Source organism: Sediminibacterium salmoneum NBRC 103935 (assembly GCF_000511175.1).
GTDB classification, from domain to species: Bacteria; Bacteroidota; Bacteroidia; order Chitinophagales; family Chitinophagaceae; genus Sediminibacterium; species Sediminibacterium salmoneum.
This window is the reverse complement of sequence record NZ_KI866530.1, coordinates 1998404-2056074: the sequence shown is the minus strand read 5'-3', so window position 1 is coordinate 2056074 and position 57671 is coordinate 1998404. Positions and strand designations below refer to the sequence as shown.

The 57671-nt window shown below is 39.1% G+C and carries 58 protein-coding genes, 1 tRNA gene and 1 riboswitch (1 of these 60 cut by a window edge); of the genes, 46 read left to right on the top strand and 13 right to left on the bottom strand.

The features are described 5' to 3' along the window. The 7 genes in view from mutY to P767_RS0109535 are tightly spaced (at most 58 nt apart) and all read left to right on the top strand, a layout consistent with a single transcriptional unit that may run on beyond the window. Positions 1-727: the 3' portion of an A/G-specific adenine glycosylase gene (gene mutY / locus P767_RS0109565; protein ID WP_051417273.1), read on the top strand. 374 nt of this gene lie to the left of the window's left edge; the window shows 727 of its 1101 coding nt (coding positions 375-1101); its start codon lies off the left edge, out of view; it ends in the stop codon at positions 725-727. A gap of 58 nt (positions 728-785) precedes the next feature. Further along, complete coding sequence (locus tag P767_RS16645; protein WP_051408659.1) at positions 786-1175, top strand: single-stranded DNA-binding protein; 390 nt, start codon at positions 786-788, stop codon at positions 1173-1175. Between the two features lie 46 nt (positions 1176-1221). Continuing rightward, entirely contained in the window at positions 1222-2565 is a 1344-nt protein-coding gene (gldE, locus tag P767_RS0109555) for a gliding motility-associated protein GldE (RefSeq protein ID WP_037352600.1), read from the top strand. Beyond that, the gene (gene gldD, locus P767_RS0109550) at positions 2558-3163 is read left to right on the top strand and encodes a gliding motility lipoprotein GldD (protein WP_026764322.1); all 606 of its coding nucleotides are present in this window, start codon (positions 2558-2560) and stop codon (positions 3161-3163) included. The genes gldE and gldD overlap by 8 nt, the downstream gene beginning before the upstream one ends. A gap of 19 nt (positions 3164-3182) precedes the next feature. Further along, positions 3183-3776: a DUF3109 family protein gene (locus tag P767_RS0109545; RefSeq protein WP_026764321.1), complete on the top strand. Its 594-nt coding sequence runs from the start codon at positions 3183-3185 to the stop codon at positions 3774-3776. Next, positions 3769-5145, top strand: a complete 1377-nt coding sequence (locus tag P767_RS0109540; RefSeq protein WP_026764320.1) for a LutB/LldF family L-lactate oxidation iron-sulfur protein — start codon at positions 3769-3771, stop codon at positions 5143-5145. The genes P767_RS0109545 and P767_RS0109540 overlap by 8 nt, the downstream gene beginning before the upstream one ends. Positions 5146-5148: 3 nt before the next feature. After that, complete coding sequence (locus P767_RS0109535) at positions 5149-6450, top strand: DUF7033 domain-containing protein (protein WP_026764319.1); 1302 nt, start codon at positions 5149-5151, stop codon at positions 6448-6450. Here the strand turns inward: P767_RS0109535 and P767_RS0109530 are convergent. The 5 genes from P767_RS0109530 to P767_RS0109510 form a co-directional block, all read right to left on the bottom strand. Further along, on the bottom strand, positions 6420-7316 hold the full coding sequence (locus P767_RS0109530) for a DMT family transporter (protein WP_051417272.1): 897 nt from the start codon (positions 7314-7316) through the stop codon (positions 6420-6422). The two genes, P767_RS0109535 and P767_RS0109530, sit on opposite strands and share 31 nt — an antisense overlap. Before the next feature lie 5 nt (positions 7317-7321). Beyond that, a complete protein-coding gene (gene purH / locus P767_RS0109525) occupies positions 7322-8815 on the bottom strand; it encodes a bifunctional phosphoribosylaminoimidazolecarboxamide formyltransferase/IMP cyclohydrolase (RefSeq protein ID WP_026764317.1) in 1494 nt (497 codons plus the stop codon). Between the two features lie 41 nt (positions 8816-8856). Further along, positions 8857-10887, bottom strand: a complete 2031-nt coding sequence (locus P767_RS0109520; RefSeq protein ID WP_026764316.1) for a ComEC/Rec2 family competence protein — start codon at positions 10885-10887, stop codon at positions 8857-8859. Between the two features lie 64 nt (positions 10888-10951). Further along, positions 10952-12145, bottom strand: coding sequence for a carbamoyl phosphate synthase preATP-grasp domain-containing protein (locus tag P767_RS16640; protein WP_084799900.1), 1194 nt, complete (start codon positions 12143-12145; stop codon positions 10952-10954). Positions 12146-12297: 152 nt separating this feature from the next. Next, positions 12298-13116 carry a CHRD domain-containing protein gene (locus P767_RS0109510; protein ID WP_026764315.1) on the bottom strand — a complete coding sequence of 273 codons (819 nt, stop codon included), beginning with the start codon at positions 13114-13116 and terminating at the stop codon, positions 12298-12300. 116 nt (positions 13117-13232) lie between these two features. On the opposite strand from P767_RS0109510, the gene P767_RS17680 reads away from it, so the two are divergent. Next, positions 13233-13775 carry a DUF4136 domain-containing protein gene (locus P767_RS17680; protein ID WP_051417271.1) on the top strand — a complete coding sequence of 181 codons (543 nt, stop codon included), beginning with the start codon at positions 13233-13235 and terminating at the stop codon, positions 13773-13775. A 39-nt stretch (positions 13776-13814) separates the two neighbouring features. Here P767_RS17680 and P767_RS0109500 read toward each other — a convergent pair whose 3' ends face one another. Further along, positions 13815-15095, bottom strand: a complete 1281-nt coding sequence (locus P767_RS0109500; RefSeq protein ID WP_026764314.1) for a Y-family DNA polymerase — start codon at positions 15093-15095, stop codon at positions 13815-13817. 43 nt (positions 15096-15138) lie between these two features. Then, the gene (locus P767_RS0109495; RefSeq protein WP_026764313.1) at positions 15139-15576 is read right to left on the bottom strand and encodes a LexA family protein; all 438 of its coding nucleotides are present in this window, start codon (positions 15574-15576) and stop codon (positions 15139-15141) included. Positions 15577-15647: 71 nt separating this feature from the next. On the opposite strand from P767_RS0109495, the gene P767_RS0109490 reads away from it, so the two are divergent. From P767_RS0109490 to P767_RS19060, 5 genes are read left to right on the top strand one after another with little or no spacing between them, the layout of a single operon-like run. Further along, a complete protein-coding gene (locus P767_RS0109490) occupies positions 15648-16103 on the top strand; it encodes a hypothetical protein (RefSeq protein ID WP_026764312.1) in 456 nt (151 codons plus the stop codon). Positions 16104-16158: 55 nt separating this feature from the next. Further along, entirely contained in the window at positions 16159-17598 is a 1440-nt protein-coding gene (locus P767_RS0109485) for a RapZ C-terminal domain-containing protein (protein WP_026764311.1), read from the top strand. Positions 17599-17606: 8 nt separating this feature from the next. Further along, on the top strand, positions 17607-18326 hold the full coding sequence (locus P767_RS0109480; RefSeq protein WP_026764310.1) for a nucleotidyltransferase family protein: 720 nt from the start codon (positions 17607-17609) through the stop codon (positions 18324-18326). A 14-nt stretch (positions 18327-18340) separates the two neighbouring features. Next, positions 18341-19411 carry a Gfo/Idh/MocA family protein gene (locus P767_RS0109475; protein ID WP_026764309.1) on the top strand — a complete coding sequence of 357 codons (1071 nt, stop codon included), beginning with the start codon at positions 18341-18343 and terminating at the stop codon, positions 19409-19411. A gap of 29 nt (positions 19412-19440) precedes the next feature. Continuing rightward, the gene (locus P767_RS19060) at positions 19441-19899 is read left to right on the top strand and encodes an acyltransferase (RefSeq protein WP_026764308.1); all 459 of its coding nucleotides are present in this window, start codon (positions 19441-19443) and stop codon (positions 19897-19899) included. A gap of 48 nt (positions 19900-19947) precedes the next feature. On the opposite strand, the gene P767_RS0109465 is transcribed toward P767_RS19060, so the two are convergent. Beyond that, positions 19948-21099: an acyltransferase family protein gene (locus P767_RS0109465; RefSeq protein WP_026764307.1), complete on the bottom strand. Its 1152-nt coding sequence runs from the start codon at positions 21097-21099 to the stop codon at positions 19948-19950. A gap of 98 nt (positions 21100-21197) precedes the next feature. Between P767_RS0109465 and gmd the strand changes: the two genes are divergently transcribed. The 32 genes from gmd (at position 21198) to P767_RS0109310 (ending at position 51138) form a co-directional block, all read left to right on the top strand. Beyond that, positions 21198-22313, top strand: a complete 1116-nt coding sequence (gmd, locus tag P767_RS0109460; RefSeq protein ID WP_026764306.1) for a GDP-mannose 4,6-dehydratase — start codon at positions 21198-21200, stop codon at positions 22311-22313. After that, positions 22306-23250: a GDP-L-fucose synthase family protein gene (locus tag P767_RS0109455; RefSeq protein WP_026764305.1), complete on the top strand. Its 945-nt coding sequence runs from the start codon at positions 22306-22308 to the stop codon at positions 23248-23250. Before gmd ends, P767_RS0109455 begins: the two co-directional genes overlap by 8 nt. A gap of 48 nt (positions 23251-23298) precedes the next feature. Further along, positions 23299-24354, top strand: a complete 1056-nt coding sequence (rfbB, locus tag P767_RS0109450; protein ID WP_026764304.1) for a dTDP-glucose 4,6-dehydratase — start codon at positions 23299-23301, stop codon at positions 24352-24354. Positions 24355-24356: 2 nt separating this feature from the next. After that, positions 24357-24914, top strand: a complete 558-nt coding sequence (gene rfbC, locus P767_RS0109445) for a dTDP-4-dehydrorhamnose 3,5-epimerase (protein WP_026764303.1) — start codon at positions 24357-24359, stop codon at positions 24912-24914. An 18-nt stretch (positions 24915-24932) separates the two neighbouring features. Continuing rightward, positions 24933-25796, top strand: a complete 864-nt coding sequence (gene rfbA / locus P767_RS0109440; protein ID WP_026764302.1) for a glucose-1-phosphate thymidylyltransferase RfbA — start codon at positions 24933-24935, stop codon at positions 25794-25796. Between the two features lie 40 nt (positions 25797-25836). Continuing rightward, positions 25837-26715 (top strand): MerR family transcriptional regulator, encoded by an 879-nt coding sequence (locus P767_RS0109435; RefSeq protein ID WP_026764301.1) that lies wholly within the window; start codon positions 25837-25839, stop codon positions 26713-26715. A gap of 171 nt (positions 26716-26886) precedes the next feature. Then, positions 26887-27387 (top strand): RNA polymerase sigma factor, encoded by a 501-nt coding sequence (locus P767_RS0109430; protein ID WP_026750948.1) that lies wholly within the window; start codon positions 26887-26889, stop codon positions 27385-27387. A 24-nt stretch (positions 27388-27411) separates the two neighbouring features. Beyond that, entirely contained in the window at positions 27412-28911 is a 1500-nt protein-coding gene (locus P767_RS0109425) for a phytoene desaturase family protein (protein ID WP_026764300.1), read from the top strand. Then, complete coding sequence (locus tag P767_RS0109420) at positions 28904-29740, top strand: phytoene/squalene synthase family protein (protein WP_026764299.1); 837 nt, start codon at positions 28904-28906, stop codon at positions 29738-29740. Before P767_RS0109425 ends, P767_RS0109420 begins: the two co-directional genes overlap by 8 nt. Positions 29741-29744: 4 nt before the next feature. Then, entirely contained in the window at positions 29745-30269 is a 525-nt protein-coding gene (idi, locus tag P767_RS0109415) for an isopentenyl-diphosphate Delta-isomerase (protein ID WP_026764298.1), read from the top strand. Between the two features lie 4 nt (positions 30270-30273). After that, positions 30274-31767, top strand: a complete 1494-nt coding sequence (gene crtD / locus P767_RS0109410; protein WP_026764297.1) for a 1-hydroxycarotenoid 3,4-desaturase CrtD — start codon at positions 30274-30276, stop codon at positions 31765-31767. Beyond that, positions 31757-32431, top strand: a complete 675-nt coding sequence (locus P767_RS0109405) for a carotenoid biosynthesis protein (RefSeq protein ID WP_026764296.1) — start codon at positions 31757-31759, stop codon at positions 32429-32431. The genes crtD and P767_RS0109405 overlap by 11 nt, the downstream gene beginning before the upstream one ends. Position 32432: 1 nt before the next feature. Beyond that, entirely contained in the window at positions 32433-32900 is a 468-nt protein-coding gene (locus tag P767_RS0109400) for a sterol desaturase family protein (protein ID WP_026764295.1), read from the top strand. Positions 32901-32903: 3 nt separating this feature from the next. Further along, on the top strand, positions 32904-34103 hold the full coding sequence (locus P767_RS0109395; RefSeq protein ID WP_026764294.1) for a lycopene cyclase family protein: 1200 nt from the start codon (positions 32904-32906) through the stop codon (positions 34101-34103). 37 nt (positions 34104-34140) lie between these two features. After that, on the top strand, positions 34141-35070 hold the full coding sequence (locus tag P767_RS0109390) for a 1-phosphofructokinase family hexose kinase (protein WP_026764293.1): 930 nt from the start codon (positions 34141-34143) through the stop codon (positions 35068-35070). A gap of 30 nt (positions 35071-35100) precedes the next feature. Next, positions 35101-35172 (top strand) — tRNA-Arg (locus P767_RS0109385). A gap of 661 nt (positions 35173-35833) precedes the next feature. Next, on the top strand, positions 35834-36706 hold the full coding sequence (locus P767_RS0109380; RefSeq protein ID WP_157611461.1) for a competence protein CoiA family protein: 873 nt from the start codon (positions 35834-35836) through the stop codon (positions 36704-36706). Between the two features lie 258 nt (positions 36707-36964). Next, complete coding sequence (locus tag P767_RS0109375) at positions 36965-37306, top strand: type II toxin-antitoxin system RelE/ParE family toxin (protein ID WP_026764291.1); 342 nt, start codon at positions 36965-36967, stop codon at positions 37304-37306. A gap of 3 nt (positions 37307-37309) precedes the next feature. Continuing rightward, entirely contained in the window at positions 37310-37636 is a 327-nt protein-coding gene (locus tag P767_RS0109370; protein ID WP_026764290.1) for a helix-turn-helix domain-containing protein, read from the top strand. Between the two features lie 730 nt (positions 37637-38366). Further along, on the top strand, positions 38367-39422 hold the full coding sequence (ltrA, locus tag P767_RS16630) for a group II intron reverse transcriptase/maturase (protein WP_051417269.1): 1056 nt from the start codon (positions 38367-38369) through the stop codon (positions 39420-39422). Continuing rightward, entirely contained in the window at positions 39406-39591 is a 186-nt protein-coding gene (locus tag P767_RS18885) for a hypothetical protein (RefSeq protein WP_051417268.1), read from the top strand. Before ltrA ends, P767_RS18885 begins: the two co-directional genes overlap by 17 nt. A 507-nt stretch (positions 39592-40098) precedes the next feature. Next, positions 40099-40512, top strand: a complete 414-nt coding sequence (locus P767_RS0109360) for a hypothetical protein (protein WP_026764289.1) — start codon at positions 40099-40101, stop codon at positions 40510-40512. 2 nt (positions 40513-40514) lie between these two features. Further along, positions 40515-40997, top strand: a complete 483-nt coding sequence (locus P767_RS0109355; RefSeq protein ID WP_026764288.1) for a Dps family protein — start codon at positions 40515-40517, stop codon at positions 40995-40997. A gap of 7 nt (positions 40998-41004) precedes the next feature. Continuing rightward, on the top strand, positions 41005-41736 hold the full coding sequence (locus P767_RS0109350; protein WP_026764287.1) for a hypothetical protein: 732 nt from the start codon (positions 41005-41007) through the stop codon (positions 41734-41736). Between the two features lie 11 nt (positions 41737-41747). After that, positions 41748-42341 carry a TetR/AcrR family transcriptional regulator gene (locus tag P767_RS0109345; RefSeq protein WP_026750982.1) on the top strand — a complete coding sequence of 198 codons (594 nt, stop codon included), beginning with the start codon at positions 41748-41750 and terminating at the stop codon, positions 42339-42341. Further along, positions 42338-42739 carry a hypothetical protein gene (locus P767_RS0109340; RefSeq protein WP_037351713.1) on the top strand — a complete coding sequence of 134 codons (402 nt, stop codon included), beginning with the start codon at positions 42338-42340 and terminating at the stop codon, positions 42737-42739. The genes P767_RS0109345 and P767_RS0109340 overlap by 4 nt, the downstream gene beginning before the upstream one ends. Next, positions 42736-43197 (top strand): hypothetical protein, encoded by a 462-nt coding sequence (locus P767_RS0109335; protein ID WP_026750984.1) that lies wholly within the window; start codon positions 42736-42738, stop codon positions 43195-43197. Before P767_RS0109340 ends, P767_RS0109335 begins: the two co-directional genes overlap by 4 nt. After that, entirely contained in the window at positions 43194-43481 is a 288-nt protein-coding gene (locus P767_RS0109330) for a cupin domain-containing protein (protein WP_026764285.1), read from the top strand. The genes P767_RS0109335 and P767_RS0109330 overlap by 4 nt, the downstream gene beginning before the upstream one ends. A 13-nt stretch (positions 43482-43494) precedes the next feature. Further along, a complete protein-coding gene (locus P767_RS0109325; protein WP_026764284.1) occupies positions 43495-44829 on the top strand; it encodes a TolC family protein in 1335 nt (444 codons plus the stop codon). Between the two features lie 8 nt (positions 44830-44837). After that, positions 44838-45908 (top strand): efflux RND transporter periplasmic adaptor subunit, encoded by a 1071-nt coding sequence (locus P767_RS0109320; RefSeq protein ID WP_026764283.1) that lies wholly within the window; start codon positions 44838-44840, stop codon positions 45906-45908. 12 nt (positions 45909-45920) lie between these two features. After that, positions 45921-49013, top strand: a complete 3093-nt coding sequence (locus P767_RS0109315) for an efflux RND transporter permease subunit (protein ID WP_026764282.1) — start codon at positions 45921-45923, stop codon at positions 49011-49013. Between the two features lie 454 nt (positions 49014-49467). Next, entirely contained in the window at positions 49468-51138 is a 1671-nt protein-coding gene (locus P767_RS0109310; protein ID WP_026764281.1) for a sodium/sugar symporter, read from the top strand. Positions 51139-51140: 2 nt separating this feature from the next. On the opposite strand, the gene P767_RS0109305 is transcribed toward P767_RS0109310, so the two are convergent. Genes P767_RS0109305 through P767_RS0109285 form a run of 5 tightly spaced genes read right to left on the bottom strand, consistent with a single transcriptional unit; the run spans position 51141 to position 56174 of the window. Then, positions 51141-51719: a MarC family protein gene (locus P767_RS0109305; RefSeq protein ID WP_026764280.1), complete on the bottom strand. Its 579-nt coding sequence runs from the start codon at positions 51717-51719 to the stop codon at positions 51141-51143. A 25-nt stretch (positions 51720-51744) separates the two neighbouring features. Beyond that, positions 51745-52356, bottom strand: a complete 612-nt coding sequence (cobC, locus tag P767_RS16625) for an alpha-ribazole phosphatase (protein ID WP_172637533.1) — start codon at positions 52354-52356, stop codon at positions 51745-51747. Then, positions 52335-53177 (bottom strand): adenosylcobinamide-GDP ribazoletransferase, encoded by an 843-nt coding sequence (locus P767_RS0109295; protein ID WP_026764279.1) that lies wholly within the window; start codon positions 53175-53177, stop codon positions 52335-52337. Before P767_RS0109295 ends, cobC begins: the two co-directional genes overlap by 22 nt. A 23-nt stretch (positions 53178-53200) precedes the next feature. After that, complete coding sequence (gene cobT, locus P767_RS0109290) at positions 53201-54226, bottom strand: nicotinate-nucleotide--dimethylbenzimidazole phosphoribosyltransferase (protein ID WP_026764278.1); 1026 nt, start codon at positions 54224-54226, stop codon at positions 53201-53203. Positions 54227-54242: 16 nt separating this feature from the next. Beyond that, the gene (locus P767_RS0109285) at positions 54243-56174 is read right to left on the bottom strand and encodes a TonB-dependent receptor plug domain-containing protein (RefSeq protein WP_026764277.1); all 1932 of its coding nucleotides are present in this window, start codon (positions 56172-56174) and stop codon (positions 54243-54245) included. A gap of 114 nt (positions 56175-56288) precedes the next feature. Beyond that, a riboswitch (cobalamin riboswitch) is annotated at positions 56289-56493 on the bottom strand. A 13-nt stretch (positions 56494-56506) separates the two neighbouring features. On the opposite strand from P767_RS0109285, the gene P767_RS16620 reads away from it, so the two are divergent. After that, positions 56507-57671, top strand: a 1165-nt coding sequence (locus P767_RS16620; protein ID WP_071840068.1) for an APC family permease, incomplete at its 3' end; no start/stop codon positions are given.

The window sequence follows — 57671 nt, the reverse complement described above, 5'->3', positions numbered from 1 at the left end:
TGTGGGGCCGTATACCGCAGCTGCCATTGCATCTTTTGCCTATAATCAACCCTATGCGGTATTGGATGGGAATGTATTCAGGGTAATTTCCCGTTATACGGGAATTGAAACGCCTATAGATACCAATGCGGGAAAAATGGAATTCGGGGAATACGCTCAAACCTTACTGGATAAAAATCAGCCCGGATTGTATAATCAGGCCATTATGGATTTTGGAGCTACCGTTTGTAAGCCTGCTGCCCCTTTCTGTGGCACTTGTTTACTGTCCGGGCAATGTGTTGCTTTTTTGAACGGTCAGGTTAATCAGTTGCCGGTTAAGTCTAAGACAATCAAAAGAACAAAAAGATGGTTCACCTACTTTATTTTTCACACCAAAGGTTTCCTTGCCATCCGGCAAAGAAGGCAAAAAGATATCTGGCAGGGCTTAAATGAGTTTTATCTGTTTGAAACTGAAAAGCCAATCCAGTGGACGAACGAAAATGTACTGCAGTGGCTGGAACAGCAGCTGGCAATTGAATCGGCAAAGGTAAAATCCATATCTGCGGTACAGATTCAGCAATTAACCCACCAGCAGGTAACTGCTCAGTTTATTCATATTGATTTACCAACTGTTCCGGTATCATTGAAAAGCATGGATTGGATTCAGGAAAAAGAAATAGGTGAATTTGCCTTTCCCAGAATCATCAATGCTTATCTGGAAGCAATTCCGAATAAAAAAGTCCGTTGATGGTAAATAAATAAAAAATGGGTATTTTTAAGAAGCAAATTACCTAAATCAAATGCATATGCGCGGAGTTAACAAGGTTATGCTAATTGGAAATCTGGGCAAAGACCCGGATATACAGCAGTTGGAAGGAAATATTGGCGTTGCAAAGTTTCCCTTGGCTACCACCGAAACATACAAAGACAGAACGGGTAAACTGGTCTCTCAAACGGAGTGGCATACGGTGGTATTATGGAGAGGGCTGGCAGATTTGGCTGAAAAATATTTACACAAAGGAAGTTTAATTTATATAGAAGGACGATTAAGAACCAGAAGCTGGGAAGACAAGGAAGGCAATAAAAAATTTGCCACAGAAGTTGTAGCAGATAATTTAATTATGCTGGATAAAAAAATGGATGGAACGGCTGGTCCTGGTACAGGAGAGCCTGATTATGAATCTCTTCCGTTTTAATTGTAGCAGAAATGATATTTTTGCTTTTTAACCAAAATCCGTGACCTTGGATTATCACCCTGCAGTTGATTTATTATATACTCCCTATTTATTAAGCGCAGCGCAAGCGCAAGGCACTACCGTAATGGTAATGGTGTTGTTACTGTTGTTTTTCCTGTCTTTTGTTTTGTCAGGAGCTGAAGTAGCTTTTTTCTCTTTAACACATAAAGACATTAATCTGCTGCGCTCCAAGCAAATTCCACCTTACCAACGGATTGTTGATTTGCTGGAAGAACCCAAGTCTTTTCTTGCGTCCCTGTTAATTGCAAACAGTTTTGTTAATATTACCATCATCATCGTATCTAATCTTTTGATTGATAATCTTTTCAATTTTGAGCAATATGGTGCGGCATGGGTTGAGTTTATTATAAAAGTGCTGGCAGTTTCCTTTATGCTGGTATTATTTGGAGAAGTAATGCCCAAGGTACTGGCAACCCAAAACAATATTCGTTTTGCCAAGGATTTTGGCGGGATTGTACAGGCTTTAACCTATTTATGTGGTGGACTGGGCAAGAAATTGGTTAAGTATTCTGATAAATTTGAAAAAGCCCTGAGTAATAAAAATGGAAATGCCTATAGTCTGGAAGAACTGGATCATGCAATTGACATCACTACAGACAATACGGCTTCTGAAAATGAAAAAAATATTTTAAAAGGCATTGTGAAGTTTGGAAACATTACCGTAAAACAAGTAATGAAGACCCGCGTGGATGTTCACGGGGTAGATGAAGAAATTGATTTTCAGGATTTACTTTCTCTTGTGAAAGAATTGAATTACAGTAGGCTACCCGTTTACAAAGAGGGGCTTGATCATATAACAGGGATGATTCACACCAAGGATTTGTTGCCTTATCTGGACCAGCCGGCCAATTTTAACTGGAAGCAATTGTTACGTCCTCCCTTTTTTGTGCATGAGCAAAAAATGATTGAAGATCTGTTGAAAGAGTTTCAGCTCAAAAGGATACACTTTGCAGTGGTAGTGGATGAGTTTGGAGGCACCAGCGGAATAATTACGCTGGAAGATATTCTGGAAGAAGTGATTGGTGAAATTAAGGATGAGTTTGATGAAGAAGATGCCGGGTATAAAAAGCTGGACGACAACAACTATATTTTTGAGGGCAAACTCATGATTAATGATGTTTGTAAAATCATGAATATAGACCTGAATACTTTTGATGAATTAAGAGGGGAAAGTGATTCTCTTGCAGGGCTTGTTCTTGAGATAGCAGGAGAAATTCCTCAGGTGAATCAGGTAGTTCCAACCGATGAATTTGAATTCACCGTTCTGGAAGTGGCCAAGAACCGGATTGTAAAAGTAAAACTGACCATTAAAGAGCGCGGTGATGAATAAATGGATACTTGGGTTTTTACTATTTGTCTGCATTGGAATTTATGCCTGTAATAGTCCGTTTACACCCAAGCAAACCGGCTATTTTAAAATAGACTTCCCGGAGAAAAAGTATCAGTTGTTCAACGAAGCCGGTTATCCTTATAGCTTTGAATATCCTGTTTATGCAAATATCAGCAAAGACAGTACCTATTTTAATGAAACTACTGAAAACCCCTGGTGGATCAATATTGACTTTCCGCAATTCAGTGGTAGAATTTATATCAGTTACAAGCAGATTGGAGAGAAGAATAAGTTTGATACTTTAATAAAACATGCTTTTACTTTAACAGGTAAACATTCTTCCAAAGCTTATTCCATAGAAGACAGCCTCTTTAGTAATCCATACAATGTAGAAGGGGTGTTTTTCAGAGTTGGGGGGAATGTTGCCACCGCCAATCAGTTTTTTCTGACAGATTCAACCCGCCACTTTCTCAGAGGGGCCTTGTATTTTGATGCTACACCGAATGAAGATTCATTGGGTATTGTAAACCGTTTTCTGATTGAAGACGTGAAACACATTATTAATACATTTACCTGGCGAAAGCAAATAAAGCACTAATACGCAAACAATACTAACAATGATAGCAATTGATAATATTCTGATTAGTGATGAAGTGGTTGAAGAACAATTTGTTTGCGATTTAAGCAAATGCAAGGGCGGATGTTGTGAAGACGGTGATGCCGGTGCTCCAATGGAAAAATGGGAGCTGGAAAAATTAGATCAATACTTTGATGTAATTACGCCCTATTTAAATGAAGCAGGAATGGAAGAGATTAAGAGAGTAGGCAAATACACTTATGATAAAGAGTTTGGCTGGGTAACTCCAACCATTAACGGCGGTATTTGTGCTTACGGAAAAAAAGATGCAAGTGGCACCATTATCTGTGGTATTGAACAGGCTTATAATGATGGAAAACTCGACTGGAAAAAACCAATCAGCTGCCATCTTTTTCCGATACTCATCAGAAAAAGCAAGAAAGATCCTGATATTGAATATGTAAATTATCATCCCCGGGAAGACTTATGCAAGCCAGGATGTAAGCTGGGTAAGCAATTGAAGGTTCCGGTTTATGTTTTTCTGAAAGAAGCATTAATCAGAAAGTACGGCCCTGAATTTTATGAAGCATTGGAAGCTACAGCCAATGAATTAAAAAAGCAAAACGATGAGTAATACAGCAGCCAGTTTTATTGCCAAAAGCACCATCAAAGCTGCGGATCTGGAACATCGCAGAAAAATCAATTTTAATATTGGCAAGTACAATGCGGTAGTTCCTATTGGAAAAAAACAGTTTACCAATGTAATGGAAGCCAGGGAAATGGCGAAGATTAAGAAGTGGGATGCAATAGAACACCTTGATCAATATCTTGAAATGTTCGAGCAAAAGATAACAGAAAGAGGTGCAAAGGTTTTGTGGGCAGAAACAGCAGAAGAAGCATTAAAGCATATCGGCAAAATCTGTAGCGAGAAGCAATGCAAAACATTGGTGAAAAGTAAGAGCATGGTTACAGAAGAAATTCATCTGAATGATTTTCTGGAAAAAAATGGAATTGAAAGTGTAGAGACAGACTTGGGAGAATACATACAGCAACTGGACGGAGAGCCCCCTTATCATATTGTAACACCTGCCATGCATAAGAGCAAGGAAGACGTAGCACGTCTTTTTGCAGATAAACTGGGTGTACCCGGGGGATTAAGCCCGGAAGAATTAACTCAGGTAGCCCGACAAAAATTAAGAGAGAAATATATTGCTGCTGAAGTAGGTGTAACAGGAGCTAATTTTATTTTACCTGATATTGGTGGCATTGCTTTAACAGAAAATGAAGGAAATGGCAGACTAAGTTGTGCCTGGCCCAAAACACATATTGTGGTAGTTGGAATAGAAAAAGTTATTCCATCTGTTCAGGATCTCTCTTTATTCTGGCCATTGCTTTCCACTTTTGGAACCGGACAAAGAGTTACCGTATACAATACTATTATTACTGGCCCCAGACAAGCCAATGAAACGGATGGTCCTGAAGAAATGATTGTGATTTTACTGGATAATGGAAGAACCAATTTACTGGCCAGTAAATTGGCCAGGGAGGCATTGTATTGCATTCGTTGCGGGGCCTGTTTAAATGCCTGTCCTGTATATAAGAATATTGGCGGACATGCATATGAAACAACTTACAGTGGCCCTATTGGTAAAGTAATCACGCCTTATTTAAAAGGGCTGGATGAATATAAGCACCTGAGTTATGCTTCTTCTCTTTGTGGTAACTGCACTGAAGTTTGCCCTGTACGAATTAACCTGCATGAATTATTGCTGGATAACCGTCACGAAGCAGTGGTACAGGGGAATAGCAGTCTGGCTGAACGCATAGCCTGGAAAGCATGGAAAACCGCCAGTTTAAACAGGGTAATGATGAATGCGGGTAATGGGAAAATGAAAAACTGGATTGTCAATAAAATTTTTAAAGGATGGACAGCCCATCGGGCAGATCTGGATTTCAGCCCCAAGACTTTCAATGAAATGTGGAAAGAGTCTAATCAATCCTAGTATATGGGAGACTTGGGTTCAGATATTATTGTGTATTCACCAATAGCGAGTGCCCGACTGAACTATATTGTAAAATTACTATTTCAGGGAAGGGCATGTATCACGAATGATATTGCAGCATTCGTATCCTTTCCAGGAAAAAAAATCAATTATTCCTCGGCGTCACTGTCTGGAGTTGACTCTCAGGTAATACCACATACACTTTTATTTGAGAAAGAATTAAAGGAACAGCGTATAACCCTAACCAACTGGCAGGGTGTTCCGGTTATTTTTGAAACAACCGGTGGTACCATACCTTTTGATATTTTCGCTGCTTCTTTTTATTTAATTACCCGCTACGAAGAATGGCTGCCACATAATAAGGACTACCTGGGCAGGTATAACTATCAACAGTCTATTGCTTATCAGCATGGGTTTTTAGAGCAGCCTTTGGTAAATAGCTGGGTGGAAAAATGGGTGGTTCAAAACAACCTGCCCTATGCCAAACCCGCTTTCAGTTTCAAACCCAGTTATGATATTGATATTGCCTATAGTTATAAATATCATTCTATTCTAAGAAATATAGGAGGGTATTTTAAGGATTTACTGAATGCAAATTTTTCCGGAATAACAGAACGAGTTCAGGTATTGGCAGGCATTAGAAAAGATCCTTACGATGTGTATGATTGGCTGAATCAATTACATGAGCAATACAAACTTGATCCGATTTATTTTTTTCTGGTATCAGCCAAAAGGGACGCCATTCATAAAAACATTTCGCCTAACAGCAAAGGGATGGGCAATCTGATTCAAGGTATTGCGCGGAAATACAAAGTGGGTCTTCATCCTTCGGTACAGAAAATATTGGATGGTTATGAAAAGAAGCTGAGAAATGAAAAAATAATCATTGAAGAGCTTAGCGCAAAAAGCGTAACACAATCCCGCCAGCATTATATACAACTTCGTTTTCCGGATACTTATCAAGCCCTTCTGCAAGCTGGAATAAAAGAAGATTACTCAATGGGTTATCCAACTATTTCGGGTTTCAGGGCCTCTTATACAGGAGCATTCAACTGGTTTCATTTATTGAACAATGAAGAAACTTCTTTGAAAATTTTTCCGTTCTGCTATATGGATGCTACGCAGATATTTCATGAACGAAATACTCCGGAAGTTGCCAAAATAAAAATGGATTATTATTATCAGCAGTTTCAGCAATATGGTGGTTGCTTTATGCCCATTTTTCATAATCAGTTTTTAAGTGAGCAGGCCAATTTTGGAGAATGGTGTAGCATTTACGCTGATTTCTGTTTGCGTAAACTTTGATTAACCAGGTAAACACCTATGAGGGTGATGCAGGAACCAATGATAATTTCCTTGGTCAGGGGCTCCTTGATTAAATAGGATCCGATAACTATGGCAACAATCGGATTTACATAGGCATACAATGCAGCAACAGAAGCTTCCAGGTGTTTCATGGTATATAAGAATGCTACTACCGCTATTAATGATCCCATCATTACCAGATAGCTGATGGCATACCAGGTTTGTGCAGGAAAGGAACTGAAAGGAACCAGGTTACCTGTAACAGCAGCACCTGCAAACAGAAACAGAGATGCAAAAATCATTTCCCACCCAATGGCATAATAAGGATTCAGGGTAATTTGTTTTCTTGAAATGATAATGGTTCCCACGCTCCAGCTAAGCATGGCAATCACCGAAACCAGTATCCCAATCCAGTAGTTGGGCCCCTGGTGATGAAAAGCGTTGTCGTAAAAAACAATGGCAATGCCTGTTATGCCCAACACGATTCCCAGAAAGGTAACCCAGCCAATTTTTCTGTTCTTAAAAAATATTTTTTCAATGATAACAACACTTAAAGGATACAAAGCTGCAATTAAAGCTGCCAGTCCACTGGATATATATTTCACTCCTACAGTTGCGAGACCGTTGGCAAATACAAACAACAGAATTGACATCCCGGCTAACCAAAGCATTTGTTTGGGATTGGGTAATTTTTCCCCTTTCAATAAAAAGAAACCGGCAAAAAGCAAACCCGCAATCATTTGACGGGTAGCAGAAACCTGTAAAGCTGGAGCAGACTGAACCGCATACCGGCTGGCTACCCAGCTGGTTCCCCATACAATACTGGTTACCGAAAGAGCGAAATATGCTTTTTGCCTGGTAGTCAAATGAATTAATGTTTAAAATGTCTGGTACCGGTCATTACCATCGCAAGACCGTTGGTTACACAATACTCAACACTGTCCTTGTCTCTTACAGAACCACCGGGTTGAATAAATGCTTCCATGCCTGCAGCATGTGCAATCTGTACACAATCATTAAAAGGGAAAAAGGCATCGGAAGCCAGCACCGCACCCTTTAAATCGAAGTTGAATTGTCTGGCTTTTTCAATTGCCTGACGAAGGGAATCAATTCTACTGGTCTGTCCACATCCCTTTCCTACCAACTGCTTATCTTTTACTAATGCAATGGCATTACTCTTCAGGTGTTTGCAAATAATATTGGCAAAAGAAAGATTTTCCTTTTCTGTATCAGTGCAGGCTCTCGCACCTACTTCTTCCCATTTCTCAAAATTGCCTTCATCGGTATCCTGAATTAATGTACCATTCAGAATACTTTTTTGCATGGAAGCAGTTTTGAAATCTTTTTTGAGAAGCTGTAGTAAAATCCTGTTTTTCTTGGTTTTTAAAATAGTCAATGCCGCTTCTTCGTAAGATGGCGCTACCAATACTTCAAAGAATATTTCATTGATGGCCTCCGCTGTTGCTGCATCAATAGTTTTATTACAAACCAATACACCCCCGAAAGCACTTTCGGGATCTCCGGCCAATGCTGCATCCCATGCTGATTTTACTGTGGGTCTTGCCGCAACACCACATACATTGGTATGTTTGATAATAGCAAATACGGATTCCTGATAGTCACTGAAATCTGCAATAAGCTGAACAGCAGCGTCCACATCTACCAGGTTATTATAAGAAAGTTCCTTGCCGTTCAGTTGTGCAAACACGCCGGATAAATCTCCAACAAATTTTGCGTGCTGGTGTGGATTTTCTCCATAGCGCAGTACTTTTTCTTCACCCGGATTGAAGTAATTACTGATGGCAATATCGTAATGCATAACTATTTCAAAAGCTTTAGCAGCAAAAGCTCTTCTTTGTTCTATGGTGGTGCTTCCTTCCTGATTAATCAATAATTTTTCTAAATCTGCGTAACTGTCTTTTGCCGCAATAACAGTAACGTCTTTAAAATTCTTAGCTGCCGCTCTGATCATGGAAGGTCCGCCGATATCAATTTTTTCAATAATCAGTTTTTCTTCACTGGTGCTGCGCAATGTTTCCTCAAAGGGATACAGGTCTACAATTACCAGATCAATCTCAGGAATTTTATATTCCTGCATTTCCTGCAAATCCTGTGCTTCATATCTTCTGCCTAAAATGCCTCCGAATACAACCGGATGAAGTGTTTTAACCCTGCCACCCAAAATAGACGGATAAGTAGTCAGGCTTTCAACAGGTACGCAGGCAATGCCCAGATTTTCCAGAAAAGTCTGGGTTCCTCCGGTAGAATAAATAGTAATTCCCAGCTTCTGAAGCTGACGGGCAATGGGTTCCAGGCCGTCCTTATAAAAGACGGAGATGAGCGCAGATTGAATTTTTTTTTGCATATGTTTTGCTTTCAGCCCTTGGGCAGTTAATGGGGCAAAAGTTAGAGATTGTATTCAAAAGCACCTTTTTCAGGCACCGAATAATGGCGCAAATGTAAGCGCTCTGCTTCTTTTTTCCATTTTTGTATTTTCCACAATGGGTTACTGCTATCAAAAACCAGCAGGGACGCAGGAAAATACTTTGCAATTGCTTTCAGTGGAACTGCGTAACCATCGGTTACGATGATCAGGTGTAGGTTCGGTATTGTGCTTAAATCGGGAAAAGGAAGTTGTGGCCCGGTTACCAGAACCACTTTGTTGCTGCTTATTATAAAAGGTTTTTTTAATTCAACAGAAACAGGTTTGATGGGTTTTCCTGCCCTGTATAAAGTTCTGCCAGGTTTTACTACCTGATTCATTAAAACAGGATTGAATACAACTGCCGAGTCTCCTACAAACTGGTGCCCTAATCCCTCCATGATATCCATGGCACTAAGTTTGGGCGCATGATAGACGATTAGTTTTTTTTGTCGACTATAGTTCAGGCAATCTATTGAATGTATACCTAGAATAAGCAAAAAAGATCCAGCAGCTAAAAAAAAGTACTGTTTGTTTTTATGCAACAGCCACTGATACAATGCAATCAGACAAACAAAAATCAAAAGCATTTGCCAGCCATTGATTTGAATGTATTCTGTAAGGGCAAAGGGGAGTGAAGCTGTTTTTTGTATCAACTGATTCAATTGCAATAACAGCCAGTCAATACAGCCCCCCAATGGAATGGCAATAAACGAAAAAGGGGCAACCAATAGCAAGCCAATTAGCAGGTATAAAATGAGTCCGGAAACGGGAACTGCAATCCAGTTAGCTATCAGAAACAAATTGGGAAAACTGTGAAAATAATACAACAACAAAGGCAAAGTAAGCATTTGTGCTGCGAGTGTAATACTGCCCATTTGCCAGCTCATTTGCAGGAATTTATTTTTGAGATAAAGACTTTTCTCAATTGGCCTTGCAAAAAAAAGAATGCCAAGAACAGCCGCATAAGAAAGCTGAAAGCCGATATCCCAAAGGAATGCGGGTTTAAAAATGAGTAAACAAAAAGCGGAACCTGCCAGACTGTTCAGTTGATGGTGAGGCCTGTTCTGCTGCTCTCCCAGTAAGAGAAAACTGAACATAACAGCAGCTCTTAATACGGAAGCCCCTGCCCCGGTCAACATTGCAAATCCCCATAAAAAAAATAAGATGCAAAAGGTTCTGACAAACTTAAGTTGCCTGAACCTTGCAAAAGGCTTGAAAAGCAATAACAATAAACTGTAAATCATACCCAGGTGTAAACCGCTGATGGCAATAATATGAATCACGCCTGTATTGCTGTAGGCATTCATTAATGTCTTGTCCAGATGGGCTTTATAACCAATCAGCAATGCTTCTGCAACACCTCTTTCTCTGTTGTTTTTAATATATTGATGCAAAGTTTTCAAAACATAGTTTTTTGCTTTTTGCAGTAATGAACCTGTGATAGAAAGAGTATGCTGGCTGATGATATGATAATCTTTTTTAGTTAGATATACCTGATGGAAAATCTGCTGAGTAGCAGCGTATTGTTTAAAATTGAATCCACCTGGATTGGTGACGGATAAAATAGTGGCTGGTTTTTTAAATAGCTGAATTTCCACACCCTCATTGAGAGAATCAACAGGAATATGCACATTAAAATAGATCAGCAGTTTTGTCTGATGCATAGCTGCCACTGCCTGATAGCTATTGGCTTTTTTTACCGGAGTTTCCAGTAATATAGCCGTATTACTGATTCGTATATCAGCGGGTATACTTTTCTTGTATAGTAGTAAACCTATACAAATGAAAAGCAACTGTACAGACAAGCCAGTTATCCATCGTCGTTTAAAAAATGCGAAAAGCCTTCCGCGGCGATTGAAAACCCAAAGCAAGGAGCTCGCTGTAAAGACAGTCCCAATCAACCCATATGGAACTAATACATATTTGCCCAGCAATATTCCAATGATTAGTGCAAGGGTAATGCGAATCATGGGAAATTGCCACCAGCTTTGCGATGTATAAATTTTCGCCATGGAATAAACCTAAACAAAAAGGCCACAGTATTTTACTGCGGCCTTCAAAAAGGGTATTAATACCTTATCTGCTCAGGTTCATACTACGTTCTTTGTAGAGTGTTCTGAAATAAGGATCTCTGAGATCTTTAATAAAACGGATGGCTTCTCCGGTACTCTTCATTTCTGGTCCTAATTCTTTGTTTACGCCAGGGAATTTTTCAAAACTGAATACGGGTTCTTTAATAGCGTATCCTTCCAGTTTTTTCTCCATGGTAAACTCCGATAATTTGGCAGCACCCAACATTACTTTGGTAGCAATATTCAAATAAGGAATCTGATAAGCTTTTGCAATGAATGGGGTTGTTCTGGAAGCTCGTGGATTGGCTTCAATCACATACACTTTACCATCTTTAATGGCAAACTGAATATTGATTAGGCCGCGGATATTTAAGGCACGGGCAATTTTTTCTGCATAGAATTCCATGGTTTCAATTACCAGCGGAGTAAGATTGAATGCAGGTAAAACCGCATTGCTGTCCCCACTGTGAATACCTGCAGGTTCAATATGTTCCATCACTCCCATGATATGAAATTCCTCACCATCAAAAATGGCATCTACTTCTGCTTCCTGACATCTGTCAAGGAAATGGTCAATCAGGATTTTATTACCGGGAATATGTTTTAATAAACTGATAACGGCCTTTTCAACTTCTTCGTCGTTGATTACAATTCTCATCCTTTGTCCGCCAATTACATAGCTGGGTCTTACCAATACAGGGTACCCTACTTTATTAGCCACTTCAATTGCTTCATCTGCATTATAAGCGGTACCATATTCTGGATAAGGAATATTCAGTTCTTTTAATAAATCACTGAAACGGCCTCTGTCTTCTGCTATGTCCATGTTCTCGAAAGAAGTGCCCACAATGGGAATACCTTTTTCGTGTAAACGCTTCGCCAGTTTCAATGCAGTTTGTCCGCCCAGCTGAACAATAATTCCGTCTGGTTTTTCCAATTCAATGATTTCCCAAAGATGCTCCCAGAATACCGGCTCGAAATACAATTTGTCTGCCATGTCGAAATCTGTGGAAACCGTTTCAGGGTTACAGTTCACCATAATGGCTTCGTATCCGCATTCCTTAATGGCCAGAAGACCGTGTACACAACAGTAATCAAATTCAATTCCCTGTCCAATGCGGTTGGGGCCGCTACCTAAAACAATGATTTTTTTCTTTTTGGAGGGGATTGATTCGTTGGAGTTCAGAGTAGGGTTCATTTTTTCTAAGAATTCTGCAAAATTAAGGTCTCTGAACAATTTTGGCGGTTATTTTTTGAACTAACAACTCCGGATCTGGAGAGGAACACCGTTTTTCAATAAAAAACAGCCAACCAGGCCCCTGATTGACTGTTTACTATTAAAAAAAATATTTATCTGATCTGACCTCTGATTACGCCAGATGGTCTCATACTGGAGTGTACATTTACATAAAGCGCGTCATTTTTAATTGAATTCAAAATAGCCATACTGGGTGAAAAGATTTTTGTCATTCCAAAATCAGCAGCCGATTCACAGATGCCTATTAATACCCCACCATTAATTCCCGCAGCACCTGTATGAATATGTGCGGCACTCAAGGCATCACTCGACTCCAAATTGTTAACGGTTACTTTAGTATACAATTTGTTGTCTGTAGTAATTCTGATCAATGCCGTTCCTGTTGCGGTAGTAGTTACAGCCGGTACTTCATTAATACCTGACAATGCTACACTGGCTGCAAAATTCACTTCATTAAATAATTGTCCTCTTACAATACCAGAAGGTACTTGCATAGAGTGGATATTTACATATAATTCTGCTGTTCCTGCTTTTAAACTATCTATGAAAGATGCTCTTACTCCCTTTACACTTGCTTTAACCATACTGCCGGTAAAAGCGGGCATAAAGTCTAATACCACAGGGCCATTGGTTACCGGATCTCCGGCGTGAATATGTGCCATGGTTAAATTGTCTCCTGAAGCCAATCCTGTAACAGAGGCATCCATTGTAATGGAATTGTCGCTATATACTTTAATAGTAGCCATTCCTCTTTCTGTTCTTCCGGTTGGTTGCGGGTTTTCATTGGCTGCAGCCAGCGATACCATGATTTCTTTTACTACCTGTGCTTCAGGTGCAGAATCTGACTTTTTGCAAGAAGCAAAAATAGCCGTTGCGGCAAAGACGGTTGCGAATAGTTTGTAATTTCTCATAGTTTTTATTTTTACTTACGAGAAACCATTTGTTTTGGATTTCATCAGCCCCAAAGAATTAAAAATATTTAAGGTAATTTTGATATAATCTTTTAACCCTTTACAAAATACCTGGCATGAAGTATTTCATTATTAGTCTATTCACTGCCTTTTTGTTTTCCTGCGCCAGTCCACGAATTCTAGACGTAGCTACTGCGCCCGACGCCAATTTCAGCAACTACAAAACCTTTGCTTTTTACGAAGTAACTGCTTATGGAGATACCATTTCGGATCGGTTTAATGAGCGCATGGCGTATTTAAAAAAGGAAATTGCCCAAGAGATGGAACAGCGTCGTTTTACGCTGGTAGATAAAAATCCTGATCTGTTCGTGAATATTGGCGTAGCGGTTAAACTGGAAGTACAAACCCGCGAAACCACCTGGCCCCAGGATGGCATGATGCGTTATATGGGCCAGCGAAATTACAAATGGAAGTCAGAAGAAATTGAAGTAGGTCTTTACAGAAGAGGTGCCATAACATTGCATGTGGTAGATGCAGTAAAAAATCATATGCTCTGGACAGCAACCCTTAAGGGATCATTGCCAGACGACAGCACCAAGCTCAAAAGCTTTGCAGACAAAGGAATACAGACATTGTTTACCAAGTTCCCGGTGCAATAAGTTTTCAGTATACTACAGCAGCGTTAACAATGCTGAACTTTACATGACTTTCCGCAATTCATCCCATCTTGAAGTATAGCGCGGGCTTCGCAGTTCCTGTCGCATTTTCCAATTGCGTTTGGTGCCTGCTGCGGCAAATTGTACAATATCGTTGCGCATGGCAAAATTGATATTGTCAATGGCACTCATCAGTTTTCTGTTTTGTTGCGGAACAGCATCGGTAAATAAATTGCCCTGTACCGATTCATCGGGTACAAGGCCGCTCAGAATTACTCCTGCTTTTTTGTATACAGCGCCTTCCTCAAAAAGCTGATCCACTGCTGCTACGGCGGGTTTAATAAGCAAGTGTGTAGCAGAAGTAGCATAGGGCAAATGCACATAAGTGCCTACGCTATTGCCATGTCTGAATCTGCCTTCTGTTCTTTCCTGTTTGGGAATAACAAAAATATAAATGACCGAAGCGGCACTTTGTTGCCTTCTTAATTTTTCAGTTGCCCTGGTAATATAAGTGGCAATGGCTTCTTTAATCTGTTCCTTGCTGGTTACATTTTTTCCGAACATGCGGGTAGTGGCAATCATTTTTTTATTCAGCAAGGGATCTTTCATTTCAATACTTTGTACACCGTTCAATTCTCTTAAGAGCCGCTGTCCTACTACACCACCCAGGTTTTTCTGCACCCAGGCTTCCGGCATACTGCGCAGGTCGAAAGCTGTATTGATATTGTATTTACGCAATTTCTCCGCATACTGACGGCCCACGCCCCAGATATCTTCTACTGCTGTTTGCTGCAATGCAGTGGCCACTTTTTCGGGTGTGTTCAATACCATAATACAATTGGTAGCCTGCTTGTTTTTTTTCGCCAGCCGGTTGGCTACCTTACTCAATACCTTGGTAGCGGCAACGCCAATGGAGACTTTAATGCCGGTCCATTGTTCCACTGTATTTTTCAGGTGGAGCGAAAACGTCTCTAACTGATCGGGCTCAATATGACTGAGGGTTACAAAGCACTCGTCAACGGAGTAAACTTCTACCGCACCGGCGGGAAGGCATTGACGCAGGGTTTCCATCACGCGCCAGCTTAAATCCCCATATAAATTATAGTTAGAAGAAAAAGTATGAACACCCTTTTGTTGAATGAGTTCCTTTGCCTGAAAATAAGGGATACCCATGGCAATCCCCGCCTGCTTGGCTTCGTCGCTGCGCGACACAATGCATCCGTCGTTATTGCTTAGCACCACCACGGGTGCATTGTGCAGGGCAGGTAAAAAAAGCCTTTCGCAGGAACAGTAAAAACTATTGCAGTCAATTATTCCAATCATAAACATCTTTAGGCAAGTACAGTAATAATAACACAAAGCTTCTTCATACTGCGTGAATAGAATACGTAACGACTCCCCATACCTGGGCCCGTTCATCGAAGCCCCCGGTTAAAGGAATGTCTGCGAATTTTTTGTTCTCTGCCACCAGGGTTAACTGGTTAAAATTTTTATGCAAGCGCCGAACCAGCAATTCTCCGTCTAAAATGGCAATGATGATTTTACCGCTCACAGGTTTAATACTACGGTCTACAATTAAAGTGTCTCCGCTGAAAATACCTGCGCCCGTCATGGCATCACTGTTCATCCGAAAGAAAAAAGTAGCTGGTTTATTGTGCACCAGTTGTTCGTTCAGGTCTATGCCGCGCTCCATATAATCGTCGGCAGCAGCCCCGAATCCGGTGGCATTGGCCGTAGGAACTTCCCACTGCGAATACCGCTTGGAGCCCTTGTAGGCGGCCCCATACCCGATTTCCCCGTCCATAAAATGATTTTTTACTTACTAAATTATTTAGTAAATTTATACTAAAATAATTATCAATCTAATTTTTGTTTATGCAGGAAGGATATGTTTTACCCAGGGATCAACAGCCACTGATGGCCAGTGAAAGGGAGCAATATTTGCTAATGGCTTATCCTTTTGAAATAGCTGTTTTTGAAGCTACGGAGCAAATGGAAGAAACCATTATTCGCTGGATGCGCCGTATCATCAGTAACAAATCGGTGTTTACAGTACAGGTTCATCAGCAGATACAGGAAGACACTGGTCAGCTGCAATTGTGTCTGGCCGATCAGGGTGCTTTTGCACAGCTGGCGACTGAATTGAAAGTAGTGAGTCAGTTTATCAGCAGTTACCAGTGCAGAGAAATGTATTTTAATCTAAGGCCGGCTATTCAGCACCAGTTGCTCTGCCATTCGCCAGGCTATACCATTACCGAACTGGTGTTATTGCGCAAACCATTCGGGCAGGAACAATACAGGCAGGTAAACGTATTTGCTTTAAAACCCTGATGGATGCCCTTGCTTTGGATTCTTAGTTTTATTTTCGTTGAAACGAAGACCATTCATGGAATCCATCATTGAAGCAATAGGACTACTTTGTCAGCAGGCTTTACAGCTGACACCGGACAGAATAGAAAAATTACCACAAAGCGGTAGTGACCGCGTTTATTTCAGGGTGTATAGCGCCACCAATACCTATATCGCCACATACAATATCAACACCAGGGAAACGGCCACTTTTGTGTACTTCAGTCAGCATTTTAAAAAAGCGGGACTTCCCGTTCCGGCTATTTTAGCCGTGAACGATACCAACACTATTTATTTGCAGGAAGATCTGGGAACCGAATCGCTGTTGAATAAACTGGAGGCAAACGGACACGGTGAATATGTATACCAGCTTTTTCAGCAAAGCCTGAAAGAACTGGCACGTGTGCAGGTGCTGGGTCATCAGGGATTAGATTATAACTGGTGTTTAACAGCCAAGGAATTCGGCAAGCAAGCCATTCTGAGCGATCTCCTGTATTTCAAATATTATTTTTTAGACACCCTTCAACTGCCTTACGATAAGCAGGCCATGCTTGACGATTTTGATGCATTGAGTACTTACTTAACCCGTACGCAGAATAAGTATTTTATGTTCCGCGATTTTCAGAGCAGGAATATTATTGTACAAAATGACCGGGTGCATTTTATCGATTACCAGGGAGGCATGCAAGGTGCATTACAGTACGATGTGGCGTCTTTGTTATGGCAGGCAAAAGCAGAACTAAGTGAGGAATGGAAAGACCAATTGCTGGAATATTATATGGATCAGGTAGATCCTTTATTACCTGAACCGGTAGACAGAATCACTTTTGTAAGCCAGTACAATGGGTATGTATTGATTCGTTTATTGCAGGTACTGGGTGCATATGGATTCAGAGGCTTGTTTGAGCGCAAAGCCCATTTCCTGGCTAGTATACCGCTGGCATTGCATAACCTGAAATTTTTTATTGAGCACAAAAGAGTGGGAATTGTAACCCCAGAATTTGATCGCGTGCTGAAGCTGGTGGTAGAAGACAGCATGATTAATAAGTTTGTAGCGCCACAGGCCAATGAAAAAACGCCGTTGGTGATTACTATTAATAGTTTCAGTTATAAGCGTGGCTTGCCCCATGATGAAACAGAGAATGGAGGTGGCTTCATGTTTGATATGCGTGGTATTTTAAACCCGGGCCGATTTGATGAATACAAGAAGCAAAGCGGACTAGACAAACCCGTACAGGATTTTTTAGAGCAGCGAACCCGAATGGGTAAGTTTTTAAACAGTGTCTGGGACTTAATCGACATTACGGTAGAAGATTATCTCAACAGGGATTTTGCCAATCTGATGATTAACTTCGGATGTACAGGTGGTCAGCACAGAAGCGTGTATGCTGCAGAACAAACAGCCAGACACCTGAGAAACAAGTATAAAGTGAAAGTGATATTAACGCATACCAATCGTGAAAACTGGGTAAAATAAATGATGTTATGAAAGCAATGATTTTTGCAGCAGGATTGGGTACCCGGTTAAAACCCTGGACCGACCATCATCCCAAGGCCCTTGCCATGGTGAACGGAAAAAGTTTGTTGCAAAGAAATATTTTATACCTGCAGGAATATGGAATAACGGATGTGGTGGTGAATGTGCATCATTTTGCGGATCAGATTATTGAAGCGATTGAGCAAAACCGCGGATGGGGTTCTGCTGTAACTATTTCCGACGAAACGGATAAGGTATTGGAAACAGGGGGTGGTTTAAAAAAAGCCGCACCACTTTTTGCTGGAGAAGAAAATATTGTTATTCTGAATGCAGATATATTAACCAATCTGCAATTGGACCAGATGATATTGCAGCACAGGAAAACCAATGCATTGGTAACCCTGGCCGTATCACAAAGAGAATCATCCAGGTACTTTTTATTTGGATCGGACAGTAAGTTAAAAGGATGGACCAATAGTACCACAGGTGAGGTAAAGCCGGAAGGATTACATACAGAGGGTTTATTTAAACGGGCTTTCAGTGGATTGCATGTGGTGCAAACAGAACTGTTTCAGAAAATAAACAGAGATGGAAAATTCTCCATGGTAGATATTTACCTTGATCTCTGTGCTAAAGAAGACATTTATGCATTTGATCATACGGGTGCATTATTGCTTGATGTAGGCAAGCCGGAAAGTCTGGTAAAAGCAGCCAGTTTATTTGATTAATGATTAATTGAGTAATGAATCAACATCTTCATTTTGCCATGATTGGTTGTGGCAGAATTGCCGCTGAGCATGTCAGGCAAATTAACCGTGTTGGCAAACTGATGGCTGTAGTAGATATTGATCCGCTTAAGGCAGAACAAGCAGGTCTTCAATATGGAGTTCCGTTTTTTACCAGTGCAGAAGAATTGTATTCGTCTAAAATTGAAATGGATATTGTTGTAATTGCAACACCCAATGGATTGCATGCTGAACATGCTATTGAAGCATTAGAGAATGGATACCATGTTTTAATTGAAAAGCCTGTTGCATTGGTTGCAGAAGATATTCTCTGTATGCAGGCAGCTGCTGGTAAAGCGGATAAAAATATTTATACGGTTATGCAAAACCGGTTTAATCTACCAGTACAATTGTTACATGCTTTGTTATGTGAAAAGGCATTGGGGAAAATACAGCAGGTGCTGGTAAAATGTTTCTGGCATAGACCGGCAACTTATTATACAGATAGCTGGCACGGAACTTTATTGCTAGACGGAGGCGTTTTGTTTACGCAGTACAGTCATTTTATTGATCTTTTATGTTGGTTTTTCGGCAAGGGTAAATTAATAGAAGCCAGCTTTAATAATCGGATGCATGAAGGATTGATTGAGTTTGAAGATGAGGGGGTTCTGCAGTTGGTTTTTGATCATGGTGTTCGTGTGAAGATGGAGTATAGTATAAATGAGCCGATGTTTAACCGGGAAGGATCTATAGAAATAATTGGTGAGAAAGGGAGGATCAAAGCTGGCGGTGCTTATTTAAATGAATGGGATTATTCAACTCATGACTCCACATTAAAGAATAGAATTCAATTACTGCAAAAAAATATTTTTTCTAACACTAATACAAATCATATGCCTGAAGCAGGATTGCTTCGGTTAGTTTCTCAACCAAACGACTACGGAAATTACCAGGGTAGTATGCGCAATCATCATTGTGTGTATAATAGTTTGGTACAATCGCTGCAATATCAAGCTCCTTATTATACCAGTATTGAAGAAGCAAAAAATACCATAGAACTGATTAATCTCATATATCAGGCACGGTAATTGAACTAAATTGAATAAAATTAAGTGCTATGTTACCTACTTTTAATTTAATAGAGTCTTCTGTGCGCGATGTGCAGTTTGGAAAAAATGTAACCATTGTAGGCCCTGTAAATATTTATGGCTGCACTATTGGACACGATTCAAGAGTAGGGCCATTTACCGAAATACAATCCAATGTTACCATTGGCGAGCGATGTAAAATTCAGTCTCACAGTTTTATTTGCAGTCTGGTAACCATTGGCAGTGATTGTTTCATAGGACATGGAGTCATGTTTATCAATGATTTATTTTCTGAAGGAAGACCAGCCGGCGACGCTTCAAAGTGGCAGGCTACTTCTATTGGCAATCATGTTTCTATTGGCAGCAATGCCACAATCCTGCCTGTTAATATTTGTGACAATGTAGTGATTGGCGCAGGCGCTGTGGTTACGAAAGATATTAAAGAGCCAGGTTTTTATGCTGGCAATCCGGCAAAGAAAATCCGCTAAGCTTTTGGCGCTGCATTTGTTTTAGCCAAACAGTTTGCTGCTAAAATATCAGACTTTGATGTAGATTTTTTTCTTGTCCAGTACATATACAATCAGCCAGTAAAAAGCAATCATGCACAATGCGTATACCAGAGAACCTACCCTTGGATCTTCTGCAATGGGTTTGCATAGCGTATTGTAGAACCAGGATAGAAAGCTGGTATAATGCTTAGTGCCATCTGCATCTGTTTCTGATACCCATCGTAACAGGCCGGATAATCTGGGCAAGAATCCACTCAGTACAAAAATGAACAGCGGGTTTTTGCCAAATACATCAAAGAACCGGCTCCATGCGCCTTTGGCCCCTTTAAATTCAATGGCATAAATCATGACACCAATGGTTAAAATAGCCAGTCCTGTTGTATATAAGGTATAGCTGCTGGTCCATATTTTTTTATTGATAGGAAATACCAAATCCCAGCAATATCCGCTGAAAGTAAGTACCAGTCCCGCTATAAAAAGGCTGCTTAACATATCGGTATTCTTTCCTTTCAGCTGGATATATTGTCCAACCAGGAATCCAAAAATCACTTGTACAATAGCTGCAGGTGTACTCATGAATCCTTCCGGATCAAAAGGAACACCCTCTCCTTTGTAAATATGGGTAACACCTAAAATGTCAATATCAATGGCTGTTCCAAACCAACCCTGTAAACTATATGGATCTCCATCTGCACCTAACGCGTAACAAACAAACCAGTAAAGCAATAGTATCGCCATGCCAATCGCATATGCTCCGCGTGTTTTACCATAAAACACAATTACTGAGGCAAAGAAATAGCAGAGGGCAATTCTTTGTAATACCCCAAGGATTCTTACGTTTTCCCACTGTTTAAAAACCAGCTCTTCTCCGTCCCATTTTACAAAAGGACTCCAGTGCAATAAAACCCCAATGCCGAAAATGAGCAGAGTTCTTTTGATTACTTTTTTCCAGAATTCAGCAGGACCTGCTGCTTCAAAACGGGGCATTACAAATGCCATGGCATTACCTACCGCAAATAAGAAAAAAGGGAATACCAGATCAGTGGGGGTTACTCCATGCCAGGGTGCATGTTGCAAGGGACCAAAAATATGGCTCCAGCTCCCCGGGTTATTAACCAGAATCATTAAAGCTACCGTTGCGCCTCTGAAAACATCCAGCGAATAGTATCTGTTTCCCATAATTGTAAAAGTGTGAAGACTAAGGTAAAGTAATTGGAGATTGCTGCCAATTTATGCTATATGCATTTTAGGTTGCATATTTGCATGAATCTAGCAATATGAAAAAAGCATTAATAACGGGCATCACCGGACAAGACGGTGCGTATTTGGCAGAATTGCTGCTGAAGAAAGGCTATGAAGTGCATGGAATTAAACGCAGGAGTTCATTGTTTAATACACAAAGAATTGATCATTTTTATGAAGATCCACATATCCCAGACCGTCATATGGTATTGCATTACGGCGATTTAACCGACAGTACGAATCTGATTCGTATTATTCAGGAAGTGCAACCCGATGAAATATACAATCTGGCAGCCATGAGCCATGTTCACGTGAGTTTTGAAACTCCTGAATACACTGCCAATGCAGATGGTGTGGGTGCCTTGCGAATTCTGGAAGCCATCCGATTGCTGGGACTAACACAGAAAACGAAGTTCTATCAGGCTTCTACTTCAGAATTATACGGGTTGGTTCAAGCTGTTCCGCAAAGTGAAACAACTCCATTTTATCCCAGAAGCCCCTATGCTGTAGCCAAGTTATATGCTTACTGGATAACCGTGAATTACAGAGAAGCTTATGGTATGTATGCCTGCAACGGAATCCTTTTTAATCACGAGAGCCCTTTGAGAGGAGAAACATTTGTTACCCGAAAAATTACCAGGGCAGTTGCGCGTATTTCAATGGGATTGCAGGATGTACTTTACCTCGGAAACCTGGATGCACAAAGAGACTGGGGGCATGCCAAGGATTATGTAGAAGGCATGTGGCTGATGTTGCAACAGGAACAGCCCGAAGATTTTGTATTGGCAACCGGTGTTACAACCTATATCCGTGATTTTGTAAGAATGGCTTTTGCTGAAGTAGGGGTAACCCTTGCTTTCACTGGTGAGGGAGTAAATGAAGTGGGCACCATTGCAGCAATTGAAAATGCGCAGAATCCTTCCATGAAAGTTGGGCAGGTAGTGGTAAAAGTAGATCCCCGTTATTACCGTCCTACAGAAGTTGATTTGTTAATTGGGGATGCCACCAAAGCAAAGAAAAAACTAAACTGGGTGCCTAAATATACTTTAGCCGAAATGGTAAAAGAAATGGTGGCAGCAGATATTGTATTGTTTAAAAAAGAACAGTTGTTGAAAGACAATGGATTTACAACAGAGAAAGAACATGAATAAGCAAGCAAAAATATATGTAGCCGGGCACAGGGGCATGGTAGGCAGTGCCATTGTGAGAAAACTGGAAGCCATGGGTTATACTTCTATTATAACCCGAACATCAAAGGAGTTGGATCTGCGCAATCAACAGGCTGTTGCTGATTTTTTTGCAACAGAAAAACCAGACTATGTTTTTCTTGCAGCAGCCAAAGTGGGGGGAATTGTTGCCAACAATACCTATCGGGCAGAATTCATTTACGATAACCTGATGATGGAGAGCAATATTATTCATCAGAGTTATGTAAACGGTGTGCAGAAATTATTGTTTTTAGGCTCCTCTTGTATCTATCCTAAAATGGCGCCACAGCCTTTGAAGGAAGAATATTTATTGAGTGGGTATCTGGAAGAAACCAATCAGCCTTATGCCATTGCAAAGATTGCGGGCATAGAGTTATGCGATAGTTACCGTGCTCAGTATGGTTGTAATTTTATTTCTGCTATGCCTACCAATTTATATGGCCCCAATGATAATTACGATTTGGAGAAAAGCCATGTTTTACCTGCCATGTTACGTAAGTTTATCACAGCCAAAGCCAATAATGAACCTGCGGTAACTATCTGGGGATCCGGAACACCCAGAAGAGAATTTCTACATGTTGATGATTTGGCAGAAGCCTGTTTGTATTTAATGGAAAACTACAATGAAAAAGGATTGGTAAATATTGGAACAGGATCAGACGTAACCATCCTGGAACTGGCGCAAATGGTTAAAGAAGTAACTGGCTATACTGGTGAAATTGTATTAGATGCATCCAAACCGGATGGAACTCCCAGAAAGTTGATGGATGTAAGTAAAATCAACAGTTTTGGCTGGAAAGCCCGGATAGATTTGCACCAGGGGATTTCAATGGTGTATGAGCAGGTCAAAAATGCTCCATGGAATCTATCTGGAAAATAAGCAAGCAAGCATACAAAGCAGTAACTTTATATTAATACAAAATTATTTATGTCTAAGAAGATCATTATTACCGGGGGAGCAGGTTTTATTGGCTCGCATGTTGTAAGATTATTCGTTAATAAATATCCTGACTATACCATAATCAATCTGGATGCCTTAACCTATGCAGGCAATCTGGAAAATCTTCGTGATATTGAAAACAAACCCAATTATCGCTTTGCCAAAGTGAATATTCTGGATGTGAAAGCGGTGGAAGATTTGTTTGACCAATACCAGGTTACCGATGTAATCCATTTGGCAGCAGAGTCGCATGTAGACAGATCCATTGTTTCTCCATTAGACTTTGTTTACACGAATGTAATTGGTACAGTGAATTTGCTAAATACTGCAAAACAGAAATGGGCAGCAGACTTAAGCAATCATCGTTTTTATCATGTATCAACAGATGAGGTTTACGGAAGTCTGGGAACAGAAGGTTTGTTTACGGAAGAAACAGCCTATGACCCCCGCTCTCCTTATTCTGCCAGTAAAGCTTCTTCCGATCATTTCGTAAGGGCTTATCATGAAACCTATCATTTACCGGTTGTCATAACCAACTGTTCCAATAACTATGGGCCCTTTCATTTTCCGGAGAAACTGATCCCCTTGTTCATCAATAATATTTTACAGGGAAAACCACTGCCTGTTTATGGTGATGGTTTGTATACCCGTGACTGGTTGTATGTAAAAGACCATGCACTGGCCATTGATCTGGTATTCCATAAAGGAGAGAATGGGGAGACGTATAATATTGGCGGATTTAACGAGTGGAAAAATATTGACCTGGTTAAATTGTTATGCCAGCAAATGGATGAGAAACTGGGTAAGCCTGCCGGAACCAGCGAGAAACTGATAACCTATATTAAAGATCGTCCGGGTCACGACAGAAGGTATGCCATTGATGCTACCAAAATTAACAGGGAACTGGGCTGGAAGCCAACCGTTACATTTCAGGAAGGATTAAGTGAAACCATTGATTGGTTTTTGGCCAATACCGAATGGCTGAACAATGTAACCAGCGGCAACTACCAGCACTATTATGAATCTATGTACAGCAACAAATAATCATGCAGATAGAGTATACCCCCATAGAAGGTTGTTTCATTATTCACGATACATTTTTTGGTGATAGTCGTGGTTATTTTTTTGAGAGTTTCAATAGAAATACATTTTTAGAGAAAACAGGCGTAGCAATAGACTTTGTACAGGACAATCAATCCCAATCTGGTAAAGGAGTTTTGAGGGGATTGCATTTTCAGCACGGTGAGTTTGCCCAGGCCAAACTGGTTCGGGTATTAAGTGGAACTGTGCTGGATGTTGCTGTTGATTTAAGGAAGGATTCAAAAACTTTTGGTCAGCACGTTGCAGTAGAATTGAGTGGAGAAAGCCGTACACAGTTTTTTGTGCCGCGTGGTTTTGCACATGGTTTTGTGGTGTTGAGTGAACAGGCTACTTTTTTTTACAAGTGCGATAATTATTATTACAAAGCAGCTGAAGGAGGTATTGCATACAACGATCCGGATTTGGGCATAGACTGGAAATTGTCTGCTGATGAGTTGTTATTGTCAGATAAAGACAAGGAATTACCCTTACTGAAAGACTGTATTAATAGCTTAGAATTTTAAATTTTTTATACCCAAGATATGAAAGGAATCATTTTAGCAGGAGGATCAGGAACGCGGTTGTATCCCATTACCAAGGGAATCAGTAAACAGCTGATGCCTGTGTACGATAAGCCTATGATCTATTATCCCCTGTCGGTATTAATGCTGGCAGGTATAAGGGAAATTCTGTTCATCACTACTCCTCAGGATTCTGATCAGTTCCAGCGATTGTTGGGTGATGGTGCTGAAATTGGTTGCTCCTTTTCTTATGCTGTTCAACACGAACCTAACGGACTGGCACAGGCATTTGTAATTGGAGAGCAATTCATTGGCAATGATAAAGTGTGTTTGATTCTGGGGGATAATATTTTTTATGGTGCAGGTTTCAGTAAACTGGTGCAAAGCTTCAATGATGTAAATGGTGCAGCGGTATTTGCATATGAAGTGAATGATCCTGAGCGCTATGGCGTGGTGGAATTTGATGCCGACAAAAAAGCCATTTCTATTGAAGAGAAGCCCAAACAACCCAAGTCTAATTATGCGGTTCCCGGACTCTATTTTTATGATAACTCAGTAGTAGAAATCGCCAAAAATATCAAGCCCTCTCCAAGGGGGGAATACGAAATAACCGATGTAAACCGTGTTTACCTGGAAGCGGGAAAATTACAGGTGGGAATCATGAACCGCGGAACAGCCTGGCTGGATACCGGTACTTTTGATTCTTTTGCTGATGCCTGCGAATTTGTAAGGGTAATTGAGAAAAGACAGAGTCAGAAAATAGGTTGTATAGAAGAAGTTGCCTACCGTATGGGCTTTATAGACCGCACACAACTGTTGGTTTTAGCTGAAAAATATGCTAAAAGTGGCTATGGCGAATACCTGAAGCGTTTAAAGGTTTTGTAGGTTTTTTAAACAAAATCGGCAGCCTGACGTTACTAATGCTATGAATGCCTTTACAATCAAAGATCTAGAGAACCTGTCGGGTATTAAAGCGCATACCATCCGTATCTGGGAACAGCGGTATACGTTCCTTAACCCGCAGCGTACAGAAACCAATATTCGCTATTATTCAGGCGATGAATTAAAAACAGTTCTGAATATTGCCCTGCTCAATAAGTATGGGTTCAAGATTTCGCATATCGACCGCATGAGTCGGGATGAAATGCGGGAGAAAACCCTTAGTCTAAACCAGGCTCAGGCGCAGCAGGAAAGAATTGTGAATGAATTGATCAGCTGCATGATCGACATGAAGCTGGATGAGTTTGAAATACTGGTAGATGGTTATATCAAAACCAAAGGGATTGAAAAAACCATACCCCAGATTATTTTCCCTTTCCTGGAGCGCATTGGCATACTCTGGCTAACCAATCATATTAATCCGGCACAGGAGCACCTGGTAACGAATATTATTCGTCAGAAACTGATTATGGGTATTGAAACCTGTCAGACTCCGCTTTCGCAGCGCAAAACAGTATTGCTGTTTTTACCTGAGGGTGAACACCATGAATTGGGTATCTTGTTTACCTATTATTTGTTTAAGAGTCGAGGGGTAAAAGTGATTTATCTGGGTGCCAATGTACCGTTGAAAGATGTGGAATATGTAGCTACACTTAAAAAGCCAGATTTTCTTTATTCTCATCTTACTTCAGTAGCACATAATTTTAATTTTGAGAAATTCCTGGTAAATGTGCAGAACAGAATTCCGGAGTTCTCTGTAATTGTTTCCGGTGCGCTGACGCAAACCTATAAAAAAAGAGTACCTACCAACGTTACTTTTAAGAAGTCTTTATCGGAAGTAACCGAGTATATTGGCGCTTTATAATAAAAAATCCTACTACATACGATTTAAACATAATGTTTAAACAACAATTAATCAGCCCGCTATAAGCGGGCTGGTTTGTTTAACAAATATTTTAAAAAAATTAAACAAAAGATAGGAGTATTACCGAATTATATGTTTAGCTTTATGCTTCAAATAATTAAACAATACGCCATGTCTACGCTAGATTTTAATCAAATGTTGGTCAACAATGCGGATTTTTTGAAACCCTTCGCGGTTACTTTAACTCGCGATCAGGAAGCGGCAAAAGACTTGTATCAGGAAACTTTATTCCGGGCATTGGCTAACAAGGACAAGTACAATGTAGGTACGAATATTAAAGCATGGTTATACACCATCATGCGTAATATTTTTATCAATAACTACAGAAGAAAGTCCAAGCAGTCTACCATTTTTGATAATACTCCCAATGAATTCTTACTCGATTTCAATCAGGGTGCAGTGGCTAATGAAGCTATTGCTAATATCAATATGAAAGAAGTAAAGCAAGCCATTCACAACCTTCCAGAGATTTTCAAAAATCCATTTCTATTGTATTTTGATGGTTACAAGTACCATGAAATTGCAGAAATGTTGGATGAGCCTTTGGGCACCATTAAAAGCAGAATTCACTTTGCCAGAAAACTGTTGAAATCTCATATTCAGCGTTTCTAAGAATTTTCATTAACTTACTATCAAGTGAAGCAAAAGCAAGCGATCGTAATCGGCAGCGGTTTCGCAGGAATGTCTGCGGCCTCATTTCTAGCCAGATCGGGCTGGAAAGTTATTGTATTGGAACAACATGAAATGCCTGGAGGAAGAGCCCGTAAATTTGAAGCGGCTGGCTTTACGTTTGATATGGGTCCCAGCTGGTACTGGATGCCCGATGTTTTCGAGCGTTATTTTCAGCAATTCGGAAAACAGGTTAGCGATTTTTATCAATTAGAAAGATTGAATCCCTCCTATCGTGTTTACTGGCCTGATGGGGTAACCGATATACCAGCCAATTATCAGGAATTAAAAGCCCTCTTTGAAAAACTGGAACCGGGTGCCGGAGAGAAGCTCGATTTGTTCATGAAAGAAGCGGCTTATAAATACGAAGTAGGGGTAAATAAGCTGGTATTTAAACCTGGTCAGTCCTTATTGGAATTTTTAGACCTCGATTTAATTAAAGGTGTATTTAAACTGGATGTATTCAATTCTATGAAAGCCCATGTGGGTAAGTATTTCAAGAATCCCAAGCTGGTAGAATTGATGGAGTTTCCTGTTTTATTCTTAGGTGCTTTGCCCGAACATACTCCTGCTTTATACAGCTTAATGAATTATGCAGATATCAAAGGAGGAACCTGGTATCCGCAAAAAGGAATGTATGAAATAGCCCAAGCCATGTATGACCTGGCAGTCTCCCTGGGAGTTGAATTTAGGTTTAACCATTCGGTTACTAATATTAATGTTAAGGATGGAATTGCCCAATCTGTATCCTGTGTGGTTAATACACCTGCAGGTAAAACCACTGTAGCACTTGATGCAGATGTGATAGTAGGTGGGGCCGATTATCATCATGTGGAAATGGCTTTATTGCCAAAGGAATATCAATCCTATACCGAAGCCTATTGGAATAAGCGGGTAATGGCTCCCAGTTGTTTACTTTACTATGTTGGACTAAATAAAAAACTGGAGGGCATTACGCACCATTCTCTGTATTTTGATACTGATTTTGGCCTGCATGGGAAAGAGATTTATACCACCAAAGAATGGCCAACCAACCCGTTGTTTTATTTGTGTGCACCTTCAGTAACAGATAAAACGGTTGCGCCACAAGGTTGTGAAAATTTATTCTTCCTGATTCCTGTTGCCACTGGGTTAACAGGAGATACCGAAGAATTAAGAGAGAAGTATTTTCAGCAGATAGTTAAAAGGGTAGAAAAGCAGCTTGGCCAATCAATAGCCGATGCTATTATATATAAACGAACTTTTGCCCAAAGCAATTTCATTGAAGATTATCATGCTTTTAAAGGAAATGCTTACGGTTTGGCGAACACTTTACTACAAACTGCTGTTTTAAAGCCGTCTTGCAGAAGTAAAAAAGTTAAAAACCTATTCTTTACAGGACAATTGACCGTTCCGGGACCGGGAGTACCTCCCAGTCTGATCAGCGGTGAAGTAGTAGCTAAAGAAATTACCAAATTATATGATTAAACTGTTTCATCAGGTAAGTCAGGAATGCAGCAGAATTACTACGGAGTTGTACAGCACTAGTTTTTCTTCGTCCATTCGTCTCTTGCACAAGGATCTTAGAACGCCCATTTTTAATATCTATGGGTTTGTAAGATTTGCAGACGAAATAGTGGACACATTTCATGAATTTGACAAAGCAAAATTACTGGCTGATTTTAAAAAAGCCACTTACGAAGCTATTGATCAAAAGATTTCATTGAATCCCATTTTGCACAGCTTCCAGTTAACAGTGAATGAATACAATATTGATCATAGTTTAATTGATGCTTTTCTAAAAAGCATGGAGATGGATTTGGGCAAGAAGCAATATGATCGCAATGGGTACGAAGAATATATTTATGGAAGTGCAGAAGTGGTTGGGTTAATGTGTTTATATGTTTTTTGCAATGGCGATAAAAACAGCTATGAACATTTGAAACCTTATGCCTGCAGTCTGGGTTCTGCTTTCCAGAAAGTAAATTTCCTTCGCGATCTGAAAGCAGATTTTGAGGGATTAGATCGTATGTACTTTCCAGGTTGCGACTTCAGCAATTTCACGCAGGAGGATAAAATTAAAATTGAGCAGGACATACAACGTGATTTTGATCATGCTTATGAAGGAATCGTACAGCTTCCCTTGAAAGCAAGATTTGGAGTATACGTAGCGTATAAATATTATTTGAGTCTTTTCAAAAAAATAAAGAAGCTGCAGCCGCAAAAAATATTGGATACACGTGTAAGAATTCCTGACCACGGCAAAGTATTTATACTGGCCAAGGCAGGTATTCGTAGTCAATTAAACCTGCTATAATCCAATGACAGAACAAGTGATTCTGGTAAATGAATCCGATGAAGAAATCGGATTCATGGAAAAAATGGAAGCCCATGAAAAAGCATTGCTGCACAGGGCTTTCAGTGTTTTTGTATTCAATGGTACTGGTGAAATGTTATTACAGCAAAGAGCCAGTGATAAATACCATAGCGCAAATTTATGGACCAACACTTGTTGCAGTCATCCCCGACCAGGAGAAACAGTTGCACAGGCAGCGGACCGAAGACTTGTGGAAGAAATGGGTTTTCGTACTCCGTTGCGAAAAGCTTTTGACTTTGTATACAAAGCACCTTTCGAAAACGGATTAACCGAACATGAGTTTGATCACGTTTTTATTGGAACCTATGATGGGAATATTGAAATGAATCCACTGGAAGTTCAAGCCTATGCTTTTCGTAGCTTTGATGCTATTGAAACAATGATTCAAACCCGGCCCGAGCAATTTACTTCCTGGTTTTTAATAGCTTTTCCAAAAGTAAAAGTCTGGTGGCAGGAAAAATACCACTAAAGGAATGAGTGAACATCCAACCACTAAGCATGCTATTGTAATTGGCGCAGGTGTTGCCGGATTGGCATCGGCTATTCGTTTGCAGGTAATGGGTTATGAAGTAACCGTTTACGAGAAAAACAGTTATCCGGGGGGGAAACTGAGCCACTTTGAAAAGAATGGCTATCAGTTTGATGCAGGTCCCAGTTTATTTACCAGACCAAAGTTGATTGAAGAATTATTTGCAATGGCCAATGAGCCAATAGAAGACTATTTCTCCTATGAACGTGTACCAGTTGCCTGTCATTATTTTTACCAGGATGGAACACTCATTAAAGCATATGCAGATCATGAAAAATTTGCAGCAGAAATACAAGCAAAAACCGGAGAGCCAGCTGAGCATGTACACGAATATTTACGACACTCGGCCAATGCATACGAAAACATTGCAGATATATTTCTAAAATATACATTGCATCGATTATCAACTTTGTTTAAAGCGCCAGTAGCCAAAGCCATTCAATACCTGAAATGGCCATACCTGTTTAAATCTTTACATCAATACAATCAGTCTAAGTTTAAATCGCCCAAGTTGGTACAACTCTTTAACCGTTATGCAACCTATAATGGCAGCAACCCCTATAAGGCTCCGGCCATGCTTTCTTTAATACCACATCTCGAGCATAATGAAGGAACTTTTTATCCGAAAGGTGGAATGGTTAGCATAACCCGCGCATTATATGCACTGGCAGAAAAGAAAGGAGTGAAATTTGTTTTTGATTCACCGGTAGAAAAAATTATCCGTGCAAATAACCAGGTTGAAGGAGTAGTAGTGAATGGAGAAAATATATATGCTAATCTGGTTGTAAGCAATATGGATGTTTACTTTACTTATCAGCAATTACTGAATGAGCCATTGAATGCCGCTAAAGTTTTAAAGCAGGAAAGAAGCAGCAGTGCATTTATTTTTTACTGGGGCATCAATAAAAGCTTTGAACAACTAAGTTTACACAATATATTTTTTAGTGAGCAATACGAAGCCGAATTTCATTCTCTTTTTAATACTGGGAAGCCTTTTGCAGACCCTACTGTATATATCAATATCACCAGTAAATGCGAGCCGGGCTTGCAAGCACCGGCCGGAAAAGAAAACTGGTTTGTAATGGTAAATGCACCTGCCAATAAAGGGCAGGACTGGGCAGCAGTGCAGGAATTTTACAAAAATGCAATATTGAAAAAACTCAATAGCATTTTAGGGGAAAACATAGCCGAATACATAGAAACAGAAGAAGTGCTGAGTCCGGTAACCATCGAAACAAAAACGGCCTCCTTTATGGGTTCATTGTATGGAACAAGTTCCAATAGTAAGATGGCTGCGTTTATGCGCCAGCCTAATTTCAGTAATACAATAAAAGGTTTGTACTTTGTAGGCGGAAGTGTGCACCCTGGTGGAGGAATTCCGCTTTGTTTGTCGAGTGCCGCAATTATGTCAGATTTAGTAAAAGCAGATGTTGTATAAAAAGCCAGCCATACCATTATTTATTGCCATTTTGTTTCACTTTATGGGAGTGCTCGGTATTTTATTAACGCCCTATCGGGACTGGTTTATAGCTAATACGCCCCTTACTTTGATTCTGATGGGTATTCTGCTTGCAGCCAGTCAGGAAAAAATAGAAAAAGGATTTGTGCTTTTCTTTTTGCTGGCATTTGTAACAGGCATGGTTACTGAAATGATCGGGGTTAATACAGGCATTTTGTTTGGTGATTATGTTTACGGAACTGTGATGGGCCCCAAATTATTCGGAGTACCCTTTTTAATTGGCATGAACTGGTTTGTAATTGTTTTTTGCTGTGGATCACTGATGCATAGATTAAATAAAGTAATGCTGGCTAAATACGAAGCGCCCATACCAGTAGCCATCATCAAATGGTCGGTAATTATAGATGGAGCAGTACTGGCCACATTTTTTGACTGGCTGATGGAGCCTGTAGCCATCAAGCTGGGATTCTGGTCCTGGGAAGGAGGCACGATACCCATGTTGAATTATGCCTGCTGGTTTGGAATAAGTGCCGTTTTACTGGCTGTTCAACAGCAGTTGAAAATAAAAGCCCAAAACCATTTTGCCATACACTTGTTAATTATACAGGCACTATTTTTTCTGTCACTAAGAATATTTTTATAGCATGTGGTACGTACTTGTTACTTTATTGGTGTTTGTATTAATGGAAGGAATTACCTGGCTAACCCATCGCTATGTAATGCATGGATTTCTCTGGTATCTGCACGAAGATCATCATCAGAAAGGTCCGGGATTCTGGGAAAAAAATGATGCTTTCTTTGTCATTTTTGCTATACCCAGCTGGTTGTGTATTATGCTGGGAAGCATGAACCAGAATTATTGGATAGTAAGTATTGGTGCCGGAATTGCACTGTATGGCTTTGCTTATTTTCTGGTGCACGAAATTATAATACACCAGCGAATTAAATTATTTACCCGCAGCAACAATCGATATATCAGGGCAATCCGCTGGGCACATAAAATGCACCACAAGCATTTGAACAAAGAAGATGGTGAAAGTTTCGGAATGCTGATTGTAGCTAAAAAGTACTGGGATAAAATCAGACGCGACGAAAAGCTTAAAGCGGTATAACCTTTGAATAAAACCTACGACTACATAGTTGCTGGAGCCGGATGCGCGGGAATGAGTTTACTCATGCGCATGGCCAGTGATCCATTTTTTACCTCCAAGCAAATCTTGGTTGTTGATGCCGATGATAAAAATTTGAATGACCGCACTTGGTGTTTCTGGGAAAAAGATGCGGATATTTTTGAGCCAATTGTTCATCATCAATGGGAAGAGCTGGATTTTTTTTCCAATCATTTTTCCCAAGTAATGGACATAGCTCCTTACCAATATAAAATGATCAGGGGCATTGATTTTTATGCTTATGTAAAAAATACAATTGCATCATTGCCCAATATTGAATGGAAGAAAGCATCTGTAAAAAGATTGCTGGGTGCTACAGAAAAACAAGTATCGCAAACTACATCACCTAATCTCACACCAGCAGGCATTGAATTGAACGATGGAACAGCTATTTATGCTTCCTATGTTTTCAGTAGTATCTTATTTGACCCGATTCCCGCAACTTCTAATGATTATCATTTTTTGCAACATTTTACTGGTTGGGAAATTGAAACAGTTTCTCCCTGTTTTAATCCAGTAAAAGCAGTCTTTATGGATTTCAGGGTTAGTCAGGAACATGGTACTACTTTCATGTATGTATTACCCACTTCAACAACAAAGGCATTGGTTGAATACACTTTGTTTACTGAACGTCTATTGCCAGAAGAGGCATACGAAAAAGCAATCAGGGATTATATCGGAAGCGAATTAAAAATTCAAGACTACACCATTGTACACCGTGAAAAAGGGGTTATCCCAATGACAACGCATAACTTTCCGCGTTATCAGGATAATCATATTTACATTGGTATTGCGGGGGGAGAAGCAAAAGCAAGTAGCGGATATGCTTTTAAGTCTATACAAAAACGAACAGCAGCCATTGTGAAAGCTTTGAAACAGGGGAAATCCTTGGCAATCAATAAATCTTTTGCCGAAAAGAAAGGGCATTTGTATGATGCAGTTTTATTACACGTGCTTCATTATCAGAAAATGGCGGGTGATCAGGTTTTTGCAGATATTTTTAAAGGAAATAAGGCCGCTGATGTATTGTCATTTTTAGATAATGAAAGCAGTTTATTTACAGATTTGAAAATAATGAGTTCTGTGCCTACCCGAATTTTCCTTCCTGCTGCATTGCAGGAAATGACCAAATTGGGTAAGCATTAAGCCTACTCTTCCCGTCATTATTTTATAACTTTAAGTAATGCCAAATATTGTAACCATTACGCTAAATCCAGCTTTGGATAAAAGCATTTCTGTGCCGGAGCTGGTACCCGAAAAAAAATTACGTGCACGCTCTTCAAAAGTAGAACCAGGAGGAGGTGGCATCAATATCTCAAGAGCATTAAAAAAACTAGGAGTTGATTCAGAAGCCATTATTTTATCTGGCGGCTATACAGGAAAAGCACTGGAAGCATTACTGGAAAAAGAAGGTGTAAAGTTTTCTGCCATTGAAACAGAGAATGATACTAGAGAAAATTTTGTAGTATTTGATGAAGACAAAAAATTGCAATATCGTTTTGGTATGCCAGGTGAGACGGTTTCAGAAAAGGAACTGGGAGCATTGATGCAGGCTATTGGCAATTGTTTCCATGCCGATTATGTAGTAGTCAGCGGAAGCCTGCCTCCCGGAACTTCAGTTGCCGTATTTCATGAGATTGCCATCATTGCCGCACAGTTAAATGCCAAATTGATTATTGACACATCAGGAGAGGGATTAAAAGCTGCCGTTAAGGAAGGATTGTTTTTGATTAAGCCTAATTTAAGAGAGCTGGCTTCTCTGGTTGGTAAAGAATGGATAGATGTCGCAGATGTTGTGCCAACAGCAAGACAGGTGATTGAGTCAGGAGGCTGTAAAGCAATGGCAGTGTCCATGGGATCAGATGGAGCTATGCTGATTACAGAGGATGAAGTGTACCAGGCCTGTGCACCCAAGGCAGAAGTATTGAGCACAGTTGGAGCGGGAGATAGTATGGTAGCAGGCATGCTGGCAGCGTTAACCAAAGGCTGGGGCTGGAAAGAAGTATTGCAATACGGGGTAGCAGCAGGATCTGCGGCTACATTGCACAAAGGCACTGAACTCTGTAAACTAGAAGACACCGAACGCATTTTTGCGCAGATGAAACAGAATTAACAAGCATCCGTTACATTTGCACCCATGATTGGTCTCGTAGTACAATGGATAGTATAAGAGTTTCCGAAGCTCCAGATCCAGGTTCGATTCCTGGCGAGACCACAAACCCTCGCAGCGAAAGCTGCGGGGGTTTTTAGATTGCGAGCGTTACGAGTTTACTCGTAAAAGCGAGCAGGCTAAAAACCCGCAGGGCAACCGAAGGTTGGCATGCGAAGGGTTTGAGTAAGTTCAATACGGGAGGAAGTCGGTCGCAGACCGACAATCTTGGTGAGTATTGCCGACAATCCTGTAATATCTTGCCATGAATTTTCAGGTAAATAATTTTACGCTTTGAAAATCTTTATGAATTTACTATATTCATATACCCAATTGTTACAATATAATCTCTCCCCCAATTAATAATACTGTTAGTAACCACTGACCTTGGATAGCTATGTCTGGGACTCAGGAAGCTTTGCTTTAATTAGAATTAACATAAGATAAATAAAAGATCGACTGGGCAATTTGATATCAGAACCACCGAAAAGTATTTACAAGTGAGCAAAAAATCAAATGGTAAATATTGCTTGACAATAAGAAGTGTATAACCACATTGTATTGCGCCAACAATGAAAATTGTATAAGTATATTGATGCTATGACAATTCAAAAAGTATAATATTAAAACCATCATATATAGCAACTCTCTTTTTTAATAGATAGGGGAGTAGCGTATATTTAGGTGTTAGCAGCAATACTACGACAAAACCTTCACAATACAGTAAATGGAGAACATTACAAAGCATAACAGAATACAAATGCAGATAATTTCTGCATGTGAGATTTTGGGAATTGATGCAAGACAAGAATATAAGGGGAAAGGTTGGAGAGCTGATGTTTTTATTCCAAATGACACTAGACCTATTGCTTTTGAGATACAACTAAGCCCTCAGTCGCTTTCGAAAACTTTACAGAGACAATCTAAATATATTCAAGATGAAATTCTTGGCTGCTGGTTTTTTGAAAACCCAATACCAAAACTAATTGAAGAGAGACCGGATTTACCTGTATTTTATGTTGAGGATGATGATAATTCAACTTTGATGGTAAATCTTGGTACTCGAAGAAAAATTAATTTGCTGACTTTTCTTGAGAATTTCATTACTAATAATATCCAATTTAGACCTATTGCAAAAACGAACTCAACACAAACGATAAAGCTTGTATTTTACGAAATGACATGTTGGAAATGTAAAGAATTAAATCATCTATTTTACGTAGCAACACCTTTCCATTCCTCATGTAATGCAGATATAAAACCTGAAGAAGCACTTTGGGAATCAAATAGTATTGAATATAGACCAGAAATTATAAAACTTGCTACTGATTTCGCTGACAACAGACCCGAATTAAATTTGAAACTTGTACAAATCAAAGAACGTTTTAGTCACAAAGTAGGTAAATCATACATGTCTTTCGGTTGTTACAAATGCGACAGTATTTTTGGCGACTTTTATGTTATGGACGCAAAAATGGGTGTAATGTATGAAATAGACTCTATTTCTCACATTGGACAAGTTGAGCTAATGGAGACATTTGAGTTAGATATACCACATTGGTGTTTTCCTGAAGACGGACACTTTTGCGGCGACCATTAATTTTACTGCTGCTAACAAAAGGGTTTACGCAATTTGGGCTTCAGCAATGGCCCATCAACTTTGGTGGTGCTAATCAACTTCAGTAATTTGGCTTTCAGCTAATCGAGTTTTTTAGTGGCCAAGCCAGCAGTAGGAACAGTATTTCCCAATCTGCGTAAAGCCTCTAACGTTGGGCGTCACTTTTGTGAGTATCTTTTATTTGAAAAATTAGGTTTCTAAATTTGGAAACTATCCTTATCTTTGCTTAAATTATTTCATTTGCAATATTTCCAAACTCGATTTTTAGAAGAAGCTGAAAAATTCATTGCAGGTCTAGATTCCAAGACATCCAGAAAAGTCATTTACAATATCGACCTTGCTGAACAAACCAATGATTCCAAGCTTTTCAAAAAGTTACAAAACGACATTTGGGAGTTTCGCACAAGATATAATGGATTACAAATTAGGCTGCTAGCTTTTTGGGATAAAACCGATGGGGTTGAAACACTAGTTATAGCAACTCATGGATTTATTAAAAAGGTTGACAAAGTACCATCAAATGAAATTGATAGGGCAGTAAAAATTAGGACTAAATATTTTGAAAGTAAACTAAAAAAGTAGGTTATGGCAAAGACAAAAATGAAAACATATTCACTCGCCGAAATGAAAGAAAAATATATCGGCAAAGTTGGCACTAAGGACAGAGATAATTATGAATATGAATTGAATATGGATGTATTAAGCCATATGATCAAAAAAGCAAGACAAGAACGCAATTTGACACAAGAGCAACTCGGGAAACTTATCGGGGTTCAGAAAGCTCAGATTTCAAAATTAGAGAGTAGTGCAAATAGTGCGACAATTGATACTGTTCTTAAAGTATTCAAAGCATTAAAAGCTGACATTCATTTTAACGTAACCATTGAAAAGAAACAACTCCAACTTTCATAGTTACTAATTGCGAACGCCCAACAATAGGCTTTACGCAATTTGGGCTTTAAGCAATGGCCCATCAACTTTGGCGGTGCTAATCAACTTTAGTAATTTGGCTTTCAGCTAATCGTGGTTTTTAGTGGCCAAGCCAGCTGCAGGAACAACTAATCCCAAACTGCGTAAAGCCTCGAACGTGTGTGACTTGAATTAAACATTATTGAGATTAATGTTTAAATGCTGTAAAACAGATGGAAGAATTTCTCTGATAATAGCGAGAAATTATGGTCTTCCGAAGACGACTTTCTGGAGTAGTTTTCAAACCACTTTTATGCTGCAATAATTGGAAACGATTTTGTAGTGAGCGATAAAGAAAAACAGGAACGATGATTTCTGTAGGTGCGTAATACAAGAGCTGAACGCAAGTGAACCAATGATGAAGCCTCGTAAGGGCAATAGCGATGTCGAAAGTAAGCAGTTACGTTTGTGTTTACGAATAGAGTGTAATGGATACCAGATTATAGGTTACACGGCATCCGGGGTTAAGTTGGCAGGACTGTATTATAGGCTGTTTTATGGAACAAGTGAAGTCATTGTTGTTTTGTAAAATCGAAAGAGGAACAAACGCTTTTGGATGAGGCGAAGCAATGGCGGCAGACTTAATCATAGTAGTGAGGAAACTTAAGAAACTAAGTGGAGCGAAGGATTAAGCTTGTTTAGTTATCAAAACCAATTTACAACCAGGAATGGGATGACAGATTATTTTGAGACAAAATCACAACCAATTACCAAGTTAATGGTGTGGCAGGCTTACAAGAAAGTAAGAGCCAATCACGGGAGTGCTGGCATAGATGGTATGACATGGGGATATGTAGACAAGAATGCATATAGATTATTATACAAGCTATGGAACAGACTTTCTTCAGGATCGTATTTTCCAGTACCTGTTCGCCAAGTTGCTATTGCAAAGAAAGATGGTGGAATAAGAAGTTTAGGCATTCCGACTATCATGGACCGCATAGCACAACAAGTTGTCAAGCAACATTTAGAATTGCAGGTGGAACCCGTTTTTCATGAGGGGTCATACGGATATCGACCCAATCGAAGCTGTCACGATGCTGTTGCAAAAGCCAACAGTAATTGTTTTAATCACGATTTTGTGATAGACATTGACATACAAGGCTTCTTCGATACCATTAACCATGAACTATTAATGAATGCGGTTGCACATTTCTGCAAAGATAAATGGGTACATTTGTATGTAGAGAGATGGTTAAAAGCGGGAATAATAGAGCAGGATGGCAAAGCCACAAGAACTGTGTTGGGTACACCACAAGGTGGAGTAATTAGTCCGTTATTAGCAAATATTTTTCTACATGTAGTATTTGATGGATGGATGGCAAAGGAGCATCCCGAGAAGCCATTTGAACGATATGCAGACGATATAGTAGTTCATTGCAAGACGGAGAAACAAGCAATATTTGTGCTTAACAAAATCAAGCAGAGAATGGAGAAGTGTAAACTAACCTTACACCCTTACAAAACAAGAATAGTCAATCTGAGAGGGTATTCAGAAAAGAAATACCCCAAAGGCTTTGACTTTTTAGGATTCACTATACGCCCCAATTGTGTAAAGTTTAAAGAAAAGGTTTTGATTGTTCCAAGCATCTTCATAAGTACTAAATCCAGGACTAGTTTACTGGAAAAGTTTAAAGATTGGAATATACACAAGCGGCGAAAAACCACTTGTAACTATAGCCCAATATTTAACACCACAAATACGGGGAATCATGAATTACTTTCATAAGTTCTCAAGTGGTCATATGAACTATGTCTGGAAACAATTAAATGCGAGACTATTAAAATGGGTTAAATGGGAAAAGGATTTGGGGGTAAGAGCAGCAGTTAAATGGTTGCAAATACAATACAAACTCAACCCTTATTTATTCCCACACTGGCAAGTGGCACATCCGTAAGTTATAATTAACTTGTGATTTATAAACAAGAAGAGCCGTGTGATGGGAGACTATCAAGCACGGTTCCGTGAGAACGTTAAGGGTGAAAATCCCTTGCGTGACTCGATTATAAGCAAGCATAAAAGACGACCATGCAACAATCAAACGGACACCAAAACGACCAGACTTTTGACTACCAAATAAATTCTCTGGCGACAAAAACTCGTTGACAATTTCGCTGTAACTCGACACCGACCAGACCATTTTGCCGACACTCACCCCACGCAAGGTTTTAAAAAATTTTCCCACCGCACATTTTAAAAAATAATTTTAGCCAGCCCGCATTGGCACATTTGGGGTTTGCCCCCTCACACAACCCGACACAAGCAAACCCCAAAAGAGCCAATTACCCACCGCACCAATATGATTTTCGTCACATTTTAAAGTTTTCTCAAAAAAACTTGCAGGTATAAATAAAATAGAATTATCTTTGTGAGTGAATATTCACTTACTTAAAACATAAACAAGATGAACGGCAAAAACAATATCGCAATTGGGTTCCTGACAATGGGGCTTTTTATGGCTTACGGCTTTCTATTAATTTATCTGCGTGACTTCGCTCCGGGTAAAGAAGAATGGGTAAACTCATACAGTATCGGCAAGCATTTTGAAAGTAGACTGGCTCACGTTCACGGGAACTTGTTCGCCTTTCTAAACATCCTAATTGGTTATTTGCTTCTACATTTCAGAGACAAATTACAAAACGTGAAGGCTATTTCTTGGTTGGCACTTACAGGTTTATTAATGCCAATAGGAATATTAACAGAAGTGTATTTTGGCTTACCTCCTGCTTTAGTATTGATTGGTGCAATTGCAATGACCGCATCTGTAATTTGGTTAGGAGTTGCTTTTTGGCAATTAAAAATAAAAAATAAAAAATAAATATGAAAACAATTAATGCAATTGGTTTAGACCACGACAAAGCCGAAGAATTGGCAAATAAATTAAACGAGTTACTCGCAAACTATTCAATTTTTTATCAAAACACAAGAGGCTTTCACTGGAACATTAAAGGTGAAAAGTTTTTTGAACTGCATTTGAAATTTGAAGAACTCTACAATGATTTGTTGCTAAAAATTGATGAAGTAGCAGAACGCATATTAACATTGGGACATACACCCGAGCATAGCTTTTCTCAATACACTAAAACATCAACCATAAAAGAAAGCCAGAAAATTTCTGATGGTTTGATTGCAGTTGAACAAATTCTTGAAGCATTTGAAACAGTAATCGTTATGCAAAGAGAAATTCTGGCATTAGCTTCTGATGCAAATGATGAAGGAACAAATGCTTTAATGAGCGATTACATTCGCTTTCAGGAAAAACAAGTATGGATGTATTCATCTTTTTTAACACATAGTAAATAATAAGGCAATGGAAACAAATAACAAAAACTTAGAAACCTTAATTAAGTTGAGACATTTATCAGAAGGTTTAAATTCCAATTGGGAAGCGTTGAACACGGCAAAAGTTAAAGTAGCTCATTTGCTTGATGAGGCAAACAACATTGTAAAAATGTTTGGAAGTGATTTAGGTAAAAGCAAATTTCAGGAAAATGTAAATTTAATTGCTTCTTTGAAAGATAAAATTGAATCTCAATTAGCCTATTTTAAAAATAAGATTGAAAGCCAATCTAGTAATGATAGTTCGGAGATTTATAAAGATTTTCTGTCGAATACGGAATCCGTTTCTTCTATATTTACAAAAATTGGGAAATATCCTGATGACTACTTTTCAGGGATGAACAGTGCGGATTGGTTTGGAGTTTGGGCTGTTATTCAGTCTAATATCTATACTGTTCAGGGCATCGGTCATTCTGCATTTGTTCAACTACAGATGTTTGAAAATTTTAGTAAACAAGAGATTGACGACCTTACAAAAGAGATTATAAAATACATTCCAAAATCTTACCATATTGAAGATGCTATTCAATACAAACAAGAGTATATGACAGCTTTAGCTCAAATGGAAGAAGAAGCGAATAAAAAAGATAATCTTTGGGATCGTTTTTTAAATTTATTAGCGGGAAATATCCCATTCAAGCAGACTCCGCAGGAACGTGTAATGATGATGCGATGGGTAAATGGTGAGAAAGGCGAACTTTAAAAAGAGAAAAAATGACAACAGAAACAATTTCTGACAGACAACTTGAAATTATAGAAGCAGCAGGAAAAATATTGACTGCTTCGGGAATAAGCGGTTTAACAATAAAGAACCTTGCTAAGGAAATGAAATTTTCTGAGAGTGCCATTTACAGGCATTTTACAAGCAAGGAAGAAATCATTATTGCCTTACTTGAATATCTTGCTCAAAGTATGGATGAACGCTATACCAATGCAATTTCAAGCGAACATTCACCCGAAGAAAAATTTACAACGCTATTTCAAGATCAATTTTCATTTTTTAATAAGCATCCGCATTTTGTAGTGGCAGTTTTTTCTGACGGATTAATGGAAGAAAGCCAACGCATCAACGAAACCATACTGAAAATAATGGCTGTAAAAATGAAACATTTGATGCCAATTATTTTGGAAGGACAACAAAAGAAGGTATTCACAAATTCAATAACATCCGATGAATTGATACATTTCGTGATGGGAACTTTTCGATTGCAAATGTTTAAATGGCGGGTTGCCAATTTTCAATTTGACATAAACAGAAACGGAGATAATATGATTCAAGCATTATTAACACTTATAAAATCCAAATGAAAAAGTATGTCCTCTCTACATCAGCAGTAATTCTGACTGCCTTTGGCTTGATTACTCTTTTCCTAAGCACATCAGTGATATTTGATTTGTTTGGCATCAGAGCCAAAGAAGGCAATTATGTTCTGTTTGTGGTTTGGTCAAATTTCATAAGTAGCATTCTTTATCTGCTTGCTGCTTATGGGTTTACTAAAAGCAAAAAATGGACGAGTACACTCTTAGGAATTTCAACAATTATACTAATCGCTGCATTTATCGGACTTAAAATACACGCTAATTCGGGTGGTATTTATGAAACGAAAACAATCGGTGCAATGATTTTCAGAATTGCGGTAACGCTTGTATTTGCAATCATTGCATTTTTCACTATCAATAAACAATTAAATAAAACAAGGAAATGAATAAATTAATCCTATCACTGGCTGCTTTTAGCATTATGTTATCTAGCTGTAGCAATTCCACAAACGAGAAATCAAATAATCAAACAGAAATTGCCGAACAAAATAATCATCATCTCGATGATGAAAGCGAAGCGATTGAACTCAACAATGGAGAAAAATGGAAAGTTGATGCCAATATGATAACACATATTCGCAATATGGAAAATGATATTAATCACTTCGCTAATGTTGAGCAAAAAGACTTCAAATCATTAGCTGAAAAACTACAAACCAATATTGATTTACTTACATCTAATTGCACAATGAAAGGCAAAGCACACGATGAACTTCATAAGTGGCTTTTGCCATACATTGATATGGTAAAGGAACTTTCAGAAGCTAAAAACGAAACCGAAGCATCAGAGCAGTTTAAAAACATACAAACTTCATTTTCAACATTTAACCAATATTTCCAATGAAAATAAAAGAATTACATACACAAGAAAAACCAGTTTCAGCAACTTCTCTTTTCAAAAGTGACCTGGGCAATGCAACAGCTATCCAAATTTTGAAAGGCGAGAAATTAAAAGAGCATATCACCAAAACACCAGCACTTTTGATTTGCGTGGAAGGAGAAGTGATTTTTGAAAATGAAAAAGGGATAATGGAAACACTATTGTCAGGTGACTTTATAAATATTGAACCAATGGTAAAACATTGGGTTGTAGGAACAATTGAAAGTCAATTAATACTCATTAACTAAAAAAATTTGACCAATGAAGTTAGCGAATATTCACAAACATTATTATGTTCTATTATTGATAATAGGAGGCTTTCAATCCGCACAAGCACAAACTTGGACTTTGCAACAATGTATTGATACAGCACAGGTTCACAATAAAAACCTGCAAATGAGCAGAAACAATATGGCCATTGGTGAACAAAGAGAGAAAGAAGCCAAAGCCAATTTAATTCCTAAAGTTACAGCAAATGCAGACTACAGATATTACTATAATTTACCCTATCAACTGCTTCCAATAAATGCTTTTAATCCAGCAGTTCCAGAAGGTCAATATAGAGCAATTCAGTTTGGAGTTCCGCATAACATCAACGCCAATTTGCAACTATCAATGCCTTTGTATAATCCACAAGTTTATGGAGCCATACAAACTACTAAAATTGCTTCGGAATTGACAGACTTGCAGTATCAAAAAACGGAGGAGCAAATCTATTTTGAAATCTCCAATTTGTATTACAATGCCCAAATCTTGCACCACCAATTGGCATTTATTGACAGTAATTTGATTAACGCAGAAAGGCTTCTGAAAAATATGCAATTGCTCAATGAACAATTGCTTGTCAAAGGAACAGATGTAAGCATGGTAAAATTACAAGTATCACAATTAACCACCCAAAAGGAAACCATCAAAAGCAAATACGAGCAGGTTCTAAATGCCTTGAAATTTGCTATGGGTATTTCTATTGAACAAAATCTGCAAATTGAAGCAAACATTCAATATCAAAACACAAATGAATACACATCTTCATCAACCTTAGATATTCGAATAATAAAAACTCAAAACCGCTTATTGTCGAGTGAACTCAACACACTCAATAAATCAAGGTATTTGCCTTCACTAAATCTTGTTAGTATGTATGGAACAACGGGCTTTGGTTATAACGGACAACCTGCTTCTTTCCTTGATTTTTATCCAATTGGTTTTGCAGGTGTTCAATTATCTTATCCATTATTTAATGGAACAGTTACACTGCGAAAAATAAATCAGAAAACGCTTGAACTTCGAAACAATGAACTTCAATTTGGAATGCTTACTGAGCAAAACAATATGCAGGTTGAAAATGCCAAACTTCAAAGAGAAGTCGCTAAAAGAACGGTAGAAACCACAACAGAACAAATCCAATTGGCACAAACAATCTACGAGCAAACCGTTCTTCAACAGAAACAAGGAACGGCAAGTTTAACAGATGTTTTGCTTGCAGATAATGCTTTGCGTGAAGCACAACAAACTTATTTATCTGCTGTAATTGATTACCTAAAAGCAGATTTGGAACTAAAAAAACTCACAGGAAATATTTCAATAATCAAATAATTATCACAATGAATACAAAATCATCAGTCCTAAAAAAAGCACTCTACGTCATCATACCATTGGCGATAATTGCAATTGTGGTAATTAAGTTGAAAACAAACAAGGAAATTACGCAGAGTAAAGTTTATCAATACGATAAAGAACAAGCTATAAATGTTCAAGTAGATACATTGCAACTTGAAAATGTGAATGCAGATTTTTCTTATTCAGGCACATTTGAGCCCAACAAGGAAACCAAAATAAGTGCCGAATTACAAGGGAAAATCAACACCATTTTAGTTGATGCTGGAAGCGATGTAAGTAAAGGTCAAACTTTAATTCAGCTGGACAATTCATTGCTGAAATTGCAACTGCAAACTATTGAAGTGCAAATAGAAGGATTGGAAGCAGATGTAAACCGCTATACCATTTTAGCTAAAGCAGATGCCATTCAAGGAGTTCAATTAGAAAAGGCGGAGTTAGGTTTGAAATCTGCAAAAGTTCAGAAAACAACTTTGTTGGAGCAGATAAACAAAACCACAATCAAAGCACCATTTAACGGAGTTGTTACTGCAAAATTAAGTGAAGAAGGAGCTTTTGCTGCACCGGGCGTTCCATTGCTCCAAATAACGGACATTACAACTTTAAAATTCACCGTAAATGTTCCAGAAAAAGATTTAAGCCGGTTCAAATTAAATCAAAGCTATTCTCTTTCGGCAGATGCTTATTCTGAAATTCTATTGACTGGAAAAACTACTATGATTGGTAGTAAAGCCAATATGGGCAGTAGTTTTCCTGTTCAGTTTACGGTAAATAACACATCGGACTTGAAAATAAAATCAGGAATGTTTGGTAAAGTGTTACTCAAAAGCAAAATGCCTGAAAAGGGAATTATCATACCATCATCAGCTATACAAGGAACTGAAAACCAACCGCAAGTTTACGTAGTGAAAAATGGCAAAGCCCTTTTGCAAAACATCACTATTTCAAATAAGCTACAAAACAAAGCGATTGTTGCAAGTGGATTAAATGAAGGTGATGTGATTGTAACGAATGGCTTCATCAATCTTTTTGATGGGGCAAATGTAACTGTTAAATAAAATCAGCGAAAAATGAACATTACAGAAATTTCAATCAAACGACCTTCGCTGATAATAGTGCTGTTCAGCGTATTTACTTTATTAGGTTTTATAGGGTATAAAAATTTGAGTTATGAATTAATGCCCGACTTTAATCAGCCAGTAGTTGTAATTAAAACTGTTTACCCTGGTGCCGAACCAAACGAAGTAGAAACTTCCGTTTCACGAAAAATCGAAGATGCTTTATCGAATTTAGAAGGTGTAGATTACTTGGTTACAAAGTCATTACCCAATGCTTCTATCATCATCGCCAATCTGAACTATGGAACAGATTTGGACAAATCAATGCAAGACGCACAACGCTATCTTGATAATATTCGACAAGATTTACCGGACGAGATCTTGAGTCCTGTAATGAGCAAAGTTTCGCCCAATGATTTACCGATAATGTCTATTAGTGCAACAAGCGATTTGTCAGCCACCGAGTTTTATCAAAAAATGAAGGATGATTATTTGCCACAAATTCAACAAATAAAAGGTGTTGCAGAGATTACTGTTTTAGGTGGAGAGGTAAGAGAAATACAAGTAAAAATAAATCAAGACAAACTGAAATTGTATAAAATTTCAATGGTTCAGGTTGTTGAAGCAATTAATCGTTCTGGCTTAGACTTACCTGCCGGAAAGGTGCAAACCGATAAGGAAAGTAATTCAGTTCGTTTAACGGGAAAATTTGCATCTATTGAGGATATTAACAATGTCCAAGTTGCTATGCCTGTTTTAGGAAGTCCAGTTTATGTAAAAGACATAGCAGATGTTATAGATGGCGTAAAGGAAACAACTTCTATCAGTCGCTACAATGGTAAAAACGGCATTGGTTTAATGCTGAAAAAACAAGGAGATGCAAATGCAGTAGATGTTTCAAAAGCCGTTCGAGAAAAATTTCAATCCATCGAACAACAAAATGCCAGTTCGGGTGTAAAATTTATAATTGCAGACGATAGCACCGATAACACGATTGCAGCTGTAAACTCCGTTGTTTTCGATTTAATCTTAGCGGTGTTATTGGTTTCGTTGGTAATGCTTTTATTTCTAAGAAGTTTTAGAAATTCCTTAATCGTATTGGTAGCTATTCCAACTTCTTTAGTTACTGCCTTTGCTGTAATGTGGCTTTTGGGTTACACCTTAAACTTAATGACCTTGCTTGCAATGTCTTTAATCATAGGTATTTTGGTAGATGACGCTACCGTAGTTTTAGAAAACATTCAAAAGCATTTAGACAGAGGAAAAGACAAACAAACGGCTGCAATGGATGGCAGAATGGAAATTGGCTTTGCTGCTTTATCCATCACCTTAGTTGACGTTGTAGTTTTCTTACCCATTCTTTTTCTTCAAGTGTTTGTTGCTGATATGCTCAAGCAATTTTCGGTTGTTGTAGTAACTTCTACTCTCACCAGTTTATTGGTTGGTTTTACTTTAACGCCATGGATGGCTTCTCGTATTGGCAAAAAAGAAGACTTACAACCTACCAATTTTTTCAATCGCTTTTTACTATGGTTCGAAATTCAATTAGAAAACTTTAATGAATGGTATGGTCGCAGATTAGAATGGGTATTGAGCCATAAATTAGCTTTTACAGGTATCGTTATTGTGCTTTTTGTAATGACTTTAGGCATTATGAAACAAGGTATTATTGGTAAAGAATTAATTTCAACAGGCGACCAAGGAAAATTTAGAATGGCATTAGAATTTGATAAATCTACTTCCATTCAACAAAACAACTTAATTGCTCAAAAAATTGAAACATACATTATTCAACAACCCGAAGTTGCAACGGTATTCAGTAACATTGGCGGACCAAGCACAGGCATTGGAAGTTTGGGTGTTGGTTCTGCAAACAAAACAGAATTTACCATTCAATTAAAATCTAAAAAGGAACTTAAAAATGTGCCGACCGAAACATTTATGAAAAAACTTAGAGAAGACCTAAAGTTAAAATTTCCAAGTATAAATTATTCAATGGCAGCTTTAGGTTTAATACCTCGTTCGGCTCCTATTGAAATTACATTGAGCGGAAGCAATTTAGATTTGGTGATGAAAACGGGTGATGAATTGAAATCGGTAATTGAAAAAATTCCCGGAGCAGATAATGTTCGCTTGTCCGTTGAAGCAGGTAGTCCCGAATACAAAATAATTCCAGACAAAGATAAAATGCAACGATTAGGTTTAACAACCGCTTATGTTGGATTGAACCTAAGAACTGCATTTACAGGTAATGAAGATGCAACGCTTACTGAGAACGGAACAGAATATCCTGTAAGAATTTGGTTAGACGAATTTAACCGACAAAACTTTGAAGATGTTCAACAACTTTCGATCATTAACCCAATGGGAATACCAGTTGAAGTTTCACAGTTTGCAAGCGTAGAGCAAGACAATTCTCCGTCATTGTTAGAACGAAAAGACCGACAACCAGCAGTTACTTTAACAGCAGACGCATTAGGCAGACCATCAGGAACTGTAGCAGACGATGTAGTTGCTTATCTAAAAGAAAATCCATTGCCAAACGGCATACAAATGACTTGGGGTAGCGACATCAAAAGACAGAATGATAGTTTTGGAGCATTGGGTTCCGTTTTACTCATTTCATTTTTGCTGATTTACTTGATTATGGTAGCACTGTATGACAGCTTTGTTTATCCATTTGTGGTATTGTTTTCTATACCAGTTGCAGCAATTGGTGCGTTTTTCGCTTTGAATTTGTCATTAAGTAATTTGAGTTTATTTGCCTTATTGGGTTTAATTATGCTAATGGGTTTAGTGGTAAAAAACGCTATTCTAATTGTGGATTTTACTAATCAATTAAAAGCAGAAGGTAAACATTTCAAAGAAGCCTTAATCATAGCAGGAAAAGGACGTATGCGACCAATCCTAATGACAACTCTTTCAATGGTAGTTGGTATGCTTCCTATTGCAATGGCAACAGGAACAGCAGCAGAATGGAAAAACGGACTTGCTTGGGTTATAATTGGCGGACTTCTTTCATCTTTAATTTTGACTGTGTTTTTAGTGCCTATGGTCTATTATTTAGTTGACACAGCGAAAGAAAAAATAAACAGAAGAAAATAGCCATCGCACAGGTGTAAGCACATTTGCAATTCGCACAAGCCAACGCACAGTCCAAAAATTGCAAAAGAGCTTACACCTTTACCACCCAAAGAAAAATTATTTTTTAAAATTCCCTTCCCTTCTAAAATTTTTAAAACCGCTACCCACAGCCGACACAAACAGACCCATTCGCAACTCGACAATGACAGCGAAACTCACAGCGGACAAGGACTTTACAACCTCGACAGACAGAAGGCCAGCTTATAACATGAACTGTGCAGTACATAAATAATGCACCTATTTTATGTAACTTGAACATGATTTAACCTACAATCCTGTATATACAGTCCGACAATCCTGGCAAGTACCGACCCACCCACCCCCCACAATTGAGAAAAAAATCTCTCCCCATCCACACAAACACATTTGATTATTGTATAGCTTAGGTACACCTAAACGATAATAACCAAGCTGTATGAATGCATTGCAAACAACCGATTACCTGGTATTCTTATTTTATTTTATCCTAGTAGCAGGATATGGTATCTGGGTATACCGCAGAAAGAAGGCAAAAGAAGCCAGTTCCAAAGATTATTTTTTAGCAGAAGGGTCTTTAACCTGGTGGGCAATCGGGGCCTCATTAATTGCCTCGAATATTTCAACTGAGCAATTCATAGGCATGAGTGGCAGTGGATTTAAAATGGGATTAGCCATTGCCAGTTACGAATGGATGGCAGCAGTTACTTTAATTGTAGTGGCTATATTCTTTATGCCAGTGTATTTAAAAAATAAGATTTTCACCATGCCGCAATTTTTGCAGGTACGATACAACGATACCGTAGCCATGATCATGGCAGTATTCTGGTTATTGCTTTATGTATTTGTAAACCTCACTTCTATTTTATTTTTAGGTGCATTGGCTATCAGCAGTATCTCGGGTATTTCTTTTACAGTATGTATGATTGCACTGGGTTTTTTTGCAGTCCTTATCACGCTGGGAGGGATGAAAGTAATTGGATACACAGATGTAATTCAAGTATTCTTTTTAATCCTTGGTGGATTAGCAGCAACTTATATAGCCTTAAACTTAGTAGCTGAGCAAAATGGAACTACTGGATTAATCAACGGTTTTAAAGTATTAACAGATAAGGCAGACGATCATTTTCACATGATTTTAAAACCTGACAACCCAAGCTTCTCAGATCTACCAGGGTTAACGGTTTTAATTGGGGGATTATGGATAGCCAATTTAAATTATTGGGGTTGTAACCAGTACATTACTCAACGGGCACTGGGAGCGGATTTGCCAACTGCCAGAAATGGGTTGCTATTTGCTGGTTTCTTAAAATTAATCATGCCAGTTATTGTAGTGTTGCCAGGTATTGCAGCTTATGTAATGCATCAGCAGGGATACTTTCAAACAGAACTATTACAGGATGGAGAAGTAAATCCGGATAGAGCTTATCCTGTATTATTGAATTTATTACCGGTGGGATTAAAGGGGCTCTCTTTCGCAGCCCTCACTGCAGCGGTAGTAGCTTCTTTGGCAGGTAAAGCCAATAGTATTGCCACCATATTTACGCTGGATATATATAAAAAGAAAATGAATGTTGCAGCAGGTGAACAGCAAATGGTGAACATAGGCAGAACTTCCATTGTTGTTGCCATGCTATTGGCAATGGCGGTTGCGCCATTCATGGGTATTGACAAAAAAGGAGGCTTCCAGTATATCCAGGAATATACGGGCTTTGTATCTCCGGGTGTATTTGCTATGTTCTTCCTTGGATTCTTCTGGAAAAGGACTACATCCAATGCGGCATTGTTTGCAACCATTGGTGGATTTGTTTTATCTATCATCTTCAAATTCATGCCGGCTTATGTAGATCTTTCCTGGCTGGCTTCATCCGGTTATGCAGTAGCCAATGCACAAGGTGTTTTTGAAATTCCTTTCTTAGACAGAATGGGTATTGTATTTCTGATCTGTCTGGTATGTATGTATTTCATCAGTATATGGGATGCTAAGCGCGGTGTTCAAACCAATGGCCTGGAAGTAGACAGCAGTATGTTTAAACTGCATCCTTCCTTTGTAGTAGGCGTGTTGGTATTGTTCGGAATTATTGCCGCCTTGTATACAGTGCTTTGGTAAGCTTATTTACCAAATGCTGCAATATTGGTACTGAAGATTTTAACAGCAATGGCAATCAGGATTACTCCAAAGAATTTTCTTACAGCGAGTAATCCTGATTCGCCTAAAGCCCTTTCAATAACTTTGAGTAATCGTAGTGTAATATAAACAACCACCAGGTTAATGATTATACCGAGTAGGATATAGAGTTCTTCAAAATTCGCTTTCAGCGACATGATAGTAGTAAGCGTACCTGAACCTGCAATGATGGGGAAGGCAATTGGAACAACGCTGCTGCTTTTGGCATTGTTATCTCCTTTAAAAATTTCGTGACCCAATACCATTTCAAGGCCCAATAAAAAGATTACGATAGAACCACCCACCGCAAAGGATCGGATATCAAGTCCCAGTATTTTTAAGAAAGGTTTTCCTGCAAATAAAAACAAGATCATTAAGGCTCCGGAAATCAGGGTTACCTGAATAGAGCGGATGCCTCCCATTTTTTCTTTTAAGGAAATTAATAAGGGGATAGAACCTACAATATCAATTACCGCAAACAATGTAAACGTTACTGTCAGCAGTTGATCAATCTGAAATTCCATAGACTTGTTTTTTTAAAGATACAATTTATGAAACAGTTGGCCGATGCCATTCTTTACCCTGTCGGGAATGATTGTATAATAGCTCATGTTTCAGCCCTTTATCCGATAAGCTGATTTTTACCACACATCCATAATGCAGTGTGAACACATCAAAGGATTCCTTTAAAGGCGTATTCGTAATATGCGAAAGTATGCTTCTTAATACACCTCCGTGCGCAACAATAACAGCAGGCTCTTTACGCATTGCAATTTCGTTGAATCGATTCACTACTCTTTCATGTAAATCCACATAGCTTTCCCCGTTGGGCACACGAATATTTACAAAGTCGTCCATCCAGGGTTGAATTTCTTCTTTGGGTATATCATCCCAGCGTTGTAATTCCCAGTTGCCACAATTGAGTTCCATCAGGTCTTCGTGCACATCAATCTCCATACCGTCAAAAAGGGCATCAGCCAGTTTTTTACAACGTTGCAAAGGACTACTGTATACTTTCAGTTCCCTTTGTGGCAAGTGTGGTTTAATAGCTTCCACTTCGTCTAAAAACGTTTCGGTAATGTCCAGATCTGCCTGGCCATAGCAAATTCCCTTTTCTACATTTGGGGTTGTATGTCTTATCAGATAAATTTCCATAGGCATAAACATCCTAAATAAAAAGCAATTTCACAAACTTGTTGGGTAGCTCCCAAACAATCTCCGGTATATCCGCCAATCCATTTTTTAAAATACCGGACAGCAAATAGCTGAACAATAAATGGCGGCACTTGTACCCAGAATAAAAAAGATAAAAACCAGGAAGTAAAAGTGATATCCAGGTGAAAATGGGGCAACTCACTCACAGGTGTGTATAGAATAATAAAGAAAAGGGCGAGGGGAGCAAAACTGCCGAAAGCCAGAATAGCTGTTTCTTTTCTGGTCAATTTTCTGTTGGCCAGGGGTTTGGATTTGCTGGCATCAATGTCCTGCACATAGGCCAGCTTCTGCATCAGGGTAGTAGCCCAGAACCGGCTATTGGCATGCGCTGCTATCATTCCGAATAAGACAATACCAGCAGGAAAATTTTCTGTTAACTCCAGTAATAATAAATACTTGGCAGTCAAAATTCCAATCAGGCCAATTACCCCGTAAGTGCCGAGTCTGCTATCTTTCATGATGGTCAGGATTTTTTCTACCGTCCATCCGCCACCAAAAGCATCACAACAATCTGCAAATCCATCTTCATGAAAAGCACCTGTTAATAAAATAGTAGTTAGCATAGAAAACAAAACAGATAAAGCAGGAGAGAATACAAAACTGCTTGCCCATAATACCAACCCTCCTGTTAAGCCAACTAGTACACCTACCCAGCTGAAATAACGCGCAGATGCCTGAAGATTTTCCTTACTATAGGGAAGATTGCCCACATGGATGCGGGTAAAAAACATAATGGCTGTTTTGAATAATATCCACTGCTGACCCATTCCTGAAATTTTGTGGAAGATAATTATTCTGATGCAGTACTTACACCAGCCTCTTCAAAGGATGCCATCTGGTTGATGAATGCCACCGCTGACTGAATAATGGGAATAGCCAGGGAAGCCCCTGTTCCTTCACCCAATCTTAATCCTAATTGCAGCAAGGGCTTTGCTTTCAGGTATTCCAGCATTTTGGTATGCCCCTGTTCCTGGCTATTATGTGCAAAGAGGCAATTCGATAGAATCTCCGGCGATATTTTCGTTGCAATTAATAAAGCAGCTGTTGCAATAAAGCCATCCACCACAATAACCATCTTATTTTCTGCAGCCGATAAATAGGCGCCCACCATCATGGCAATTTCAAAGCCACCTACGGCAGCCAGCAATTTCAACGGGGCATTGGCCATATGAGTAACCTGATGCAGTGCAGCTACTTTTTCTAAAGTGGCTAATTTGGTCTTATACTGTTCCTGGTTGGTTCCCGTTCCAACACCTACACAATCACCGAGCGGCAAATTGGTAATGCCATGCATGATTAATGCGGCAGCTGAAGTATTTCCTATTCCCATTTCCCCAAAGCCGATACAATTGCATCCGTCAGCAGCAATGGTTGAAACCAGTTGTTTACCAACTGTAATACAATTATTTACTTCTTCATTGGTCATCGCTGCACCGGATAAGTAATTGCTGCTACCCATTCCCTGTTTGGCATGAATAAAATTTTCCTGTTGCAAGTGCCCCAGTTCGGCATTTACGCCAGCATCCACTACAATCAAATCCTGATGATGCAATTGGGTAAAAACATTAATAGCGGCACCACCCTGTAAAAAATTCAAAACCATTTGTGCCGTAACTGCTTGCGGATAAGGGTTTACCAAACCGGTAGTAGCTATGCCATGATCAGCTGCAAAAACAAGAATCGTAGGTTTTTTAATTAAAGTAGAAGTAGAGGATTGAATTAATCCGACTTGCAGGGCAATCTCTTCCAATGTTCCCAAAGCCCCTATTGGTTTGGTTTTACCATTAATTTTGTTTTGCAGTTGATCTTTTAGCATAGTGTAATAAGTTCAATTAAAGTTGAAGCGAAATGCCGCTGTTCACCATAAATGGAATTCCGTTAAAGCCTCTCAAATCAGTAAATCGGTTGTTCGTTATATTCTGTGTGTCAATAAAAATTTTCAACTTTTCATTGTACCTGAACTCGGCATAGGCTCCCAGTAAAAAATAGGCAGGTAATAATACGTCTGCTCTTCTGAATCCGCCAATATCGGATCTGCTGCCTACATATTTTCCGCTTATTGAAACCGTCCATTTGGGTTGATTGTATTGTAGCACTACATTGCTCTGGAATCCAGGCCTTCTAAGACCGTATACATAACCTGTGTCTTTAAAGTTAACACGGCTCTGTGTAGAATCGGTCATGCTCAGGTAGGAGAAATTCATTTTCAATTGCATGGCTTTGCTAAGCTGAACATTGGTTTCGTATTCTACGCCCAAGGCAACCTGCTTAATAAAGTTGTAGTATTTGTTGCGTACATAATCGTAATCAATGCCATTATTGGTATTTCTGTAAAAGCCTACCAAACGGCTGCTGAATCCGTTATACTGATGAGACATTCCAATTTCTATGCCCGTACTGGTTTCAGCTTTCAGGTCTCTTCTGCCACTGAAAGTATCAAAGAGTTGAAACAAAGAAGGCGTTTTAAAAGCGGTTGCCACACTTCCAAAAATGCGCAGTTGTTCATTCACTGCATAGGAGGGATTAAAAGTAAATGTGGTGCTGTTGCCATAGATGGAGTGTTTGTTCAATCTGAATCCTGCATCCGCAAAGAATCCCTTTAAACCAGTAAACTGAAGAGAACTGTATACCGAAGTTTGATGAATACTGGTGTCTTTAAATCCGGAACTGAACGGCCCAAAACTACTTACCGAGTTGAATTGGTTATTCATGCTTGCGTAGCGATATTCAAATCCTTGCAGTAAAGACCATTGTTGATTGATTTTAATGTTGGCATACAATTCAGCAAACTGTGTTTTACCAAAATATTGATTCCGTTGAAAATAGCTGAAGACGCGTTTGTCCAGACTATCCCTTTCATATCCGCGGTTGGTTTCGCTGTACTGATAATTGGCTGTCAACTGAAATCCCCTTGTTTTATAAACAGCCCCCCATCCGGTGTTTAGCAGGTTATTTTTCAGTTGGTAATGTTTGTCGTCACTAAATACACCTGCATCAATTCCTGCTCGATACTGGCTATACATGCCATATCCTTTTAGCAATAATTTTTCTGTAACAGCATACTGAATGGCTGCTGTAGTTGTATTGCCATGGTATCCATCGCGGTCATAATCCCTGTTTCCCAGAGTATCCGCTGCAGTACTGAACCCATTCGTATTAATTGCTGCATTGCGCAGGGTATAACTGAGTTTTTTCCATTTACCATATACCTGCAGATTGCTTTTAAAACTGTTTAAATTACCTCCGGTCAGGGTAGCTTTAATATTAACCGGCTTGTTTACATTTTGCTTCACCGTAATAATATTGATGACTCCGGCAACAGCATCACTACCGTAAACAGTGCTTTGTGCGCCTCTGCATACTTCTATTCTTTCCACATCGTTGATGGAAAATAAATTCAGATCAAATTCATTGCCAATTTGAGAAGGATCGTATACGGGTATGCCATCCATCAGTATCAGGGTTCGGCCGCTATTTGCACCCCGCATGAATACGGTCTGGTTGGTACCTGCATTGTTCAATGCGCCATTAATGGTTAGTCCGACAGTTTCATTTAATACCTGTCCCAAAGATTTACCGGCACTTTTAGAAAGTTCAGCAGGTCCAATAACCGTAATTACTTTACCGGTAGTGCTTTGTTTTTGTTCCTGCTTATTGGCAGTTACTACTACTTCGTCCAGCACACTGGTGCGCAGACTGTCTTTTTGTGCATACAGGTTGGTACCTGCCAGCAAGGTTAGGAAGAGCGTTAATTTTTTGCTCATTGTCCATTTTATTTAAGGTTAACAATGAGCTTCCAGGAAAATAAAAAAACGGCGAAAAATAAACTACTGCTGCAGCAGCAATTTAGATTCCATGCTTTTCACCCGAAAGCCGTGAATACTTGTTTGCTATTGGCAGGTCTTCTGGCTCCCCACCTTTTGAATATCCTTCCCATCCCGATAATATGGGACAGTGGTTGCAGTGATTCAAAAGTTAGCCCGAAGGCATGGGTTACAGCTACGGGGATAGCGCCGGATTTGCACCGGACTTCCCTTTTAATCATCTGACTGAGGCAGATGAACCAGTAACGCAGCAAATGTATATATTTATCCTTATGAAAGGGAATCAACAACTAAATGTTTTTAGTTTCACCATGATTGTAGTGGGACTGGTGATTGGAATGGGAATTTTCAGATCGGCTGCAACCAGCGCCCAGCATGCCATTGAGCCTTCCGTTTATTTTGCAGCCTGGTTAATAGGTGGATTCGTGGCTTTATGCGGTGCACTTACTTATGCTGAGATTGGTAGCAGGTTCCCGGCAACCGGTGGCTACTATAAAATATTTTCTTATGCTTATCATCCCAGTATTGCCTTTGCTATCAACTGTATTATTTTAATCAGTAATGCTGCCAGTTTAAGTGTGGTTGCCATTATTGGTAGCGGATATATTGCCAAACTTTTTCCGGGTACTCCCTGGACCGATGTAGACAAAGCATTGTTAAGTGCAGGTGCCATCATTTTGTTTTATCTGATTAATCTGCGTGGACTTAAAATGAGTTCCCGTGCTCAGAATATTCTGATGATTATCAAGATTGGAATGATCCTGGTTTTAATTGCTGCATTGTTGTTTCCTTACGATGCCGGATCAGCCGCAGCCATTGCTGAGTCTGCAACAGCTACCATCCCCCCAACCCCTGAAATGAGCTGGATACAAAGCCTGGGATATAGTTTAATTGCCGTTTCCTTTACTTACGGAGGTTACCAGCAAACCATCAATTTCGGTTCTGAAGTTAAAAACCCTGCCCGTAATATTCCTAAGGGTATTTTCTTTGGAATTGCCATCATTATTGTGCTGTATCTGCTGGTGAATTTCAGTTATTATCAGATTGTAGGGTTTGAACAGATGAAAGGAGAGAGAGAAATTGCATATGCTGTAATTAATAAAGTCTTTGGACCAAAAGGCGCAGCTGTGTTTTCCTTCTTTTTGTTTTTTGGGGTACTGGCATATGTGAATGCCTTGCTGATGAGCAATCCTAGGGTGATGTTTGCAATGAGTGATGAAGGTTCAATCCCTAAAATATTTTCAAAGCAAAATGAAAAGAACGGGGTGCTGGTAGTATCGCTCACTGTATTTGCAGCTACCTGTTTGCTCATATTATTTTTTGCACAAACCTTTGACGCAATCCTGAACTTCACCATTTTCCTGGATTGTTTTGGTATGGTGGCTTCCAGTGCTACTATTTTCAAGTTGAGAAAGCAAACCAAACACCTGGATGGTA

Excerpts from the sequence above, each read along its gene's own strand:
- P767_RS16645 (WP_051408659.1), top strand. The coding sequence starts at position 786 with ATGCGCGGAGTTAACAAGGTTATGCTAATTGGAAATCTGGGCAAAGAC.
- gldD (WP_026764322.1), top strand. The coding sequence starts at position 2,558 with ATGAATAAATGGATACTTGGGTTTTTACTATTTGTCTGCATTGGAATT.
- P767_RS0109545 (WP_026764321.1), top strand. The coding sequence starts at position 3,183 with ATGATAGCAATTGATAATATTCTGATTAGTGATGAAGTGGTTGAAGAA.
- P767_RS0109540 (WP_026764320.1), top strand. The coding sequence starts at position 3,769 with ATGAGTAATACAGCAGCCAGTTTTATTGCCAAAAGCACCATCAAAGCT.
- P767_RS0109535 (WP_026764319.1), top strand. The coding sequence starts at position 5,149 with ATGGGAGACTTGGGTTCAGATATTATTGTGTATTCACCAATAGCGAGT.
- purH (WP_026764317.1), bottom strand. The coding sequence starts at position 8,815 with ATGCAAAAAAAAATTCAATCTGCGCTCATCTCCGTCTTTTATAAGGAC.
- P767_RS0109520 (WP_026764316.1), bottom strand. The coding sequence starts at position 10,887 with ATGGCGAAAATTTATACATCGCAAAGCTGGTGGCAATTTCCCATGATT.
- P767_RS16640 (WP_084799900.1), bottom strand. The coding sequence starts at position 12,145 with ATGAACCCTACTCTGAACTCCAACGAATCAATCCCCTCCAAAAAGAAA.
- P767_RS0109510 (WP_026764315.1), bottom strand. The coding sequence starts at position 13,116 with ATGAGAAATTACAAACTATTCGCAACCGTCTTTGCCGCAACGGCTATT.
- P767_RS17680 (WP_051417271.1), top strand. The coding sequence starts at position 13,233 with ATGAAGTATTTCATTATTAGTCTATTCACTGCCTTTTTGTTTTCCTGC.
- P767_RS0109500 (WP_026764314.1), bottom strand. The coding sequence starts at position 15,095 with ATGATTGGAATAATTGACTGCAATAGTTTTTACTGTTCCTGCGAAAGG.
- P767_RS0109495 (WP_026764313.1), bottom strand. The coding sequence starts at position 15,576 with ATGGACGGGGAAATCGGGTATGGGGCCGCCTACAAGGGCTCCAAGCGG.
- P767_RS0109490 (WP_026764312.1), top strand. The coding sequence starts at position 15,648 with ATGCAGGAAGGATATGTTTTACCCAGGGATCAACAGCCACTGATGGCC.
- P767_RS0109485 (WP_026764311.1), top strand. The coding sequence starts at position 16,159 with ATGGAATCCATCATTGAAGCAATAGGACTACTTTGTCAGCAGGCTTTA.
- P767_RS0109480 (WP_026764310.1), top strand. The coding sequence starts at position 17,607 with ATGAAAGCAATGATTTTTGCAGCAGGATTGGGTACCCGGTTAAAACCC.
- P767_RS0109475 (WP_026764309.1), top strand. The coding sequence starts at position 18,341 with ATGAATCAACATCTTCATTTTGCCATGATTGGTTGTGGCAGAATTGCC.
- P767_RS19060 (WP_026764308.1), top strand. The coding sequence starts at position 19,441 with ATGTTACCTACTTTTAATTTAATAGAGTCTTCTGTGCGCGATGTGCAG.
- P767_RS0109465 (WP_026764307.1), bottom strand. The coding sequence starts at position 21,099 with ATGGGAAACAGATACTATTCGCTGGATGTTTTCAGAGGCGCAACGGTA.
- gmd (WP_026764306.1), top strand. The coding sequence starts at position 21,198 with ATGAAAAAAGCATTAATAACGGGCATCACCGGACAAGACGGTGCGTAT.
- P767_RS0109455 (WP_026764305.1), top strand. The coding sequence starts at position 22,306 with ATGAATAAGCAAGCAAAAATATATGTAGCCGGGCACAGGGGCATGGTA.
- rfbB (WP_026764304.1), top strand. The coding sequence starts at position 23,299 with ATGTCTAAGAAGATCATTATTACCGGGGGAGCAGGTTTTATTGGCTCG.
- rfbC (WP_026764303.1), top strand. The coding sequence starts at position 24,357 with ATGCAGATAGAGTATACCCCCATAGAAGGTTGTTTCATTATTCACGAT.
- rfbA (WP_026764302.1), top strand. The coding sequence starts at position 24,933 with ATGAAAGGAATCATTTTAGCAGGAGGATCAGGAACGCGGTTGTATCCC.
- P767_RS0109435 (WP_026764301.1), top strand. The coding sequence starts at position 25,837 with ATGAATGCCTTTACAATCAAAGATCTAGAGAACCTGTCGGGTATTAAA.
- P767_RS0109430 (WP_026750948.1), top strand. The coding sequence starts at position 26,887 with ATGTCTACGCTAGATTTTAATCAAATGTTGGTCAACAATGCGGATTTT.
- P767_RS0109420 (WP_026764299.1), top strand. The coding sequence starts at position 28,904 with ATGATTAAACTGTTTCATCAGGTAAGTCAGGAATGCAGCAGAATTACT.
- idi (WP_026764298.1), top strand. The coding sequence starts at position 29,745 with ATGACAGAACAAGTGATTCTGGTAAATGAATCCGATGAAGAAATCGGA.
- crtD (WP_026764297.1), top strand. The coding sequence starts at position 30,274 with ATGAGTGAACATCCAACCACTAAGCATGCTATTGTAATTGGCGCAGGT.
- P767_RS0109405 (WP_026764296.1), top strand. The coding sequence starts at position 31,757 with ATGTTGTATAAAAAGCCAGCCATACCATTATTTATTGCCATTTTGTTT.
- P767_RS0109400 (WP_026764295.1), top strand. The coding sequence starts at position 32,433 with ATGTGGTACGTACTTGTTACTTTATTGGTGTTTGTATTAATGGAAGGA.
- P767_RS0109390 (WP_026764293.1), top strand. The coding sequence starts at position 34,141 with ATGCCAAATATTGTAACCATTACGCTAAATCCAGCTTTGGATAAAAGC.
- P767_RS0109380 (WP_157611461.1), top strand. The coding sequence starts at position 35,834 with ATGGAGAACATTACAAAGCATAACAGAATACAAATGCAGATAATTTCT.
- P767_RS0109370 (WP_026764290.1), top strand. The coding sequence starts at position 37,310 with ATGGCAAAGACAAAAATGAAAACATATTCACTCGCCGAAATGAAAGAA.
- ltrA (WP_051417269.1), top strand. The coding sequence starts at position 38,367 with ATGACAGATTATTTTGAGACAAAATCACAACCAATTACCAAGTTAATG.
- P767_RS18885 (WP_051417268.1), top strand. The coding sequence starts at position 39,406 with ATGAATTACTTTCATAAGTTCTCAAGTGGTCATATGAACTATGTCTGG.
- P767_RS0109360 (WP_026764289.1), top strand. The coding sequence starts at position 40,099 with ATGAACGGCAAAAACAATATCGCAATTGGGTTCCTGACAATGGGGCTT.
- P767_RS0109355 (WP_026764288.1), top strand. The coding sequence starts at position 40,515 with ATGAAAACAATTAATGCAATTGGTTTAGACCACGACAAAGCCGAAGAA.
- P767_RS0109350 (WP_026764287.1), top strand. The coding sequence starts at position 41,005 with ATGGAAACAAATAACAAAAACTTAGAAACCTTAATTAAGTTGAGACAT.
- P767_RS0109345 (WP_026750982.1), top strand. The coding sequence starts at position 41,748 with ATGACAACAGAAACAATTTCTGACAGACAACTTGAAATTATAGAAGCA.
- P767_RS0109340 (WP_037351713.1), top strand. The coding sequence starts at position 42,338 with ATGAAAAAGTATGTCCTCTCTACATCAGCAGTAATTCTGACTGCCTTT.
- P767_RS0109335 (WP_026750984.1), top strand. The coding sequence starts at position 42,736 with ATGAATAAATTAATCCTATCACTGGCTGCTTTTAGCATTATGTTATCT.
- P767_RS0109330 (WP_026764285.1), top strand. The coding sequence starts at position 43,194 with ATGAAAATAAAAGAATTACATACACAAGAAAAACCAGTTTCAGCAACT.
- P767_RS0109325 (WP_026764284.1), top strand. The coding sequence starts at position 43,495 with ATGAAGTTAGCGAATATTCACAAACATTATTATGTTCTATTATTGATA.
- P767_RS0109320 (WP_026764283.1), top strand. The coding sequence starts at position 44,838 with ATGAATACAAAATCATCAGTCCTAAAAAAAGCACTCTACGTCATCATA.
- P767_RS0109315 (WP_026764282.1), top strand. The coding sequence starts at position 45,921 with ATGAACATTACAGAAATTTCAATCAAACGACCTTCGCTGATAATAGTG.
- P767_RS0109310 (WP_026764281.1), top strand. The coding sequence starts at position 49,468 with ATGAATGCATTGCAAACAACCGATTACCTGGTATTCTTATTTTATTTT.
- P767_RS0109305 (WP_026764280.1), bottom strand. The coding sequence starts at position 51,719 with ATGGAATTTCAGATTGATCAACTGCTGACAGTAACGTTTACATTGTTT.
- cobC (WP_172637533.1), bottom strand. The coding sequence starts at position 52,356 with ATGCCTATGGAAATTTATCTGATAAGACATACAACCCCAAATGTAGAA.
- P767_RS0109295 (WP_026764279.1), bottom strand. The coding sequence starts at position 53,177 with ATGGGTCAGCAGTGGATATTATTCAAAACAGCCATTATGTTTTTTACC.
- cobT (WP_026764278.1), bottom strand. The coding sequence starts at position 54,226 with ATGCTAAAAGATCAACTGCAAAACAAAATTAATGGTAAAACCAAACCA.
- P767_RS0109285 (WP_026764277.1), bottom strand. The coding sequence starts at position 56,174 with ATGAGCAAAAAATTAACGCTCTTCCTAACCTTGCTGGCAGGTACCAAC.